The organism is Defluviimonas aquaemixtae (assembly GCF_900302475.1).
GTDB lineage: Bacteria > Pseudomonadota > Alphaproteobacteria > Rhodobacterales > Rhodobacteraceae > Albidovulum > Albidovulum aquaemixtae.
The window spans coordinates 54,097-109,100 of the sequence record NZ_OMOQ01000004.1 but is presented as its reverse complement, the minus strand read 5'-3'; the positions used below and the strand labels follow the sequence as shown (position 1 = coordinate 109,100).

Here is a 55,004-nt window from a genome sequence, read left to right as displayed (position 1 = left end):
TGTCCCGCCCGGTGAACACGACGAGTCCCACCGCACCGGTGAAGATCGCGATGTCGGCGACGTTGAACGAATAGGGGTTGTCGATTCCGGGCACGGACATATTGAGGAAATCGGCAACCGCCCCATAGACGAGCCGGTCGAGCACGTTGCCCAAGGCGCCGCCGATCAGGAGCCCGGCGGAGGAGTGCACGATTCGCGAATGCGGCTCTCGGCGGACCCAAAACCAGACCCAGGTTGAAATGGCGAGCGCGAGCGCGATGAGTACCCAGCGCATTATCTCCGTGCCGTTCGAGAGGAGGCCAAAGTTGATGCCCTGGTTCCAGGCCATGCGCAGGTTGAGGAACGGAGGCACGACGTCGATCCGCTGACGCGACCAAAGATCGATCACGTGGACGACGAAGTATTTCGACGCTTGGTCGAGCGCGAAGACGCCGAACGCCCATTGAGTCACGAGCCGCATGCGGACCTCAATGCCGGAAATGCCGCTGGCCGGTGAAGACCATGGCAAGGCCAGCCTCATCCGCCGCCGCGATGACCTCGTCGTCGCGCATCGAGCCGCCGGGCTGGATCACTGCCGTGGCGCCGGCCTCGGCGGCGGTCAGAAGGCCGTCGGCGAAGGGGAAGAAGGCGTCGGAGGCGACGACGGCGCCCTTGACGGTCGGTTCCGATAGCCCTAGCGCCTCGGCCATGTCGGCGGATTTGCGCGCCGCGATGCGGGTCGAGTCCAGGCGGCTCATCTGGCCCGCGCCGATGCCGACTGTGGCGCCGCCCTTGACGTAGACGATGGCGTTCGACTTCACGTGCTTGGCGACCTTCCAGGCGAAGAGGAGGTCGTTCAGTTCCTCGCTGGTAGGGGCGCGTTTGGTCACGACCTTGAGGTCGGATTGAATGACCGCGCCGTTGTCGCGGTCCTGCACGAGAAAGCCGCCCGCGACCTGACGGAAGGCGAGGCCGGGGGATTTCGGGTCGGGCAGGCCCTCGGTTGTCAGCAACCGGAGATTCTTCTTGGCCGCGAAGACCGCCTTGGCGAAGTCATCGGCGTCAGGGGCGATGACGACCTCGGTGAAGATCCGGGCGATCTCCTCGGCCGTGGCGGCATCGAGCGGCCGGTTTAGCGCTACGATGCCGCCGAAGGCCGAGATGCGGTCGCAGTCATACGCCGCCCTGTAGGCATCGAGCAGCGTCGCACCGCGGGCCACGCCGCAGGGATTGGCGTGCTTGATGATGGCGCAGGCCGGACCCTCGGCGGGGTCGAACTCGGCCACTAGTTCGAAGGCCGCGTCGGTATCGTTGATGTTGTTGTAGCTGAGTTCCTTGCCCTGCCACTGCTTCGCCGTTGCGACGCCCGGTCGGTTCGATCCGTCGGTGTAGAAGGCCGCCGACTGATGCGGGTTCTCGCCGTAACGCAGCGTCTGGGCGAGCGTGCCGGCGAAGGCGCGGCGGCGAGGCGCGGGATCGCCGATGGCGGAGGCCAGCCAGGTCGACACCGCCGCGTCATAGGCTGCCGTGCGGGAATAGGCGCGCTGGGCGAGCTTGCGGCGGAACTTGGGGCAGGTCTTGCCGCCGTGCTGGTCCATGTCATCGAGAAGCTTGGGGTAGTCTTCCGGATCAATGACGACGGCGACATGGGCGTGGTTCTTGGCCGCCGCGCGGATCATCGCGGGGCCGCCGATGTCGATGTTCTCGATGCAGGTGCCGTAGTCGGCGCCCTTCGCCACTGTCGCCTCGAACGGGTAGAGATTGACGACGAGAAGATCGATCGGTTCGATCCCGTGGTCCTGCATAGCCGCGACATGGGCGTCGTCGTCCCTGAGCGCGAGAAGCCCGCCATGGACCTTGGGGTGCAGCGTCTTCACTCGGCCGTCCATCATCTCGGGAAAGCCGGTTATGTCGGCCACGTCGCGCACCTTCAGCCCCGCCTCGCGCAGCATCTTCGCCGTGCCGCCGGTCGAGAGAAGTTCAACCCCGCGCTCGGCTAGTGCCTTCGCGAAGTCGAGAAGGCCGGTCTTGTCGGAAACGGAGATCAGGGCACGGGCTAGCGGGGCCAAGTCGGCGGCGTCGGCGGTCAAGGGCATTCCTTCGGTCAGGTCGTCACTCCGGCATCGGTTCGTCATCGCGCACGGTGTCGCGAATGGCCGATGGCGTATCGTGCGCCTTCGCCAAGGTCCAGCCCAACTGACAGGCATAATCCATCACGATGGCCGAAAGGACGATCTGACGCGAGGCGCGGGGCTTCAGCCGCCCGCTTTCAAGATAGACCGAGGGTTCAAGCGTGAGTTCGGCCACCCCGTCATGCCGGAACACCCAGATCTCGCCCGACTTCAGCGCCATCGAGACAGCGGTTCCGCCGAGGTCAACCGCAGCGTCGACATCGGGATGCAGATGGAATCGCAGGTCGAATTCCACGCCGCGGCGGCGGGTCCGCTCCATGATCGTGTCGAAGCGGCGCCGGTCGGCCACGGTCATCGCGCCGAGCGTGTCCTCGCCCACGAGCGTCCTGCCGTCGATCGAGAGCGCGAGCTGACGGATATGGGTGAGGCCGTGCGTCGGCACGTAGCCGTTGTGGCCGGCCAAGATCCGGTGGCTGTCGCGGTCGTCCTCGGGCTGGGCCCAGACCATGTTCGGCGTGTCGGTGAATTCACCCTGCGCCGCCCCCGCAAGTATCCCCTCGGCGGCGAAGCGGGAGGATGAAAAGCCACGGATACAGAGCGTCGAATGCGAAGGGGTCGCGCGGCCCGCGCGGCGCCAGTCGGGTCCGAAGCTCGCGCCCGAACCGCAATTGACGATCAGCGGGCGGCGGCCCGAGGTCAGCTCCATCGCGAGCGTCGAGGCATGGGCGTTCGCCGATCCGCGCCCGCGCGGCGGCGATGCGGCATCGATGATCACCGTGGTGCGGCCCGCGGCCAACCGCGCATAGCCCATGGCGAGCCCGTGCGCGGTCAGCGCGCGCCCGCCTGCCGTCGCGAGCGCCTGTTCAAGTCGTCCTTCGAGCCCCCGGCTCCCGCCATGGAACCGTGCGAGCCCGCCATCGGCGTGGCGCAGTGCCCGGAGCGTCGGAGCGATGCGGGATATCGCGGCCAGATGCGCGTGCTGCGGCGTGCGTCCGGCCCCATTGAGTGCGTCGGCAGCCCAGGTGAGAAGAGTGAAGACCTCAAGCAGTTCTTCGGGATTGCGCGTCGGCAGGCCGCCCTCGGCGTCAATCTCGCGCCCGCATTCGCGGGCCAGCGCGTTGGCGGCGGAGCCGACATGTCGTTCCATCCCGGTGAGGGCGAGGCCGGCGTAGATGAGGCCCGTCAACGCCTCGAAGCGCGGCAGGCCCAAGGGCGCAGTGCGCCAGCGGCGGGCGAGAAAGATCGTCTGGCGGCCGAGGCAGCGGAAATAGGCGTCCGACGCGGCACGATCCTGGCTGTTTAGAAGCATGATCGCGTGGTTGATCCAGCGGATCAGCCGCCGCCCGGTCAGTTCGGGCGTCCAGCCGGGCCCCGCGCCGCGACCGTAACGGCGGATCCAGTCGAAGACCCAGGCCTGGGCTCGTGCACGCGCCGGCGCTTCGGCGACGGCCGCAAGGTCGTCGAGCCAGGTAAAGCCGTGGATCTCATCCTCAAAGCGAGGATCGGGGACCGGCAGGTCCCAGATCGACTGATCCTCGGCCTCTACGAAGAAGCCCGCGAACAGGAAATTGCCGCCGATGAGCTGGCGCCCGCGCGCGAAGGAACCAATCGTTTTGGGTTCGGGCTGGCTGACGAAGCCCGCCGCGGGCCGGGCGAGTGCGGCGAGACGTGCATGCAGGCGGTCGACGACCCCCACTTGTCCGTGTTCGGCATGCCCCACGCCTCGCGATCCTCGCTATCTTGCCTGCCGGGTTGACCCCCGGGAATCTGCTCTGGGGCGGAGATTACCGGCGGGTCTCTCGCCTGTCACCGGCAAATGGGCGCTCCTCATTGGCTAATGTGCAGCGCTGCGATGAAAAAACCATCCATGCCCCCCCGTTCAGGCCACAGGTCGGGACGGGTACGCAGGCCATTTTCCGCCGTTATCCAGCCCGCATCGACTCCGGGAAGCGCGAGCGCGGCCCTGTCGGCGCGAAGCCCGGGGTGGCGCGCAAGGGCGGCGGAAACCTGCCGCTCGCCCTCTTCGGGCAGAAGAGAACAGGTCGCGAAGACCAGCCGGCCACCGGGCCGGAGCCATGTCAGCGCGCGGTCGAGCAGCGCGGCCTGCAGCGCGACGGTCTCGTTCAACCCGGACTTGTCGCGCACATGCGGAAGGTCGGGATGACGACGGATCGTGCCGGTCGCCGAACAGGGCGCGTCGAGCAAGATCGCGTCGAAGGCGTCGGGCGGCTGCCACTGAAGCGCGTCGTCGATGACGGCCTCGGCCGAGAGGCGACAGCGGGTGAGGTTCTCGCGTAGCCGCTCCATCCGCTCGGCGGAAATGTCGAGCGCGGTCACCTTCGCCCCGGCGGCGGCGAGTTGCAGGGTCTTGCCGCCCGGCGCGGAGCAAAGGTCGAGCACGCGTTCGCCCGGCCGGGGCGCGAGTACTTTGGCCGGCAGAGCGGCGGCGGCGTCCTGCACCCACCAATCGCCATCGGCATAGCCCTGAAGTTCGGAGATCTGGCCCGCTCGGGCGAGCCGGACCGACCCTGTGGGCAGCGCGACACCGCCAACACGCTCCGCGAGCGCCGCGGCGTCGCGGTCCTTCGGCGTGAGATCGAGCGGGGCGCCTGCGGCGTGGGCGGCCTCCATCGCGATCACCGCGACCTTGCCGTAGGCTGACATCAGCCGCCCGCGCAGCCAGCCCGGCAGGATGGGCGGCGGCAGTGCGGCCCAATTCTCCGGCGCAGTTTCTCCGGCACGCCGGAGAACGGCGTTCGCCATTCCCGCCATGCCCTCGCTGTGCCGCCCCCCGGCGCGAAGCGCACCCACCGCCTCGCTCACGACGGCATGGGGCGGCTCGCCCTCGGCCAGCATGGCGGTCACGGAGACGCGCAGCAGGGCCAAGACCGGCGGCGGCGGGCGTTTGCGCAGCAGGGGCTTCAGTACGGAATCGGCGCGGGAGAGGTTGCGCAATGTCGAAAGCGTCAACCGCTGCGCCTGCGCGCGTTCGGCCGGTGCAAGCTGAGTGAGTATGCCTTGCGCGATCTGGTCGAACAGCACCCGGCGCTCCTCGGTGACGCCGAGGACGAGCCGCGCCGCTTGCCCCCGTGCGGTTTCCTTCGCCATGGCTCCCCCGGTTGTAGTGCCGGTTGTCGCGCCGGTCGGCCCCCCGTATATCATGGGTCTGGACGAGACAAGGAAACCCGTCATGCCGGACGACACCGAAATAGACGTGCCCGCCGCCGCGAAGCGCGCGCTGGCCGAGGCAGAGGCACGGCGCAAGGCCGCGAAGGCGCCCAACCTGCCGCCAGAGCTCGGTGGCCGCGACGGGCCGGAGCCGGTACGCTACGGAGACTGGGAGAAGAAGGGGATCGCGGTCGATTTCTGACCGCGACACCGAGGCGTAGTCGTGCCGTGAAACCGAAGAGCACCGCGATGCCGGAACGGAAGGTCGCTTGACGTCTGTGTGGCTCGCGGCCTTTGTTGCCGCTCAGAAGCCGGCACTGAACGTCCGCTCCACTCGGGCGGTAGCGCCGGACAGCGCCTGCTCAGAGCCCGAGCACATCCACCATATCGTATTCGCCGGGCTTCCTGTCCTGTCCCCAGAGCGCAGCCCTGAGTGCGCCCCGGGCGAAGATCGCGCGGTCGGTGGCGAGATGCCGCAGCACGACGCGCTCGCCGTCGGCGGCGAAGATCACGTCGTGCTCGCCCACGACATCGCCGCCCCGGATCGCCGAAAAGCCGATATCGCCCAGCTTGCGAGCGCCGGTGATGCCGTCTCGGCCTGACACGCGATGGTCGGCGAACGCGATGCCGCGGCCTTCGGCGGCGGCCTCGCCCAGCATGAGCGCCGTGCCCGATGGCGCATCGACCTTCATGCGGTGATGGGCCTCGACGATCTCGATGTCCCAGTCGGTGTCGAGCGCGGCGGCGACCTTCTTCGTCAGCTGAGTGAGGAGGTTCACGCCGAGACTCATGTTGCCCGCGCGCACGATCACGGCGTGACGCGCGGCAGCCTTGATCTTCGCAACATGGGCGTCCTGGAGACCGGTCGTGCCGATCACGTGCACCGCACGCGCCTGCGCCGCGAGGCCCGCGAATTCGACCGTGGCCTCCGGCGCGGTGAAGTCGATCACGGCCTGCGCCGTCGCGAAAGCCTCGAGCGGGTCGTCGGTCACGCGGACGCCGATGTCCGCCCCGCCCGTCGCAGCCCCGAGGTCGCGGCCGATCCAGTCATGCCCCGGACGCTCGACCGCGCCCACAAGCCGCGCGCGTTCGGAGGCGAGGATCGTCTGCACGAGCATCCGGCCCATCCTCCCGGAAGCTCCGGTCACTACGATGCCGGGGATGCTGTCGCTGTCGCTCATGGCTGCCTCCGCCCTTGCCGTCGGCTTCCTTTAGCCCGACCGGGCCGGCTTGGCAAAGTCCCGTTGCGGGCCGCCGCGGCTTGGCCTAAATCGAAGCGATGGCATCCAACCGTACTTCCCGGGGCTCTGGCCCCTCGCAGCGTCAGCTCCGAGTCGGCGAAGAGATTCGCAGGCGGCTGTCCGAAATCCTGCAGCGAGGCGAAGTGCATGACCTCGACCTCGCCGCCATGTCGATCACCGTGGGCGAAGTCCGCGTCTCGCCCGATCTCAGGATCGCGACCGCCTATGTGCTGCCCTTGGGCGGCAAGGACGCGGACGAAGCGATCGTCGCGCTCAACCGGTCGAAGGGCGAACTGAGGTATCTCGTGGCGCGGGTGATGAAGCTGAAATTCGCCCCCGAGCTTCGGTTCGTGATCGACGAAACCTTCGAACAGATGGAAAAGACGCGCCGGCTTCTGGCCGAGGACCGCGTGCAGCGCGATATCGCGAAGCGCGATGAGGATGACAACGGCGATGACGACGGCGATCTGGGCTAGGGCCGCGCTCGTACTCCTGCTCTCGGCAGGCGCCGTGACCGGTGCGACTTGCCGCGCCATCACGCATGAAGGGCAGGGCTACACGGTCTGCGAAGCGGACCGGAAGGACGACCTACGCCTGTTCCTCGACGCCCCGGACGGCGCGCCGATCGGCACGTTCGAGCGGCTGCGGGGCCAGCTTGCCGAAGACGGCCAGTCGGTTTCCTTCGCCATGAATGCCGGCATGTATCATCCCGACCGGCGGCCCGTGGGGCTTTATGTCGAGAACGGGCGCGAGGTATCAGGGCTGGTCACTTCGGAGGGTCCCGGCAATTTCGGGCTCATCCCAAACGGGGTCTTTTGCATCGGTGCGAAAGCGTTCCGCGTGGTCGAGACGCGGGACTTCGCCGCCGAACGGCCGGACTGCCAGTACGCCACGCAGTCGGGCCCGATGCTCGTGATCAGCGGCGCACTGCATCCGCGATTCCTCGAGGAGTCCGACTCGCGTTACATCCGCAATGGTGTTGGCGTCAGCGCGGATGGCAGCCGCGCCTATTTCGTGATCTCTGAAGGCGCTGTGAATTTCCACAGCTTCGCGCGCATGTTCCGCGACGCGCTCGGTACGCCGGATGCGCTTTACTTCGATGGCAACGTCTCACGTCTATATGCGCAAGAACTGGGGCGTGACGATTTCGGCTTTCCGATGGGGCCGATCGTGGGTCTGGTCGGCCCTGCGGATTGACGCGACCCCGGGGTTTCGCTAAGGCGCGCGCTTCTGTCGAAGGGGAGAAGGATGGCACGCAAGAAGGGCCGCGACATATCCGGGTGGCTTGTGGTCGACAAGCCCGCGGGCCTGACCTCGACCGCGGTCGTGAACAAGGTCCGCTGGGCGTTCGGTGCAAAGAAGGCGGGCCATGCGGGGACGCTCGACCCGCAGGCGACCGGCGTGCTGGCGGTGGCGCTCGGCGAGGCGACGAAGACGGTGCCCTTCGTCACGGACGCGCTTAAATGCTATGTGTTCGCGGTGCGGCTAGGGGTCGCCACGACTACCGACGACGCCGAGGGCGAGGTGATCGAGACCTCCTCGACGCGGCCCTCGGACGAGGCGATCCGTGCCGCGCTGGACGCGTTCCGGGGAGAGATCATGCAGGTGCCGCCACAGTTCTCCGCCGTGAAGGTCGAGGGCGAGCGTGCCTATGCGCTTGCCCGAGCGGGCGAAGAGATGGAACTGGCGTCGCGGCCCCTCTGGGTCGAATCGCTCGAGATGACCGCGCGACCCGATGCGGATGTGGTGGAATTGGAAATGGTCTGCGGCAAGGGCGGCTATGTGCGGTCGATCGCGCGTGACCTCGGGCGGGCTCTGGGGTGTTTCGGGCATGTGACCTGGCTTCGCCGCGAATGGTCGGGTCCTTTCGAGGCTGCGGACGGCGTGACAGTCGAAGAGATAGAGGAACTCGCGAAGACCGAGGCGCTCGATGACCTGTTGCTGCCCCTCGAGGTCGGGCTGGCGGAGCTGCCGGAATTGAGGGCGACGGCGGAGGGAGCGGCGCGGCTCAGAAACGGCAATCCGGGCATGGTGCTGGCCTCCGATGTGGACTGGGGCGACGAGGCCTGGGCAAGCCATGAGGGACGCGCGGTCGCGGTCGGGGTCTACAAGTCGGGCGAGCTTCACCCGAGCCGGGTGTTCAATCTGTGACCGCCGGGGCTCCGCCCCGGACCCCGAGGTATTTTCGGCAAGATGAAGATCAGAGGCTTAGCCCGATCCTGCGGCCCTCGTGGAAGGCGTAGGGCGCCTGGCGGGGTGCTGCGGCGTCGCCGATCAGATGGGTCTCGATGTCGGCGAGGTCGGCGGACAGGGGATCGAAGGCTCGGTTCGTCGTGGACATGACGAGGGCCGAGGCGTCGAGGCGGGTCTCCGCGCTGGTCAGCATGCTGCGGACGGTGGCGGCATTTCCATGCCATTCGGCGATGAGGTGCTCGGTGAGGAAATTGACGCCGAGCTTGGCGAGGCGGGGGCGGAGCGGGATGTCGGCGGAGGTGCGGGCAATTTCCTTGCCGATGAAGGGTTCGGGCGTGACGATCGTGACCTTCCTGCCCTGCTCGGCCATCGCCCAGGCGGTGCCGAGACCGCGCCAGTGGCCGCCTTCGTCGTAGAGGATCACGGTCTGCCCGAGCTTCGCCTCGCGCCGCATCACGTCTTCGGGCGCGAAGACGTTGCCCTTGCCGATGCCGGGAAGGCGGTCGTGGCCCTGAAGCCAGCGCTGAAAGCCGTCTTCGTCCGGCAAGGACCCGGTGGCGAGGATGACGGCGTCGGGGTCGAGGGCGCGGATGTCGGCCGCCTCGGCATAGGCGTTGAGGTGGAGCCGGACCTGGAGCTTCTCGAACTGACGCTCGTACCAGTCGAGAAGGTCGAGGATCTGGGCGCGGCGGGGCTGTTCGCCGGCGAGGCGGAACTGGCCGCCGATCCTGGCTTGCGCCTCGAACAGGTCGACGCGGTGGCCGCGTTCGGCGGCGGCGCGGGCGGCTTCCAACCCGGCCGGACCCGCGCCGACGACGACAATGCGGCGGGGACAGGCGGCGGGGGTGAAGCGGTCGCCGCCCCACTCGAACTCGCGCCCTGCCGAGGGGTTGATCAGGCAGGAGATCCAGTAGTCGCGGCTCCGTCGGCCCCAGCACATCTGGTTGCAGGAGATGCAGCCGCGCACGTCCTCCGCACGCCCCTCGGCGGTCTTGCGCGCCAGATGCGGGTCGGCGATCTGGCCGCGCACGATGGAGACGAGATCGGCCTGGCCGGACGCGATCACGCTTTCGGCGTTCTCGGGGGTGCGGATATGCGCCTCGGACGTGATTTTCGCGTGTTTGACGATCTTCTTCAGTTCCTCGGTGAAGGGCGCGGTCAGCTTCTCGCCGTAGAGGAAGGTCGGCATCAGGCGTTCGAAATCGAGATAGCCGCCATGGCCGCAGGTGACGTAGTCGATATGGCCGGTGGCGTCGTGGAGCGCGACGATCTCGGCCAGAGCCTCGCCTTGCAGGAGTACGTCCTGGCTGTCCGACGTGCTGATGGCGAGGCCGATGATGAAATCCTCGCCGCAGGCGCGGCGGATGCCCTCGATGATGGTGCGGCTGAGGCGGGTGCGGTTTTCAAGGCTGCCACCCCATTTGTCACTGCGCTTGTTGGACCAGGGCGTCCAGAACTGGTCTAGGAGCGAATGGTAGGCGGCCCAGACCTCGACGCCCTGGAAGCCGCCTTTCTTGCAGCGGATCGCGGCGGCGATATGGGCCGCGATCAGTTCCTCGATCTCGGCATCGGTCATCGCGTGGGAGCCGTCCGAGTCGTGGTAGCTCGGCCCGCCCGACGGCCCCCAATGCGGCGCGAAGCTGAGATCGGAATCGCCGTGCGCGCCGACATGGTAGAGCTGCTGGAGGATGACGGAGCCCGCCTCCCTCACCGGCTCGGTCACCTTGCGGAAATGCGGGATGACCTCGTCCGTTCCATGCCGGAAATTGCCGCGCGTCAGCACACCCGTCCGGTGGACCGGCATCGGCTCGGCCACGATCATCGCCGCCCCGCCAATCGCGCGTTCGAGCAAGTAGGCGCCGAAGCGCGCGCCGGGCAGGCCGCTCTCCGACATGTTCGCCGTATGGGCGCCGAACACGATGCGGTTACGAAGCGTGTGCCCCCTGAGCTCGATCGGGGACATCAGGCGTGGATGGGCGGTCATCGTCCGACTTGTCCGAACTTGTTGGTGACGGGCGGCGGCGCACCGGTCCGCAATCGAAACGGGCGGTCCATCTTCGTGAGGTTTGCGCCGAACTTAGTACCAGGCATCCGGCACCGCGGCCTTCTTCTTCGTGACGAATTCCCTCAGCGCCTTGTCGACGCCCTCGTCGAGATGCGGCGCCTCGTATTCGCGCAAGTGCTGCTTCCAGAGCCGGTTCGCCCGTGTCGCGGCGTCGTCCTGGCCCGCGGCCTCCCATTTCTCGAAGGGCTCGTTATCGGCGGTTTCCGAATCCCAGAAGGCGGTCTCGTAATTCGCCATCGTATGCGAGCAGCCGAAGAAATGGTTGCCCGGGCCGACTTCGGCGAAGGCGTCGACGGCGAGCTGGTTGTCGTCGATCTTGACCCCGTCGAGATAGGTGTGGAGCGCGCCGCAGAGATCGGCGTCCAGCATGAACTTCTCATAGGACATCGAGAGAAGCCCGTCGAGGAAGCCGGCCGAATGCAGGATGAAGTTCGCGCCGCAATGAATCGCGGCGAGCATCGACATCGTGCCCTCGGTCATTGCATGGGCGTCGGGCAGCTTCGACGTGGTGAAGTTGCCCGAACAGCGCAGGGGCAGGCCAAGCCGGCGGCAGAGCTGACCGATGACCATCGAACCGATCGCCGGTTCCGGCGTGCCGAAGGTTGGCGAGCCGGAGCGCAAGGACATCGACGACAGGAATGTGCCGAAGACGGTCGGTGCGCCCTTGCGTTCGAGCTGGGTGAGCGCGCAGCCGGCCATGGTCTCGGCGAGCGACTGGGCGATGGCCCCCGCATTCGTGACCGGCCCCATCGCGCCGCCGAGAATGAAGGGCACGACGACGGCGCACTGGTTGGCCCGCGCGTAGGCGCGCAAGCTCTTCGTCATCGTCCCGTCCCAGACCAAGGGCGAGTTAACGTTGACGTTGCCGAGGATGACGCAATTCTCGTCGACGAAGTCGCGACCGAAGACGATCCGCGCCATATCGATCGAATCCTCGCTCCGCTCCTCGGCCGTGACCGAGCCCATGAAGGGCCGGTCGGAGTAGCGAATATGGGAATAGACCATGTCGAGGTGACGTTTGTTCACGGGCACGTCGGTCGGCTCGCAGATCGTGCCGCCGGAATGATGGAACCAGGGCGAGGACTGGGCGAGCTTGATGAAGTTCTCGAAGTCCTGAAGCGTACCGAAACGGCGACCGCGGTCGAGGTCCATCACGAAGGGCGAGCCGTAGGCCGGCGCGAACACCACGTTCCTGCCGCCGATCCGGGCTGAGTTCTCGGGGTTGCGCGCGTGTTGCGTGAACTCGGCCGGCGCCGATTTCAGGATTTCGCGCAACATGCCGGGCTCGAACGTCACGCGGACACCATCAACCTTCGCGCCCGCCTTCTTCCAGTGGTCGAGCGCCACGTCGTCGTCGCGGAACTCGATCCCGGTTTCGGCGAGGATGCGGTCGGCGGCGGCCTCGATCTTCTGGAGGTTCTCCTCCGACAGGATGTCGTATGTCGGGATGTTGCGGGTGATGTAGGGCCGCCCGTGGCCCGTCGCCTTGTGCGACCGTTCGCGCCGCCGCGCCTCGCGGCCGCCGTGGCGTACCCGGTGAACGGTATCCTCAGCTGTCATTCGAGCCTCCCCGATCAGCGCTTCGGCACCGATTTTACGTGCGCGAGCCGCCGGGGCGACATACCCGGCACGACATTCCGGGGAGATGAAATGTCGTTTTGAACCGTTCAGTGGTCGTTAGGGTCCGGCGCAGGCCGGACCGGCCCAGAGGGGCCCGATGCCCCGACGGGCCTCGCCCCTCCGCCTATTCGGCTGCGAGGTCCGGGGCCCATCCCGAAATCGCCTTGACCTCGAGGAATTCCTCGATGCCCCATACGCCGCCCTCGCGCGCCCGGCCGGACGACTTGACGCCGCCGAAGGGCGAGCCGGCGCCGCGGCTCTGGCCGTTCATCTCGACCATGCCCGAGCGGAGCCGCTGGGCCATCCGGTTGCGCCGCGAGCCGTCCTGGCTCTGCACGTAGTTCGTGAGCCCGTAGGGCGTGTCGTTGGCGATCCGGACGGCGTCCTCCTCGTCCTCGAAGGGGATGATCGACAGGACCGGCCCGAAGATCTCCTCGCGCTCGATCGTCATGCCGGGCGTCACGTCGGCAAAAACCGTCGGGCGCACGTAGTAGCCCTTGTTCATCCCCTCCGGCAGGCCGAGCCCGCCCGCCACGAGCCGCGCACCCTCGTCGATGCCCTTCTGGATGAAGCTCTGGATCTGGTCCCATTGACGCTTGTTCACCACCGGTCCGATATGGCGACCGGCCTCCGAGGCCGGGCCAACCTTGACCGCCTCCGCCACCTCGGCGGCGGCCTCCACCGTCTGGTCGTAGATCGAGCGCTCCACGAGCATCCGCGACGGCGCGTTGCAGCTCTGGCCCGAGTTGTTCATCATATGCAGGACGCCGCGCTTCACCGCCTTCTCGTCGGCATCGGCGAAGATCAGGTTCGCGCCCTTGCCGCCGAGTTCGAGCGCCACGCGCTTCAGCGTCTCGGCGGCGGTCTTGGAGATCGCCTTGCCAGCCCGGGTCGAGCCGGTGAACGAGATCATCTCGACATCCGGATGGCTCGACAGCGCCGTGCCGACGCCCGCGCCGTCGCCGTTCACGAGGTTGAAGACGCCCGGCGGCACGCCCGCGTCATGGCAGAACTCGGCGAAGAGCATCGCGTTGAGCGGCGCCTCCTCGGAGGGCTTCAGCACGCAGGTGCAGCCGGCCAGCATCGCCGGGATCGCCTTGAGCGCGATCTGGTTCATCGGCCAGTTCCACGGCGTGATCAGCCCCACGACGCCGATCGGCTCCATTGCGATCCGGTCGTTCGGCGCGTGGGGACCCAAGGGCCGGACCCACTCGATCTTGTCGAAGGCGCGCAGGAAGTTCTTCAGATGCCAGGGCAGGCAGGGCGCTTGCTGGTCGCGCGCCATGTCGATGGGCGCGCCCATCTCGAGCGAGATGGCGTGGGCAAGCTCGTCCTTGCGCTTCTCGTATTCGTCGAGGATGCGCGCGACCACGGCGCGGCGTTCCGCGGGCGGCGTCGCCGCCCAAGCGGGAAACGCCGCCTTCGCCGCGGCGACCGCCGCGTCGACGTCTTCCGACGCGCCGAGCGAAACCACGGCGCAGGGCTCCTCGGCCGACGGGTCGATCACCTGATGATCGCAGGGGCTGGACGGCGCCACCCAGGCGCCGTTGATGTAGAAGTCGCGTTTCTCGATCATGGCTCACCTCATCGCTGGCGGCGGGACAGTGGCAGGCACCGAGGCCGACCGCAAGTGGTCGCAAAGAAATATGATCAAATTCCGGCTGGTCAAATCCGCGCGGCGTGTCGCGGGACAAGAGCAACGTGCAAATGTCTTTCTTCGGAACTATACTCGCCCGTGCGACAGGAAAACACATGGGGGGTGCAAATGGCTTTGCGTATCAATGACACGGCGCCGGATTTCGAGGCCGATACAACCGAAGGCCAGATCCGCTTTCACGACTGGATTGGTGATGGCTATGCGGTTCTGTTCAGCCATCCCAAGGACTTCACGCCGGTCTGCACGACCGAGCTTGGCATGATGGCCGGCATGACCGGGGAATTCGCGAAGCGGAACGCCAAGATCATCGGGATCTCGGTCGATCCCGTCGACGATCACCATCGCTGGAAGGCCGATATCGCCTCTCTCACCGGCAACACGGTGAACTATCCGATGATCGGCGATCCCGAGATGAAGGTCGCGAAGCTCTACGACATGCTGCCCGCGAGCGAATCGAAGGTCGAGGGCCGGACGCCGGCCGACAACCAGACTGTGCGCACCGTATTCATCGTGGGGCCGGACAAGAAGGTCAAACTCTACCTCACCTATCCGATGACGACGGGACGGAACTTTGACGAGATCCTCCGCTCGCTCGACTCGATCCAGCTTACGGCCAATCACCAGGTCGCGACGCCAGCTGGCTGGAAACAGGGTGAGGACGTCATTGTCACCGCCGCCGTTTCCGACGAGGAGGCGACCAAACGATTTGGCAGTTTCGACAAGAAACTGCCCTACGTGCGGTACACGAAACAGCCGGCGGCCTGACGATGGGCACCGGCTGGGGAGCGGGCGGCTTGCGCCCGCTTTCCTGGTAGGCGCTGGCAGGGCGCATGTGCTGGCAGTTCCGCCGCCGCGCGGCCGGGGCGGAGGAATCTGACTCAGATCAAAGCGTTGGCCGCCCTTTTGATGGCACTTCGTAGAGTAGGTACGCGCGAAACCCGCCCTCACGCGAAAGCGGAAACCGGGGCTGCAACGCCGCCTGATACGGAACCGAGCGACGCGAACCGATCCGACATTTGCCAGAGGAGCTACCATGAGCTTGCGAATCAACGACACCGTCCCGAACTTCACCGCTCAGACCGACCAGGGCGTGATCGATTTCCATGACTGGATCGGTGACAGCTGGGCAATCCTCTTCTCTCATCCTAAGGACTTCACGCCGGTTTGCACGACCGAATTCGGTGCGGTGGCGCGGCTTGCCGAAGAGTTCCGCAAGCGGGGCACCAAGGTGATCGGCATTTCGGTCGACGGGGTCGAGGATCACAAGAAGTGGAAGCAGGACATCGAGACGGCGGGGGGCGCGACGGCGGGCTTCCCGATCATCGCCGATGACGGGCTGCATGTCTCGAAGGCCTTCGACATGCTGCCGCACGAATACTACCTTCCCGAGCACCCGACCCCGGCCGACAGCCAGACAGTCCGCTCGGTCTATATCATCGGGCCGGACAAGAAGCTGAAGCTGTCGATGACCTATCCGATGAATGTCGGGCGCAACTTCGCCGAGGTGCTGCGCGCGCTCGACGCGCTTCAGACTGCCGAAAAGAAGGGCGTTGCTACGCCGGCAGACTGGACCGTCGGCCAGGACGTGATCATTCCGCTAGCCCTTGACGACGAGGCGGCGAAAAAGAAGTTCGGCGAGTTCAACGCCGTGCTGCCCTATCTGCGCTATGCGAAAGTGCCCAAGTGACGTGACTGTCGCGGGCGGCAGGCGCCCGCCCGCTCACCGCCGCTGCGTGGCGAGCGCGACGTGCCGCCGCCTCGCACGGCCAACGCAGGCGAGACGCCGCGCGAGGATGCGGATCTGTCCAGCGATGCGCCGGGCACGGTAGCTTGCCCGCGCGGAAAGCGGAATGTTGCGCCGGTCAGGCCGGGTTTCGGCGAGGATGCTGCTGTTGACCGCGATCGGGGCGGCCAGCCCGTGAGCCACGCACCGGTCAAGCTGGACGGCGAGCGCGGGATCGGCCTGCCATGAGCACATGCGGTGCGCGGCGCAGATTATCCCGTCCGCGATCCCGGCCGCCCGCGCGCAATCCTCCATCAGTATTCGCGCCCCGCTCGGCCATAGCACATAGGCAGCGGCGCCTGTGTAGTCCTGCCAGAGCCGCACCATCGGCGCCGCGGCGTGGCGTTGGCCGAGCAGCTTCCGCCGTCCCCGGGTTTCGAGCGAGATATGGTCGATGCCGGGCAGACCTTCGACGGCGGCCAGAAACGCCGGAACGTCTCGCATCAGCACCGCGTCATCCTCAAGCACGAGCATCGGCGCCTTGCCTTCGGCGATCCGCTGCCAGGCGCTCCGGTGCGAGGCGGTTGCGGCTTTCTCGGCATCCCGCAGGGGCCGCTGCCAGCGCGTCCAGTAGGGATCGTCGGGTGGCGGGGTCAGCGTGCGGGGAGAAACTGCATCGAGCCGTTCCCATTCGACGCCCAGCGCGTCGAGCTGGCGGGACTGGAAGGTCATGCGGTCGGTTTCCGTGGCGAGGTTAATGACCAGCGCCTTCATGCCGCCTCACCGAAAGGGTCGGAGAAATCGCCGGAGAAAAGCTTCAAGTAGGCGTCAACCACGCCTTGCTCGCTGAACATCTCCTGAAGCCGGGACTTCGCGTTCTCGGCAAAGCGCCCGGCGGCTTCGCGGTCCGTCCTGAGCCGTTCCAGCGCCGCGGCGAGCGCGTCCACGTCGTCGATCGGCACGACGAGCCCGTCGGTCCCGTCGCGCATGAACCAGCTTGGCCCCTCGGACGCGGTCGAGACCGAGGGCACGCCCGCCTGCCAAGCTTCAAGGAGCATGTTGCCCAAGGGTTCGTGCCGCGAAGGCATTACGAAGGCGTCGGCGGCGGCGATTTGATGGATGGGCTCGTCCTGCCAGCCGAGAAAGCGCGTGCGGTCCGTCATCCTGCAATCCCTCACCAGAGCTTCAAGCGCTTCGCGTTCCTTTCCGTCTCCGGCGAGCCAGAGCCAGGAACCGGGAACGCGCGCGGCGGCGCGGATGGCAAGGTCCATGCCTTTGCGAGGAACGAACCGCCCCCCGGCGGCGATCAGGAAGACGTCGTCGGGCGTGTCATGCACCGCCCGCGAGACAGGCAGCGGCGCGACAGGACGGGGGAAGTTCGAAATTGTGACGACCGGCTTCGTCCAGCCGAGCGCGCGGCATTTTGTGCCGATTCCGGGCAGGTTGCCGACCAGTAGGTCACAATTGCCGAAATGCTTGAGATTCTCTGGGAAGTCGCCGAGCCGGGTCAACTTCACCGCATCGGACCACTGCGGCATCAGCCGCGCCGCGCGCGGCATCCAAGCCATGATCGCATCGGGCCGCCACGTCCGGCAGAGCCGCCGGACCCGCCATTCGAGCACGGGCGCGCTGAGCGACAAGCGGCGATAGTGGTTCTCGATGATGGGGCCGTGGGGCGCGATCCCCTCGCGCCAGCCGCGATCGGGGCGGATGACGAAGCGCTGCTCCACCCCCCGCCGCCCGAAGGCGGCGACGAGATTGACGAAGAAGCGCTCCGCGCCGCCGTCCTTCCCGAAATGCAGGTGCAGGACTCGCATCGCCCTAACCCTCCGTCCGGCGCTTGCGCCACGCCCGACGCAATGCAAGGCGATAGCCTAGTTGGTAGCGGAGCGCGCGGAGCGCCTGCGCCAGACCGCTCACCCCCGCCGCGCGCCGCGCGGAGCCGATAGTACCGGTATTCGTCTGTTGATCGCCGACGCGCACGGGCGGCGGCAGGACGAGCGCAACGCGAAGGCCGGTTTCCCAGAAGAACTTCTGATCCTCGTCGACGGGCCGGAAGAACGGGATCGCGCGGTCGGCCAACCGCGCCGCCGCGCCCCGCGTCAAACCATAGCCGATAAGGCACGTCGGCACGCGGTAGGGGATCACCAGCCGGTGTTCGTCCCCGAGCGACCGGTCAGCGACGATGTCCGGCTCCTCGTCGAAGGAGAAAAGCTTGACCATGTCCCAGTCCCCGGCGCGGTCCTCGGCGAGAAGCGCGAGAACGCGGGCGAGATCGCCGGACGCGGCCACATCGTCCTCGAAGACGAACCCGCCTTCAGCCGGTCCTCCGGCGATCCGCTTCCAGGCCGTGATATGGCTCAGATAGCAGCCGATCTCGGCCGGGACGAGCGGATGGCGGCCTCCGCGGGCGTTTGCACGGGCGTCGTAGACCCGGGCGATGTCATCCTCGGACAGTTTCCAGCCGTTGACCGCATCGATGCGCTCGAACCCGATGCCATGCCCGTCGAGAAGCGCCGCGGCATTCTCCATGCGGGCAGCGTTGTCCTTGAGGTTGATGACATAGGCCGGCCACATTGCTCAGCCCGTTCGCCGGTAGAGTGCAGTCACGCGGCGAAATTGCGCTGCCTCGAGCCGGAACCCGTGATCCTGAAGGAACGTGTTGGTCTCGACGAAGGTATGTGCCTTTGCCGGGCCACGCTCATAGCCGCAATCGACGGCCACCCAATCGATCCGGTCCAAGCTGTTACGCGCGCCCTCCAGCACCTCCGGTTCCGCGCCCTCGGCTTCCAGCTTGAAGATCACCGGGCCGGTCACGGACGAGAGGTCCACCGCAGCATCAAACGTCGTCGCGGCGATCTCGACAAAATCCTCCATGCCGTGACCTGCGAGCACTGAGCTGTCGGCGCTTTCGGGCTTGGTATAGAAGCGCAGCGTCGTCTCCTCTTTCCAGAGCGCCTTGCGGATCGTCCGTGCCTCGCCGCCGAAATTGTTGAGATCGCAGCAGCGCGCCTCCAGCGCCTCGGGCTCGAACGCGACGTAGCCGTGGCCGCGCGCACGGGCCCAAAGGCCCAACTCGCCGACATTGGCGCCGCAATCGATGAACAGGCCATCGCGTAGAGTGTCGATCCGGTTCAGATGATAGTCGGCGGCCAGCGCGTCGACACCTGCGGTAATACCACGCTTGTAGCGGTTGTGGCGGCCGCGGCGACAGATGTGGATTTCTTCAGCGCCCGTGCGCGCCACGTGCAGGGCACTGTCTTCGCCGGGCACGGGCGCGATACGCTGCGCCTTACCGCGCAGAGCGTTGCGCGCGTTCACGACGCGGCAATAGGCGTCGATAGACATCGCGTCGCTCAGACGCTCCTCGATATTGCGGAAAGCATTAAGTCTCACGGAAACACCCTTCCGAAACTGTGGGCGGCAGTGCGCGGAAACGGCGTCATGTCTTAGGCCTCGCCGATCATCATCCAGCCGGATGACACGGCGCAGATGCGCTCACCGCGTTTCCCGGAATAGGTGCCGCCCCGAACCGTCAGCAGCGCATAAAGCCAGTCGCGCAGATGCGCACCGTGAAACATGAGCCGCGGGAACGGCCCGCGATGCCCGGAAATGGCGCTCGCCGACGTGTAGCGCCCCCATACGAGTGGCTGAAGTTCGAGTTGACTGAAGCCCGCGCGCTCGAAGGACTCGCGCCACCAGCTTGGCGTCGCCCGGAAGTAGTCGTCGGGATGCGCGTGGATGCGAAAGATCCACGGAACGGTCACGATCGCCGTGCCGCCTGGCTTGAGCACCCGGCGGATGTCTTTCAGCACGGACGCCGCGTCGTATATGTGCTCCAGCGTGTTCAGGCAGATAACATGATCGTAGCGCGCCTCGGGGACCGGGAAACGCTCGCCAGGTTCGATCAGGTAGGTCGGCTCGATCTTCGGGTCGATGTTGACGGATTCGACCTCAATCCCCTGCGACATATGAGACACATAGGGCGACTTCGCGCCGCCGCCAACGTCGAGCACGCGGCCCGCGAGCGGCTGAGCCGCCAGCGCCTCGTATTCCAGGACGCGCAGCACCGAAAGCCCCGGATGGCTCCGGTAGAGACGCCGCCAGCGCGCGAGTGTCGGCACCGGCGGCGGCGTGTAGTGGTAGTCCATGCGCGTCCCCGCTCAGTCCCGGGCAGTCATAGTTGCTCCGTCAGGGCGACACAAGCGCCGCAGCCTCCGCCCAAACAAACAGGCCCCGGCATGTGCTGCCGGGGCCTGCGCTCCAGTCTGACAGGCTCAGCGCCTTATTCGGCGTCGGCCTTTTCCTTCTTGTCGGGCGCGATCTCTTCGCCCGTTTCCTGATCGACCATCTTCATGCCGAGCCGGACCTTGCCGCGATCGTCGAAGCCGAGGAGCTTGACCTTCACTTCCTGGCCTTCCTTCAGCAGGTCGCTCGGATGGTTGAGGCGCTTATTGGCGATCTGGGACACGTGGACGAGACCGTCCCGCTTGCCGAAGAAGTTCACGAATGCGCCGAAATCGACGAGCTTCACGACCTTGCCGGTGTAGATCTTGCCCTCTTCAGGCTCTGCCACGATCGAGTAGATCATGTCGTAGGCTTTCTGGATCGCATCGGCATTCGGCGAGGCGATCTTGATCACGCCGTCGTCGTTGATGTCGACCTTGGCGCCAGACACTTCCACGATCTCGCGGATGACCTTGCCGCCCGATCCGATCACTTCGCGGATCTTGTCGGTGGGGATGGTCATGGTCTCGATGCGCGGGGCATGGGCGGAGAATTCCGACCGGCCCTCGGATAGCGCCTTCGACATCTCGCCGAGGATATGCATCCGGCCGTCCTTCGCCTGGGCGAGCGCCTGCTCCATGATCTCGGGCGTGATGCCCGCGACCTTGATGTCCATCTGGAGCGAGGTAATGCCCGCATCGGTACCCGCGACCTTGAAGTCCATGTCGCCAAGGTGATCCTCGTCGCCGAGGATGTCGGTGAGCACCGCGTACTGCCCGTCCTCTTCGAGAATGAGGCCCATCGCGACGCCCGCGACCGGCGCCTTCAGCGGTACGCCCGCATCCATCATGGAAAGCGACGAGCCGCAGACGGTGGCCATCGAGGACGAACCGTTTGATTCCGTGATCTCGGAGACGAGACGGATCGTGTAGGGGAAGTCGGTGGGCGCCGGCAGGACCGCCTGGAGCGCGCGCCAGGCGAGCTTGCCGTGGCCGATCTCGCGCCGGCCCGGAGGACCGAAGCGGCCGACCTCGCCGACCGAATAGGGCGGGAAGTTGTAGTGCAGGAGGAAGTTCGAGCGGAAGTTGCCGTGCAGCGCGTCGATGATCTGCTCGTCCTCGCCGGTGCCGAGCGTGGTGATCACGAGGCCCTGGGTCTCGCCCCGGGTGAAGAGCGCCGAGCCGTGGGTACGGGGCAGAAGGCCCACTTCTGCAACGATCGGCCGGACGGTTTTGGTGTCGCGGCCGTCAATGCGCTTGCCCGTGGCGACCACGTCGCCGCGCAGGATCGAGCTTTCGAGCTTCTTGAACGCGGAGCCGAGGTTCTGGTCCTCCAGTTCTTCTTCCGTGAGCGTCGCCTTGACCGCCTCGCGGGCGGCGGCGATGGCGTTCGTCCGTTCCTGTTTGTCGAGAATCGCGAAGGCGGCGCGCATCGGCTTTTCGCCGGCCTTCTTAACTTTGGCGTAGAGATCCGAATAGTCGGCTGGCTGGAAGTCGAACGGCTCTTTTGCCGTAGCCTCGGCGAGGTCGATGATCAGGTCGATCACCGGCTGCATCTGCTCGTGGCCGAATTTCACCGCGCCTAGCATCTCGGCCTCGGAGAGCTCGTAGGCCTCAGATTCGACCATCATCACCGCGTCCTTGGTACCGGCGACGACGAGATCGAGCCGTTGCTCGGGGTTCATCCGCAGTTGGTCCATGTCGGCGACTTCGGGGTTCAGCACGTATTCGCCATTTGCGAAGCCGACGCGGCAGGCGCCGATCGGCCCCATGAACGGCACGCCCGAGATCGTCAGCGCGGCCGAGGCGGCGATCATCGCTACCATGTCGGGATCGTTGACCAGATCGTGCGAAAGCACGGTGCAGATCACCAGCACTTCATTCTTGAAGCCCGGCACGAACAGCGGGCGGATCGGGCGGTCAATGAGCCGCGAGGTCAGCGTTTCCTTTTCGGACGGACGGCCCTCGCGCTTGAAGAAGCCGCCCGGGATCTTGCCGGCGGCATAGGTCTTTTCCTGATAGTGCACGGTGAGCGGGAAGAAGTCCTGGCCGGGCTTCTGTTCGCGGGCATAGGTCACGTTGGCCATGACGGAGGTTTCGCCCAGCGTGGCGATGACCGATCCGTCGGCCTGACGGGCGACTTTCCCCGTTTCCAGTGTGAGCGTTTCCTGGCCCCACTGGATGGATTTCCTGGTTTCGTTGAACATATATCGTTTCCTCTGGGGAGCACCCACGGGCGTATCCCGTGTCTCCCGTATGATATGGCGGCCCCATTGCCGCCGCCCCCAATCCTATCGCATGTGCCCGGGGGCATGGGCTCACGTCACAGATGGACGCGGGCCTTACAGGAAAACGGGGAGGTTGGGAAGGGGCGGGTTAGAAGGACGGCTTGGCGGGACGGAAGCGACCGCTCGTTCCAACGGCGCGAATGTTGGCCACCGGCCTCTAAACGACGTTGATTTTTCATATCGGCGTCGATCTGCCCTACTTTGCCTCCTTCGCGTCCCTGAATAGCGCCGAAGGGCGCAAGGTGGTCGAAACCAACTATTCCCACTACGCCGAAATCGCGCCGGCAAAGGATCCGGGCTCCATTCTCGATAGCGCCACATGGAGCGCGCGTCTCTGCTACAGCGCCTCGGCGCTCGACGAGGCCAACCGTCAGGCAGTCGCTCCCCTATCCAACCTACGCGACCGATAAGAGTCGCCGGATTGTCCCTTCGTGATCAGCGGCAACACCGGCCCGCGCGGCGACGTCTACAACCTGGATGAGCTGATGAATGCTGCGGAGTCCGAAGCCTATCACGGCGCGCATGTCAGAACGCGCGGGCGCTGGTGTCGACTTGATCACGGTCATGACCATGACCCATGTCGGCGAGGCGACGGGCATCGTCCGCGCGGCGGCAAAAGCCGGCGTCCCCGTGGCGATGTCGTTTACGACGGAAACCGACGGCCGACTGCCGACCGGCGAAACCCTGGGCGAGGCCATTGTCGCGTTCGATCGCGAAGGCGAGGCGGCTCTCGCCTACTACATGATCAACTGCGCGCATCCGGACCAGTTCTGCGATGTCATCGAGAAGGGCGCCGACTGGACCTTTCGCATCCGTGGCGTGCGCGCCAAGGCGTCGCGGCAAAGCAATGCCGAGCTTGACGAGGCCGAGGCGCTCGATGTTGGCGACGGGACCCGCATTGTGAGTCCGCAGGATCCGAACTCGTGACCTTGAAATTCGCCGTGCTGATCGATGAAGGGTAGTTCTCCTCATGCGTTCCCAGCCACGGCGCGCACGTAGGAGTCGTCCGATGACGCCAGTCGAACTAGTTGAGAAATGGGTGAAAGCCTTCAACGCGGGCGATGCGGAGGGCCTGGCAGCGCTTTGTCACAATGACGCGGTAAACCACCAGGGGCGCAGGAGCCGGTCAAAGGCCGCGAACGCATCCGGATGATGTTTGAGCGCGAGTTTTCAACGGCGAATACGGTCTGCGTAGTGGACTGGATTCACGATGCCGACGATGTCGTCTCATTGGAATGGCGAGATCCGAAAGGATTGAGAAGTTGCGGCATTTTCATGGTCGTCAACAGCGAAATCGCCTTTCAACGAGGTTACTGGGGCAAGTTGTCGTTCCTGAAGCTCCACGGTTTGCCGATCGCGTAGCGCCGCCTCAGTTTGAAAGCCGAGACGCGCCTCTTGACGCTACAGTAATCTCGATGCGGCCACGCACGACTCTGCAGACGCCCGCAGACCTATGGGCTGAGCCCAGGACAAAGAAAGAAATCACGATGTCCGATTTGCTGTTCTTCATTGCGACCTGCTTCGCGCTGAACCTCGCATTCGGTCCGAACAACCTGATGGCGCTGACCAATTGCGCGCGGTACGGAATCGCTGTTGCCGTCGCCGCCAACGCTGGTCGGCTGCTGGTGTCCTTTCCAATGATCATCGTCAACGCATTGGGTCTAGGGATGAACCTGTCCACCTCGGCGCTCGCTTTCGCGGTCGTCAAGGTGGCCGGGGCCACCTGCCTGAATTGGCTAGTTTGGAAGACGCTGAAGCCATCCTTCGCGTTGCCGCGCAGCGAGCTTTCCGGTGCCCGCCCGAACCTGTCCGATGCCTTCAAGCAAGAAGCACTTGTGGCTATCGGAAACTCGAAGGCGATCCTGATTTTTGCGGCGTTCTTTCCGCAGTTCGTTGCTACGGACGCCTATGCCTAGAGCTATGCTCTCCTCGGTGCCCTCTTTGTCGGCCCCGAAACATTGGCGATCACGCTCTATGCCGGCGGTGGGTCATTGGCGACGCGCACCGCGGCGTCAAAGTTGAATTGGCTGCAGGGCGCTTCCGGCGTCGGAATGATGATCTTCGGCGGCCTTCTGCTACTGACGAAGCGTTCAACGTGAATCTGCCTCTCCGGATTCGGCGCAAATCGGACATCTCTTGGTGAATCCAATGATGACGCATTACTCCGATATAGGGAGACGTGAATGATCGAAATGGAAAAGCCGTTCAGGATCGCCGAAGCATCCGACGCGGAACAACTTTCCGAGCTTGTGAATTTCGCGGGCGAGGGATTGCCGCTTCACGTTTGGCAGGGGTTGGCTGCTGACGGCTAGGATGCGTGGGGCATAGGCTGAGAGAGACAGGCGGAAAGGGCAGCAGCCGGGCAGATCGTGGTCGCCGACTACGGCGACGGGGGGGTCGCCAGCCTGACGGGTTACGCGATCGGAAGCGAGCCCGAACCGATCTCGGATGGTTTTCCGGCGCTCTTCCGCCCGCTGCAGGAATAGGAGAATGAGGCGCTCCATAGCCGGTATGTCAACGTGCTTGCCTGCTATCCGGAGCACCGCTCCATAGGCCTGGGCTCGCAAATTCTGAGGATTGCCGAGCAAATCGCCCATAACGCGCGACTGCGGCGGACGACCGTCATCGTCGCCTGCAACGAAACCGGCGCCCGGCGGCTGTATGAGCAGCATGGCTACATAGACGCGGCATCGCGCGCCTGCGTTCGAGGAGACGGGAAAACAGAGACGCATGAATGGGTGTTAATGAAGAAGCGCTTGTAGTGCCGCAGCCAATGCCGACATTTTTTCCCATCGACACCGTCGCCGGTGGCGTGCTCAGGAGTGAAGCAGCCTGTCGCCAGTTCACATCACACCACATGCCAATGCCGGCATGTCGCTTATTGCCCGATTTGCCACGCCTCAGGCAATGCATACCTCGTGTTGGTCGCCCGGAAGACATTGGATCGCAGTCGCTCCGCTTTGCAGCAAGATGCCCGGCTATTGAGCCAGAAAGCCTCGGCCTTCCTAGTGTGCAGCAATGTCGGTTTAGCGCAGTTCACGGCCATTTGGACGTGGCGCAGCCCTGGTCAGTTCGGGGCTCGGGGCCGCCCTGCAATTCGCTGGATCAAATCAATACCAGAGGGCACCTCAGCTTCTCAGCCGCCAGCCGGTGCGGAAGATGAACCAGACCGCGCCGAGGCCGAGGGCGAGGAAGATCGCCACCGCGATCAGCGATACCGCGACCGGCACATCGGCAAGTCCGAAGAATGACCAGCGGAAGCCCGAGATGAGGTAGAGGACCGGGTTGAGCCGCGCCACGCCTTCCCAGAAGGGCGGCAGCATCGATGCCGAGTAGAAGGCGCCGCCGAGGAAGACGAGGGGCGTGATGACCATGAGCGGAATGATCTGCAGCTGCTGGAAATCCTTGGCCCATATGCCGATGAGGAAGCCCAGAAGCGAGAAGGTGACGGAGGTGAGGATCAGGAAGGCGACCATCCAGACCGGATGGGCGATCGTGATGTCGACGAAAATCGTCGAGGTGATCAGGATCACTACCGCGATGATCATCGCCTTCGCCGCCGCCGCGCCGACATAGCCCGCGACGACCTCGAGGAAGGAGACGGGCGCCGACAGGATCTCGTACATCGTGCCGATGAACTTCGGGAAATAGATGCCGAAGGAGGCGTTTGACACGGACTGCTGCAGGACGGTCAGCATGATGAGCCCCGGGACGATGAAGGCGCCATAGGAAATGCCCTCGACCTCCTGAATCCGGCCGCCTATCGCCGCGCCAAAGACAACGAAGTAAAGGACGGTCGAAATGACCGGCGAGGCGAGCGATTCCCAGAGCGTGCGCCAGAACCGCGCCATTTCATGGTCGAAGATCGTCTTCACGGCGCGCCAGTTCATGCGTTTTCCTCCACGAGCCTTAGGAACACCTCTTCGAGCGAGGATTGTTCGGTCGACATATCCCGAACCGCGATCCCGGCTTCGGCGAATCCCGCAAGAAGATGGGCGATCCCGGTGCGGTCGGCACGGGTGTCATAGTCGTAGCTCACGCGGAGCCCGTCATCCGAGAGATCGAGGTCGTGCCCGTCGAGTGTCTTGGGCAGGGCGAAAATGGGCTCGATGAACTCCACGGTCAGCCGCTTGCGACCAAATTCGTGCATGAGCTTCGTTTTGTCCTCGACGAGGAGAAGTCGGCCCTTGTCGATCACGCCGATCCGGTCGGCCATCTCCTCGGCCTCGGCGAGGTAGTGCGTCGTCAGGATGATCGTCACGCCGGCCTCACGAAGTCCGCGAACCACCTGCCACATCTCACGGCGGAGATTGACGTCCACCCCGGCGGTCGGTTCGTCGAGAAAGAGCACCTTCGGTTCGTGCGAGAGCGCCTTGGCGATCATCACGCGGCGTTTCATGCCGCCTGACAGTTCGTTGATCTTCGCGTCCCGCTTGTCCCACAGGGTGAGGGATTTGAGTATCTTTTCGAGGTGAGCCTCGTCGCGGGGCCGTCCGAAGAGCCCGCGCGAGAAGCGGACGGTGTCGATCACCGTCTCGAAGGCTTCGACGCTGATCTCCTGCGGCACGAGGCCAATGAGCGCGCGCGCCCTGCGAAAGTCGCGCGCGATATCGTGGCCGCCCACGCGTACCTCGCCGCCCGAAGGCGTGACGAGCCCACAGACGATCGAGATGAAGGTGGTCTTGCCGGCGCCGTTGGGACCGAGAAGCGCGAGGATCTCGCCCTCGCGGATATCGAGCGACAGCGAGGTAAGCGCCGCCGTCCCGCTGGCGTAGATCTTCGAGAGGTCGCGGACTGAGATGATGGGAGTCATAGGAGAGTCCGGGTGCGTGTTTCGTGCGGGCACGTTAGCGTCCGGACAGAAACTCCGCCAGCGCGCGCGGCGGGTTCGGATGTCCGAATTGCAGGGATGGGCAATGCGCCGCTCGCATTGGGTCGCCGAAAAATGCGGCGCGCAAAGTCTAGGATGGCGTGATCGCCAAGTTCGTCCGCTGCGTATGTGGCGCTGCGACGCGCCGGGCACGATTGTCGGGAACGCCGCTCCAGGCGGCGATCTTCCGGTTGGTGCCGCTCAGCGCCGCCGGTCGCGGCGCGACGACATCGGCTGGAAGGCGACGCCGACATGGGCTTCGCAATAGGGCTTGCCGGGCTGGGCGGCGAGGCCGCAGAACCAGAAATCCTCGGTCGCCGGGTCGCCGATCGGCCATTTGCAGGTCCGCTCGGTCAGTTCCATGAGGGAGATTCGGCGCGCCTTCTTCTCGATCTCGCGCACGGAGGCGAGCGCCTCGGGGCTGATCTCGCCCGCTGACGGCTGCGGCGGCAGCGGCTGGCCGGCCGGGATGATGGGTTTGCGTGCGGGCGTGGGCTGCGGCGCGGCAGGTTCGGTGCGCTGCGGCTGGGCCTTGGCCTCGGCACGGGCGGGCTTGGCCTGCGCGGCGGGGCGGGCCTCGGGCTTCGGCGCGGGTTCGGCGGCCTTCGTCTTGGGCTCGGGTGTGCCGCCCACACGGTTCGAGAGGCCCAAGCGGTGGACCTTGCCGATCACCGCATTGCGCGTGACACCACCCAGTTCCTTGGCGATCTGGCTGGCGGACTGGCCTTCGGCCCACATCTTCTTCAGAAGCTCGACGCGCTCGTCGGTCCAGGACATATGACTGACCCTCGGGTTTGCGGCCCACAGTAACGGCGAGGGAGTGCGACCTGCCTGCGGGTCCGGAATTCGGTTCGTCCCATTCTAGCGGGGACGTGTGGAGATACAAGCGACGCGCCGCAGTTTCAAGTTCTGAGCCGGATGCCGCTGCAGGGACGGTGGTACTTGTGCCGCGATAGGGCTGTATTTGGGTCACTTTGTCGTGCCACCTATTCAGCATTGGGCGCGTGGCTACCTTCGCATATCCATTGAATGCGCTTCCACGCCTACCAGTTTTCGAACCCGAACCGCGTATCGCAGAGGCTCCTTTGGCGGTTCTGCAGCGACGATCCGGATGGACAAATCTCCAAGTTGGCGCTATGCGGCGCGCATGACGAACTGGACACGCCATATCGCCCGTCCCCGGCGCCGCCGCATCCGCGCCTGACGTTCCGTCATCATTGGCACTCTGCCACCCCCCTCACATCGTTGACACGGCTAGCCCCATGAGGCACCCCTTGGCCTTCTATATTCGGAGTTCGCTCATGATCCCGTCGATCCTTCCGACCTACAACCGCGCGGCCCTTTCCTTCGTGAAGGGCGAAGGCAGCTGGCTGATCGAGGCCGACGGGACCCGATATCTCGATCTCGGCGCCGGGATCGCCGTGAACGCGCTCGGACACGCGAACCCCACGCTGGTCGCGGCGCTGACCGAGCAGGCAGGAATGCTCTGGCACGTGTCGAACCTCTACCGGATCCCCGAACAGCAGCGGCTCGCCGACCTTCTGGTTGCCAATACGTTCGCAGATACCGTGTTCTTCACGAATTCGGGCACCGAGGCGGCCGAGCTCGCGATCAAGATGGCACGGAAATATTGGTACGAGAAGGATCAGCCCGAACGGACCGAGATCCTCACTTTCGAGGGCGCGTTCCACGGCCGCTCCACAGGCGCAATTGCGGCCGCGGGGTCGGAGAAGATGGTCAAGGGTTATGGGCCTCTCATGCCGGGCTTCCGGCAATTGCCTTGGGGCGACAAGGAAGCGGTCGAGGGGGCGATCTCCGGCGCGACTTGCGCGGTGATGGTGGAGCCGATACAGGGCGAGGGCGGAATCCGCCTCATGCCGGACGCCGATCTCAGAGCGCTGCGCGTGCTTTGCGACCGGACGGGCGCGCTTCTGATCTTCGACGAGGTTCAGTGCGGCATGGGCCGCACGGGCCGACTGTTTGCTCATGAATGGGCGGGCGTGACGCCCGACATCATGATGGTCGCCAAGGGCATCGGCGGCGGCTTCCCCATGGGTGCGGTTCTCGCGACCGAGGCGGCCGCCATTGGCATGACGGCGGGCACGCACGGCTCCACCTACGGCGGCAATCCCATGGCCTGCGCCGTTGGCGCAGCGGTTATGGAGATCGTCGCCGATCCAGCCTTTCTTGCGGAGGTGAACCGCAAGGCGGGACTCTTCCGGCAACGCCTCGAGGGCCTCGTCGCCGATCACCCCGACATCTTCGAAAGCGTGCGCGGCCAGGGACTGATGCTGGGTCTGAGATGCAAACTGCCGCCGGCCGATATTGTCAAAGCTGGCTACGAGAGGCACCTTCTGACAGTGCCTGCCGCTGACGAGACGCTGAGGCTTCTGCCCCCGCTCACGATCACCGACGAGGAGCTCGCCGAGGCTGTCCGGCGGCTCGACGCCGCCGCCACTGCGGTGGGGAAAGCTCCCGCTCCTTCTTCTGTTTGAAAAATACCTTTGGGGGGTCCGGGTGGCAGGCGCCCCCCGGCTCGTCCGCAAAAGGGACAATGCCATGAATCACTTCCTCGACATCCACAAGACCGGGCCATCCGAGCTCAGGGCCATGATCGACCAGGCCCGCGCGATGAAGGACGCTAGGAACAACCGTCCCAAGGGGATGGCCGACGACGAGACGCCGCTTTCGGGCCGCATGATCGCGCTCATCTTCGAGAAGCCTTCGACCCGGACACGGGTCTCCTTCGATGTCGGCGCGCGCCAGATGGGGGCCGAGACGATGGTGCTCTCGGGCAAGGAAATGCAACTCGGCCACGGCGAGTCGATCGCTGACACCGCGCGGGTCCTGTCTCGCTACGTCGATCTCATCATGCTTCGCACCTTCGAGGAGGACACGCTTCTCGAGATGGCCGAACACGCCACCGTGCCGGTGATCAACGGTCTGACCGACAATTCGCATCCCTGCCAGATCATGGCAGATATTGTCACCTACGAGGAGCATCGCGGCGATATCGGCGGCCGCAAATTCGTTTGGTCGGGCGATGGCAACAACGTCTGCTCGAGCTGGCTGCACGCGGCGGGCCAGTTCGGGTTCGACCTGACCTTCACCGGCCCCGAGACGCTGGACCCCAATCCGAAGGCGGTCGAGTTCGCCCGCACGAAGGGCCGGAAGATCGAGATCACGCGCGATCCGCTCGCGGCGGCGAGGGATGCCGACGCGATCGTGACCGACACCTGGGTGTCGATGCACGATCCCGAAAGCGCGCGCGAGCGGCGGCACAACCAGCTTCGCCCCTATCAGGTCAATGCCGCGATGATGTCCGAGGGCAAGCCGGACGCGCTTTTCATGCATTGCCTGCCCGCCCATCGCGACGAGGAGGCGACGAGCGAGGTCATGGACGGGCCGCAATCGGTGATCTTCGACGAAAGCGAAAACCGGCTTCATGCCCAGAAGGCGATTCTGCGGTACTGCCTCGGGGTCTGAGGTCTGAGGAGGTGGCGCGCGCGTTCCGCGCGCAAGGCCTTCCTCTCGCCGCCGTCGTGAGCGCGACGACGGCTCCGATATGCCTCCGGCGGAGGTATTGGGCAATGAAGAAGATCAGCTGCGGCGCGGTTTCGCCCTGAGGGTCGGTGCGTGTTCGGTCGGGTCTTCAGGCCAGGGGTGCTTCGGATAGCGCCCGCGCATGTCCTTGCGTACATCGGTGTAGGACGTGGCCCAAAAGCCCGGCAGGTCGAGCGTGGTCTGAACCGGGCGGCCCGCGGGCGATAGAAGCGTGATGCGCAAGGGAAGGCGCCTCGGCCCGACGGTCGGGTGCGCCGTCACGCCGAACATCTCCTGCAGCCGAAGCGCGATGGAAGGGTGGTCGCCGTCGTAGTCGATGGGCACCTTGCGGCCGAGCGGGGTTTCGAAATGCGCAGGCGCGAGGCGGTCGACGAGTTGCGCCTGATCCCAGCTCAGCGAACCCTTCAACGCCCCGGTCAGGTCGAGGTCCCGCAGCTCCGCCTCCGTCCGCCTGCCGGAAAGATGCGGCAGGAGCCAGTCCTCCGCCCGTAAGAGCAACGCGTCGTCGCCGACATCCGGCAGGTCCGCGCCCTCGCGGCGGAGGAGCTCAATCCGCGCGCGGAAGCGGCGGGCGGGGTCGGACCAAGGAAGTCCGATCTGGCGGAGACCGTCGAGCGCGGCCCGGGTGAGCGCCTCTTCCGGCGAGTCGGGCCAGGCCCGGTCTTCGAGCACGAGCGCGCCGAGCCGTTCCTGGCGACGCGCGACGACGCGTCCGTCGCGGCGCGACCATTCAGCGACGTCTTGCCATTTGATCTGATCGGGAAACAGCCGCCGCAGCGCGGCCTCGGTGATCCGGGCGCTCTGGCGGATGCGTGCCTCGCGCGGGTCGCCGTCGAGGTCTGTCGTCACGATCAGGCGCGCCTGGGACATGGGGTCGTCCTCGGCGATCACGGCGCCCTTGCCGCCCGAGAGCACGTAGCGCGGCGCCTCGCCCTTGCGTCGCAGCCCGATGCGGTCGGGATAGGCGAGGGCGGCCATCTCGGCAGGGTCGTAGCGGTTCGCCACGGGCTTCACCAACCGGGCGAGCCGCCTGGCCTCGGCGCGGATGCGTTCGACCGAGCCCCGGTCGACGCGGTGCGGGTGGTCGGCTTCGTAGCCCTTAGGATCGCGAATCGCCGCCAGACGGAGGGTCAGATCGCACGGCGCGCCGCGCAGGGGATCACGGTCCGCCAACAGTGCGGCGAGCGTCGCCGCGTCGGGACCAGCGGTCACGAGCATGTGGCCGAGGCGGGGATGCAAGGGCAGCGCCGCTAACGCGCGGCCATGCGGGGTGATGCGATGCATTGCATCGAGCGCGCCGAGCGCGGTCAGAAGCGCCCGAGCCTCGGCAAGTGCCGGGGCGGGGGGCGGTGTGAGGAAGGCGAGGTCCGCACCGTCAGTTCCCCAGAGCGCCAGATCCAGCGCGAGGCCCGCGAGGTCCGCCGCCTCGATCTCGGCCGGCGGAAAGGGGGCGAGGCCGCCTTCCTCGCCTTTCGTCCACATCCGGTAGCAGGTTCCTTTCGCCACGCGGCCCGCGCGGCCGCGCCTCTGGTCGGCCTCGGCCTTGGTCACACGTTCGGTAACGAGCCGCGACATGCCGGATGAAGGGTCGAATCGCGCGCGCCGGGCCCGGCCCGCATCGACGACGACGCGGATATCCTCGATTGTGAGCGAGGTCTCCGCGATCGAGGTCGCCAGCACAACCTTGCGGCCTGCCCGGGCGGGCACGATCGCGGCGCGCTGGGCGGCGAACTCCATCGCGCCGAAAAGCGGCGGTACGGCGCAGTCCGGTGGCAGACGTCCGGCGAGCAGCGCCTCGACGCGGCGAATCTCTCCTTCGCCCGGCAGGAAGACGAGAATGCCGCCCTCGGTTTCGCCTGCCGCCTCCGCGACGAGGCCGGCCACCGCCGCCTCGAACCGCATGGAGCGTTGCACGGGGCGGGGCAGCCAGCGCGTCTCGACCGGATAGGCGCGGCCCTCGGAACTGATGACCGGCGCGTCGTCGAGAAGCATCGCGACCGGTTCGGCGTCGAGCGTCGCGGACATGACCAGTATGATGAGATCGGGTCTGAGCGCCTGCCGCACCTCCCATGCAAGCGCGAGGCCGAGATCGGCGTTCAGGGAGCGTTCGTGGAACTCGTCAAAGATCACCGCGCCGATGCCCGGCAGGTCGGGATCGGACTGCAGCATCCGCGTGAGAATGCCCTCGGTCACGACCTCGATCCGCGTTGCCTTCGAGATGCGGACTTCGCCCCGGATGCGGTAGCCCACGGTGCCTCCGACATTCTCGCCCAGCGTCTCGGCCATCCGTTCTGCCGCGGCGCGGGCGGCGAGGCGGCGCGGCTCGAGCATGACGATGCGGCCCTCGGCCAGCCCGGCCTCCGCCAGCGCGAGCGGCACGCGCGTCGTCTTGCCCGCGCCCGGCGGGGCCCTAAGCACGGCCCGGCCCGCGGCGTGAAGCGCGCGGATCAGGTCCGGCAGGGCGTCGTCGATGGGCAGGCGATCGGTCACAGGGCGCTTATCGCCGAGTGAGCCTGCCTTTGCCATAGAGCGTGTCCATCGAAATGTCCCGGACGCGGAGCTTGCCGCCGCCGGTGGGCTCGTAGCGCAGCACGAAGGAGAAACGGCTTTTCTCGGCCATGTCGTTGGCCGAAAAACCGGCGAGACGCCGGTATTCGCCGGCGCAGGATACGCCGCCATCACCATTCTTCTTCGGTTCGCCGAGCGCCACCTGGCTGCGGCGGCGGCCATCGAACAGGGTGAGTTTCAGCCGGCAGGCGCTTTGCGCCGGTACGTCGCGCAAAGCTGCGTAGAGCGCGGTCAGCGGATCGACCGTGCCGCCTTGGGTCGCGGGGTCGAGATCGCCATCGCGTGGCGGCTTCGGCGGGTTGTAGACCTTCACCTGCGGCACGCCCGAGCGGTACTCCATGACCGATTGCGACTTGCGCTTTCCGGTATCGGCGTCCTCCTCGTAGCGCGCGGGCGTGAATCGGCCACCGGTGTAGCGGCCCTGCGATCGGGCGTCGTACCGGACCTTCCGGACGAGCGCGAGGAGGCCGCCCGATTGCAGGACGCCGGCCACCGCATAGCGACCGCCCTCGATCGCGCCCGAGACCGAGAGCGTTCCGGCATGGATACCCCTCAGTGACAGGTCGAAGACCGCCCTGTCATTCTGCTCTGCGGTGGAGGGGGCGGCCATGAGGAAAGCCCACAAAGCCGCCCACCCAAACACTCGGGAATTTTTCATTAACACAGTGTCGTACTTTCGTGTCCGGGGACTGGACATCGACGCGGCGGAGAAGGCAAGAAAATCCCGGTGAGGTCAACTCACAAGCCCGTTGGATCAGCGAAAGGCCGCCGGTTGCGTAATATCGAGATGCAGGAGTTGGCGCGGCGGGTGTCCGAGGGCGACCGCCGGGCGCTGGCGCAGGCGATCACGCTAGTCGAAAGCCGCCGGGCGGATCACCGGGCCGAGGCGGCAACGCTTCTCGAGACGCTGGAGGGCGGGCGGCAGGCGCTACGGATCGGCCTGTCGGGCACGCCGGGCGTTGGCAAATCGAGCTTCATCGAGGCGTTCGGGAAGTTGTTGACGGGCCAAGGGCTGAAGGTGGCGGTGCTGGCAGTCGATCCGTCCTCGGCGCGGTCGGGTGGCTCGATCCTCGGCGACAAGACCCGCATGGAGCGGCTGGCGCGCGACCCGAACGCCTTCATTCGCCCGTCGCCGAGCCAAACCCATCTCGGCGGCGTTGCGCGGCGCACGCGCGAGGCGGTGGCGCTCTGCGAGGCGGCGGGGTTCGACGTCGTCCTGATCGAGACGGTGGGTGTGGGCCAGTCCGAGACCGTCGTGGCGGAGATGACGGACCTCTTCATTCTCCTCCTCGCGCCGGCCGGCGGGGACGAGTTGCAGGGCGTCAAGCGCGGTATCATGGAGATGGCCGATCTCATCCTCGTCAACAAGGCTGACGGTGCGCTAAAGGATACGGCGATGCGAACCTGCGCCGATTACGCGGGCGCGCTGCGGCTCTTGCGGAAGCGGCCGCAGGACCCGGAGGATTTTCCCAAGGCGATGTGCGTCTCGGCCGAGGAGGAGATGGGGCTGGACGACGCTTGGGCCGAGATGACGCGGCTGGCCGACTGGCGGCGCGAGACCGGGCATTTTGCCGCCCGCCGCGCCCAGCAGGCGCGGCATTGGTTCGAGGAAGAAGTGCGCCAGGGACTTCTGGCGCGGCTGGTATCGGACGCGGGCGCGAAGGCGCGCATGGAGGAGCTGGGCCGCGCGGTGGCCGAGGGCCGCGCCGCGCCGGGCAAGGCGGCGGCCGAGATGCTGGCCGCGCTGGGAGCCGGCAAGGATTAGCGCTTTGAGCGTTCAGGTTCTTCGCGCGGCCGGGAAAGGCATCAAGCCCCTGATCGCGAGAAAGACGATGACAAGCGCGAGCATCGCTATCGGCATGATTCCGCTTTGACCGGCGACATACTCTGCGGCCCGCTGCGACTCCTGCGCCGTCATCGCGTCGAAACGTTCCCACCAGGTGTTCACGCCCCGATGCATGAGCGCGACCGGCCAGATGCTGAGCGACACGATGCGCAGCCAGCCATAGACCGGCCCCGTCAGCGTGAAGGTGATGAGGAAGAGCGGCACGACGACAAGCAGCGATCCAGCTGCATGATAGTACGGCGTGAGGATCAGAAGCGGCAGGTGCCAGAACCCGTGCATAAAGCCGGTCAGCCAAAGCGACCGCCACGGTCCCAGCGGATTGAGCCGAGGCTGCAGATATCCGCGCCATCCGACCTCCTCGCCCAGGGCGCCGAGCGCCGTGCCGAGCAGGAGCGACACCGCGAGTTGCACGACGAACTGTCCCGGCGGCCGCGCGCCTGTAAGATCGGCGGGTGCCATCGTGAAGGCCCAGACGACCGCATAGCCCGGCAAGAGCACCACAGGCGGCAGCAGGATCGCCAGCGGCCAGAAGCGCAGACCGGCTCGCGTCAGTCCCATCTCGGTCCAGGCGGCCCGGGTCCAGCCGTCGCGCAGGATCACGAGCCGCAGGAGCAGCACCGCCGTGAGCGGCGTGAACATGGTAACGAACGGCGTGGCCTCACCGAGCCACGGCGCCGCGAGTGCCACCGCGAATGCTAGCGCAAAGGCGATCAAGTAGAAAGCGGCGCCGTGGATCAGACCGTGCCGCTCCGTTGTCGCGGGCAGCGCGGTCACGGTATGCCGGCCATGATAGCTGGTTTCCGTATGCTGGCCGGCACCGGCCGGGCCAACGATGGCCAGAGCCGTGTGCCAATAGACTGCAAGCAGGAAAAGGCATCAGCCGTGACTGATGAAACGAGCGCGCGGAGAACCGTTTTGCGCATGGCTGTCGCTTCCGGAACGGGCGGGTCGGGGCGTGATCGCGACGTCTGGGCACTCGCACCGGGTCAGTGCGCCCGTTCCTCACCTTTGCACGCAAAGCCTACATCCTTCGGGCGCAATCTGCCACTCGCCTTGTGTTCTGGCGCTCTGAACGCCGATACGGCGGCGAGACGGCGCTACATGCGCGAATACATGCCCTCGTAGATCGGGCTCAGCGTCTCGGCGTCGAAGAGCGACGAAACCGAGGTGCCCGACCAGATGTTCATGATCGCCTGGGCGAACATCGGCGCGGTCGGGACGATCCGTATGTTCTTGGCCTTCTTCACCTGCTCGGTCGGCTCGATGGAATCGGTGATGACGAGGCTCTTCATCACCGATTTTGTTACCCGCTCCACCGCGGGGCCAGAGAGGACGCCGTGGGTGATGTAGGAATGGACCTCATTCGCGCCGGCCTCGACCAGCACTTCGGCCGCCTTGCAGAGCGTGCCGGCGGTGTCGCAGATGTCGTCGACGATGATGCAGGTCTGGCCCGCGACATCCCCGATCACCGTCATCTCGGCCACTTCGCCCGCCTTCACCCGCCGCTTGTCGACGATGGCGAGCCCGCAGCCGATCCGCTGTGCGAGTTCCCGCGCGCGGGCCACGCCGCCCACGTCGGGCGACACGACGGTGACCTGGTCGAGCTTGCTCTTGAAGTGATGCTCAATATCGAGCGCGAAGATCGGCGAGGCGTAGAGGTTGTCGACCGGGATGTCGAAGAAGCCCTGGATCTGGGCGGCGTGCAGATCCATTGTGAGAACCCGGCCCACACCAGCCTCGGTCAAAAGATTCGCGACGAGCTTGGCCGAGATCGGCGTCCGTGCCTTTGCGCGGCGGTCCTGGCGGGCATAGCCGAAATAGGGGATCACGGCGGTGATCCGGTCGGCCGAAGACCGGCGCAGCGCGTCGGTCATGATCAGAAGCTCCATCAGATTGTCGTTCGCCGGGCACGACGTCGACTGCACGATGTACATGTCCTCGCCGCGCACGTTCTCGAACACCTCGACGAAGATTTCCTGATCGTTGAACCGTTCCACCCGGGCGTCCACGAGCCCCACGTTCATCCCCCGGTGCATCGACATGCGGCGCGCTATGGCATTGGCGAGCGGGCGGTTGGAATTTCCGGAGATGAGCTTCGGCTCGGTCATGGAGGGCATGGCGGGTCCTGGTCTGCGGGGCCCCTTGGACAAGGCCGGATGACGGATTCGTGACATTGCCACCCGATTAGCACCGGGCTAGCCTCCCCGCAAACCCGAAGGAGCGGCACGGATGCCACATATCGACTACTTCTTCTCGACGCTTTCGCCCTTCACCTATCTCGCAGGCAAGCGGCTCGAGGAAATCGCGGCCAGGCACGGTGCGACGATCACCTACAAGCCGCTCGATGTTTCGGCGCTTTTTGCACGCACCGGAGGGACGCCGCCGAAGGATCGACACGACAGCCGCAAGGCATATCGGCTGCAGGAGATCAGGCGCGGCGGTGTCAAGGCGGGCCTCAAGGTCAATGTCCAGCCGATGTTCTGGCCGACCAATCCCGCTCCCTCCTCTTACGCCATCATCGCCGCGCAGTCGGCCAAGGCGGACGGCGCGGACGGCGATCTGGGCGGGCTTGTCCACGGGTTCCTCAGCGCCTGCTGGGCCGAGGAGAAAGACATCGCGCAGGATGAGGTCGTACGGGGCCTCTTGACCGCGCATGGCTTCGAGGAAGATCTTGCAAACAAGGGCATGCTGGCGGGAGCCGAAGCCTATGCGAACAACCTTGAAGAGGCGGTGAATCGCGGGGTCTTCGGCTCTCCTTTCTACATCACGGACGGGGATGAGCGGTTCTGGGGCCACGACCGGCTCGACGATCTCGACAGGCGTCTGGCCGGCAAGCTCTGATGCCGCTGGAAGACAGGGTCGGGCATTCGACCTATTGGGAGACGTTCGGTCACGGCGCACGCCCGGCGCTGGCGATCCATTGTTCGCTGGCGCATTCTGGCGCCTGGTCCGGCGTGGCGGGCAGGCTTGCCGACCGGATTACGCTCACGGCCTTCGATCTGCCGGGGCATGGCCGATCCGGGGACTGGTCGGGCGAGGGCGACGGCCTGACGCGCGCAACGGAGATCGCGGCCAGTTTCGTTCAGGGGCGTGTCGATCTCATCGGCCATTCCTTCGGCGCCGTCGTCGCGCTGCGGCTCGCGATAGCCGCGCGCGAGGCGATTCGCACGCTGACGCTGATCGAACCGGTCCTTTTCGCGGCAGCAATGGGCGACCCCGAATGGGATAATCACCTGAAAGAGACCGCGGAGTTCGGCCGCGCCATGGCTGAAGCCGACCGGAACGCGGCAGCGGCGGCGTTCACGGATCTGTGGGGAACGGGCGTCGACTGGCAAAAGTTGAACGAGGAGAGCCGCAGAGAGGTCACGGCCCGAATTCATCTGATCACGGCCACGCATCCCGCGCTGTTTGAAGACAGTGGGGGCATCCTCGCGCCGGGTGCGCTCGAACGCCTCGACATGCCGGTCCTGTTGATCCGGGGTGACCGCTCGCCGTCGATCGTGGAGCGGATCGCCGAGAACATCGCCGCGCGTCTGCCGGATGTCGGTATCGCGACCGTTCCGGGCGCGGGTCACATGGTGCCGGTCACGCATCCGCACGAGACGGCTGGGCTGATTGGCGTCAATCTCGATCGCGGATAAAGGCGAGGAAGGCGTCGACGTCGCCCTCTGTCGTCGACCAGGAGCAGACGAAGCGCGCGCCAACCGGATCGTCCTCGGGTCCGTCGAGCATCGCTGCGTGCGGCCAGAGATGGTAACGTGCACCCGCCTCGTGCAACGTCCGGTGAAGACGGCGCGGCAAAGCCGCGAAGATCATGTTCGCGTCGCGTGGGTGCAGGAAGGCGGCGGACCGGAAAGCGGCGATCCCATCCGCCAGCCGTTCGGCCCGGGCATTGGCGATCGCGGCGAGCTTCAGCCACAGCCCGTCGGTCAGGTAGGCCTCCATCTGCGCAGAAAGATAGCGGTGCTTGGAGAAGAGATGCCCGCCGCGCTTGCGGCGCAGCTCGAACTCCCATGCCTTGGAGGGATCGAAGAGGACGACCGCCTCGACCCCCATGCAGCCGTTCTTGGTGCCGCCGAGCGAGAGAATGTCGATTCCGGCGCGCCAACTCATGTCCGCCGGGCTGGCATCCGCCGCAACGAGTGCATTGGCAAAGCGCGCGCCGTCAAGATGGACGGGCAGGCCATAGGACTTGGCCACGGCGCACAAAGCCGTCATCTCGTCCACCGAATACACGGTCCCTGCCTCGGTGACGTTTGTCAGCGTGACGGCGCCGCGCTGGGTTGCGTGGACAAAGCCCTGCGGCGTCGCCTCGATCGCCCGCCGCAGCGTCTCGGGCGTCATCTTTCCGTCTTCGCCACGCACCTTTACCAGTTTGCCGCCGCCGATGTAGAACTCCGGCGCGCCGCATTCGTCGACTTCGACATGCGCCGCCTCGTGGCAATAGACCGCGCCCCAGGGCGGGCAATAGGTCGCGAGCGACAGCGCATTGGCCGTCGTCCCGTTGTTCACCAGATAGACTTCGGCTTCCGGTGCCTCGAAGATCTCGCGGCTGAGCCTGCGGACCCGGTCCATCGCGCCGTCCGCGCCGTAAGAGGGCGCGTAGCCTTCGTTGATCGCGCTCAGCGCCGCCATGATCTCCGGCGCGGCGCCGGAGCTGTTGTCGGAGGCGAATTGCATTAGAGGTCCTCGATAATGTGGTCTTCCCACTCTTCTTCGGGCACCTCGAATTCGGGCAGGGTCCAGCCTCGGACGGACTGGCCCGCCTTGTGCACGCTTTCGGAATCGCCGGAGATGAGCGGGTGCCAATCGGGCAGCGGCTTGCCTTCGTAAAGCAGCCGGTAGGCGCAGGTCGACGGCATCCAGTAGGCGACGTCGCCGATCGTTTTGGGCGTCAGGACGACACATTCGGGTACGAAGGTCTTTCGGTTCTCGTACTGGCCGCAGCGGCAGGTGTCATCGTCGAGAAGCCGGCACGAGATGCGCGTGAAGAACAACTCGCCTGTCTCGGCGTCCTCGAGCTTGTTGAGGCAGCACTTGCCGCAGCCGTCACACAGCGCTTCCCACTCCCTCGGGGTCATCGAGGAGAGCGGGCGCTTCCAGAAGGCGGGTCTGAGGCCGTCGCGGGGGATGTCGTGCTTCATGGCACGCGACTCTGGCCGAGCCCAAACCGAAAGGGAAGGGGTATCAGGCGTCGGCGAGGATTTCCCGCGCGCGGTCGCAGTCGTCCTGCATCTGCGCGATGAGCGCGGGCAAACCGTCGAACGACATCTCGGGCCGCAGGTAATCGACCAGCGCGACCGAGAGGTGTTCGCCGTACAGATCGCCGGAGAAATCGAAGAGGTAGCTCTCAAGGTTGGGCCTGTTGTCGCCGAACATGGGCCGGACGCCGAGATTGGCCGCGCCGTCGTAACTGCCGGCATGGCGACCAGTCAGGACGTCGGCCTTGACCGCGTAGACGCCGAGCCTGGGCAGGTGCAGCCCGCCGATATCCATGTTCGCGGTCGGAAATCCCAGCCCCTTGCCGCGCTTGTCGCCGTGCAGCACTTCGCCTTCGATCCGGTGCCAGTGGCCGAGCATGTGGGCTGCGCCGCGCGGGCGACCCTCGTCGAGCGCCCTACGGATCGCGGTCGAGGAAATCTCGTCCCCGTCAAGGCTGATCAATTCGGCGATGCTGACGCCGAAGCCGTGTCGCTTGCCCGCCACGCGCAGCGTGTCGACATCGCCACCGCGTCCCTTGCCAAAACAGAAATCGCTGCCGACCGTGACGTTCGAGATGCCGAGACCGGCCACGAGCACGTCGGCCACGAACGCCTCCGCCTCCATCCCGGCGAGGGCCGCGTCGAAGGTCAGCTCGTAAAGCTGTTCGACGCCGATCTTTTCGAGCCGGTGGGTGCGTGCCTCGGCATTCATCAGCCGGAAGGCAGGCGCGTGAGGCGCGAAGAATTCACGCGGATGCGGCTCGAACGTGACGATGCCCAGCGGCGCATCGGTGCGGCGCGCAAGGTCGATCACCGCCTGGTGGCCCAGATGCACGCCGTCGAAATTGCCCATTGCGACCGAGGCACCCCGGTCGGCCTCCGGCAATCCGGCCCAGTGGTAATGCGTGCGCATCGGCCCCCGTCTGGCGGGAGCGCCCGCCGGTGATCAGTCGAACTTGCGGCTTGGCGCCAGAACCAGTGCCTCGCCTCTCAGCACGACCGTATCGCCCACCGCGCAATGGGTTTCAAGGGTGACGCGCCGCCGGGCATGGTCGATGGACGTGACCTTTACCTCGGCATAGACGACGTCGCCGGGCCGCACGGGGGCCATGAACTTCAGCGACTGGCCGAGATAGACGGTGCCGTGACCAGGAAGCTGTTCGCCGATCACCGCCGATATCAGGCCCGCCGTCAGCATGCCGTGCGCGATGCGGCCCTCGAAGATCGTGTCGCGCGCGTAGTCGTCGTCGAGATGGACAGGGTTATGGTCGGTAGAAACCTCGGCAAAAAGCTCGATGTCGCGGTTGGTGATTTCCTTCTGGAGGTAACGGGTCATGCCGATCTCCAGGTCTTCGATGCAGATCGTTCCGCGCGGCATGTTGTCGAGCATCATTCCGAATCCCAAGCGTCATGTTGCAGTGCAGCATAGCGGGGATGCGCGAGAACTGCAATGCGATTGAGTAATTAATGAACGAATACAGACTAACTTGTGCAACATTGTTGCTGACAGGTAATATTGCGTCGCGAAGGGCAACATGAGTCATGTCGGCTCACGAGACGCCGCGCTTACCGAAGTCGGCCAATGGCGTAGGTTGCCGAGAGCTGGTGCTTGGCGAGCCAGGTCTCGAGACGCGCGGGATCGGGCGCTTCGACGTCAGGGCCGAATGCGTCGGCCGCTAGACCACCGGTCACGAAGAGCGTGTCGAATCCTTCGCCGACTCCGCCCTGGATGTCGGTGTGAATGCCGTCGCCAAGCGCGAGGACGCGCCCGTTGTCGACCGCGCCGCCGTGATCGGCCAGCCGCCGCCGCGCGAGATCGTAGATCGGCGGATGCGGCTTGCCGAAATAAAGCGCCTCGCCACCCATCTCCTCGTAAAGCGCCGCTAGCGCCCCGGCGCAGAAGATGCGCGTTTCGCCGAGATCGACGACGAGATCGGGATTGGTGCAGAGCATCTTCAGCCCCTTCGCCTTGGCGTAGAGAAAGGTCGAGCGGTAGTCCTCGGGCGTCTCGGTGAGCTCGTTGAAGGGGCCGGTGCAGACGATGCCCTCGGCCTCGTCGAGCGGGACGCGCGTGATCTTCGGCGGGTCGGCCACGTCGTCGGGCAGGTCGGTGAAAAAGCCGTCATCCTTCGCGGGCCCGAGATGGTAGACCCGGTAGCCTACCGCGCCGGACAGAAGCGCCATCTGCGCGGCGTCGCCCGATGATACAATGAAATCCCAGGCATCGCGCGGTACGCCCAGCTTGTCGAGCTGCGCCTGGATGTAGCAGTTGGGCCGCGGCGCGTTGGTCATGAGCACGACCCGACCGCCCCTGACGCGGTAAGCCTGAAGCGCCGAGACTGCGGCGGGATAGGCCGCGCGACCGTTGTGCAGACAGCCCCAGAGGTCGCAGAACAGCGCGTCGTATCCTGCGGAGACTTCGGCGAGGGAAGAGATGAGACGGGTCATGGAACTGCCTGGCTATCGGTTTTTCGGACTTGGTGTATGGCGGGTTTCTGTGGCGTTGTCACATCTGCCCGCGGAGGAGAGGGCGGAGAACGAGTGAAAGACGGCCATGCATCTTCTTGAACGCGCCGTGATGGCGTTGCGTTGGGCGCGACACCAATTGCGCGGTGCCGAATTCGGGAGCAGTGTAGCCGTATATCCCGATGGTTCATGTCGGCGAGGAGGCGTTCTTTCGTGCTGTCCAAGCCGATGCGCAGGAGCGTGATGCGGATCTGATCCAGGCGGCGCGCGTAAGATCAGAGCCTCAACGACGGGATAATCTGTTTCTTGCGGCTCATGATGCCAGGCAGGACGACTGTGTCGCCCGATACATTCGCGCCGAAGCTCGCCTCGGCAATCTGCTTGACGGTGTCGTTCGGCACGAGAAGCGTCGCCTCCTCCTTGAGGATGTCGACGATGAAGAGCAGCACTTCGTCGGCGCCGTCAGCCTTCGCGACATCCGCCATCGAAGCCATCAGGCCGTCCTTGCGGTCCAGAAGCACCTTCGGAGCCGTCGTCTCGAGCACCGAGATTCTGAGCTCCTTACCGGCGATGTTGTATTCTTTCGAGTCCATGCGCAGGAGATCGGCATCCGAAAAGGCCGAGACGTCGGATTTCGCCGCGAAGAGTTCCTCGGCGTAGTCAGGAATCGAGATGCCGAGTTCACCCGCCAGCCTTTCGGCGACATCGCGGTCATGCGCAGTCGTCGTGGGCGAGCGGAACTCCAGCGTGTCCGAGAGGATGCAGGATAGCATCGCGCACTTGATGTTCTCGGGCATCTTCGCCGCATCGTCGCCCATCAGGTCGTACATGATCGTCGCGGTGCAGGCGAGTGGGCGGACCGTGATGTCGATCGGCCCGTTGGTCTTCAGCCCGCCGGCGAGAAGATGGTGGTCGATGATCTGGATCACGTTCGCCTCGTTGATCGAGGCGGGAAGCTCACCGGGATTGTTGGTGTCGACGATGACGCAATCGTCGCCCGCCGCCACGTCAGAAACGATCTCGGGCTTCGGCAGGCCCCAGCGCTTGAGGACGAATGCGGCCTCGGTGTTCGGCTCGCCAAGCAGAACCGGCTTCGCCGGCGTGCCTTTTACTTCCGACAGATACCAGGCCCAGATGATGGGCGAGCCGGTGGAATCAGTGTCGGGGGACTTGTGGCCGAAGACTTTGATCATGGTGTGACGCTCGCAAAGGAATCTCAAATCGTCGGTCTTATAGGGTGATCGAAACCGAGTGTCACGCCGTGTGGCCCGGGGCGCCAGACCGGTGCGGCGCGAAGGACGCTGTTGACCGCCGTGGGCGGGTGGTAGCATCTATCACAGCGGGCTGGTTTCCAGTGTGGCGGAAGGGAAGAATGCGGAAATTCACAATGTTGCGCAGGGATCTGCTGCGGGTCCTGTCGGCGACGGGTCTGGCGAACCTCCTGCCGGGCGCGCTGCGCGCCGCGAACCGGCGGAAACCGAATTTTGTGGTCTTCCTGACCGATGATCAGAAGTGGAACGTGGTCGGCTACGAAGGCCATCCTCTCGCCCACACTCCCCATATCGATGCCCTTGCCGAAAGCGGCGTCGCGTTCCGCAACAGCTTCGTCACGACACCGATCTGCGCCTCGAGCCGGGCAACGCTCTTTTCATCGACCTACTATGCCTTCCACCGGTTCAACTTCGGCACCGACGGACTTGACGCCGGTCTGATCCCGAACATGTTCCCCAGGCTGCTCGCGCGGGCGGGGTACCGGACCGGGCTCGTGGGGAAACTCGGCATCTGGTTCAACAGCGGCGTTCTCGCCGCGCTCGGCCGAAGCCTCGGGGTGACGTCGGAGGATGCCGGGCTGTTCGACGTCTACGCCCCAGTGGAACGGGAGCCCTACATATCCGAGGACGACAACGGCGTCAGGCGGCATTCGCTGGACAAGATATACCGTCGCGCGGTGAGGTTTCTGACCGATCAGGACCCGGAACAACCGTTTTGCCTGGTCGTGGCGTTCAATGTTCCGCATATCACGCCGGAAATGGATGGCCAGGGCCGGTATCAGCCCGCCGCGACGGAGGAGAAGCTGTTTCCCGACGCCGAAGTGCCTGTTTCGGAGTTGGGCGATCCCGAGATCTACGAGAACCTTCCGGACATTCTGAAACAGGGGATCATGGCCGGGGACCAGGCGGAAAAGTGGTCAGGCAACGATCCCACGAACGAATATGTAAATTACTTCCGGCTGGTCGCGGGCGCCGATCGGGTCATCGGCGGCGTGCTCGACACGCTCCGTGCGACTGGGCTTGACGAAGACACTGTTGTCATCTTCACGTCTGACAATGGGCTGTCGCTGGGGGATCGGGGTCTATCGGGCAAGTGGGCGCATTTCGACGAATCATTGCGCGTGCCGCTCGTCATCCGCGATCCGCGCAACCCCGCGGGATCGGGAACGCGCCCGTCCGAGTTCGCGCTCAATGTCGACATTGCCCCGACCATCCTGGAATTGGCCGGGCTGGCCGTGCCCGAATCTTATCAGGGCGCGAGCCTTGCGCCCTTCCTTGATGCCGCCCCGCCGAGCGATTGGCGGCGGGAGTTCTACTGCGAGCACGAAGGCGGTTTCTGGCGGATCCCCGACTGGATCGGCATTCGTGGGCACGAGTACAAGTTCGCTGAGTATTCTGGGAGCGAGCAGCCGGTGTTCTTCCTGACCGATCTGAAAGAAGATCCCGGCGAGATACGCAATCTCGCCGACGATCCCGCCTACGGCGAGCTTCTGGTCAGCCTGCGCGAACGTGCGCACGAGTATCAGCGCGAGTACGCGCAGTGGCCTGGTAACTGACGCATCGGCCCGCGTTCAGAATGGCAGCCGCGTTAGCGTGAAGCCTTCACGTTCGAGAAGCGCGAGAACGCCGTCTTCGCCGGACAGGTGCAGCGCGCCGAAGGCCGCGAAGACCGGGCCCTCGGCAAGCGCCTTCTCGATTGCTGGAATCCAGGACCGGTTGCGCCGCACCATGAGCAGGTCTTCCATAAGGGCGAGTTCGGCGTCGACCTCATCGGCCGTCTTGCCAGGCAGTTCGTAGGCGGTGAAGCGGCCGAGCTCCCAAGTCGCGCGGACGTCTTCGCCAAAGTAGGCGTCCGTCAGCGTCGCGCTGTAGTCCTCCGCCTGATCGCCGATCGCCAGCGTCATGCGGATCATTTCGAGCTGGGCGTCGGCCGGCAGCTCATCGAACAGCGAAAAGACCGTATCGTAGGGTTCGAGGGCGCGTACTGGGATGCCGTTCTCCTCGGCTCGCTCCATCACGCGCTGATCGAGGCCGCGCGCGCCGCCCTCCAGTTCGCCGACCGCGCATAGCGGAATGCCGAGCATCATGGCGACGTACCAGGGCTGCATCTTGGCCGCGAGAAAGGCGGGTACACCGCGCGCCTGCATCGCACCCGACAGCGCCTGCCAGTCCTCCTCCTCCAGCCGCTCGGGGAGCGTCGGGCCGGTCAAGACGAACAGCCGGTCGGGCTTGGCGAGCATCTCCGACTGGAGCTTCGCCTCTTCCTCGCGGCCCGCTTCGACGAGAACAACAGCGGCGGCGTCGATCGCTGGGCCGAGCCGCTCGACGATCGAGTCGTGGCGCGGATCGTCGAAATGGTAGGTGCCCACGATGTGGACGATGTCGTCGCCCCGCTCGGCGCGCCAGGCATTGCCGCGCGCGTAGGGCAGTGCATCGACCCGCGCGGTGATCTCGGCGCGTGTTTCGGGGGCGAGCGTCTCCATCAGGTTAGTGCCACCGCAGGGTGCGGCCGGAGCCGCGGCGGGCAGGAGAACCAGCAGGAAGGCTAGGGTCAGGCGGAGCATCAGGGGCCTTTCGTCACAACTCATGGGCACGGTTCGCGAGGCGACGCCATCCTGCCACGAGGAGCATGGCAAGACCAAGTACGAGGCAGGGCATTTTTTTGGACGCGACGGGTGTTGACAGAGTGCACGGGCCCGCCTACTTAGGCGGCGTTAGCACTCGCTTCGGGTGAGTGCTAATCACATTTCTTAACTGGAAACCCATGGGAGAGTGTCCAGATGCAATTCAAACCGCTTCATGACCGCGTCCTGGTCAAGCGCGTCGAAAGCGACGAGAAAACCAAGGGCGGGCTTATCATCCCCGACAGCGCCAAAGAAAAGCCGGCTGAGGGCGAAGTCGTAGCCTGCGGCGAAGGTGCCCGCAAGGATTCGGGCGAACTGATCGCGATGGCGGTCAAACCGGGCGACCGGATCCTGTTCGGCAAGTGGTCGGGCACGGAAGTGACGATCGATGGTCAGGAACTCCTGATCATGAAGGAAAGCGACATCCTTGGCATCATCAAGGCGTCGGGTTCCAAGGCGAAAGCCGCCTGAGATCCCACCCGCGAATTCAACACATTTCTGAGGAGCAGAAGACATGGCTGCTAAGGACGTCAAATTCGATACCGATGCCCGCGACCGCATGCTCAAGGGCGTCAACATCCTCGCCGACGCGGTGAAGGTGACGCTGGGCCCCAAGGGCCGCAACGTCGTGCTCGACAAGAGCTTCGGCGCGCCGCGCATCACCAAGGACGGCGTGACCGTCGCGAAGGAGATCGAGCTTTCCGACAAGTTCGAGAACATGGGCGCCCAGATGGTGAAGGAAGTCGCTTCCCGCACCAACGACGAGGCGGGCGACGGCACCACCACCGCGACCGTTCTGGCCCAGGCCATCGTGCGCGAAGGCCTGAAGCAGGTCGCTGCTGGCCTGAACCCGATGGACCTAAAGCGCGGCATCGACCTTGCGACCTCGAAGGTCGTTGAGGCGATCAAGAAAGCCTCGCGTCCGGTTTCCGACAGCGCCGAAGTTGCACAGGTCGGCACCATTTCGGCCAACGGCGAAGCGGAAATCGGCCGCCAGATCGCTGACGCGATGCAGAAGGTCGGCAATGAAGGCGTGATCACTGTCGAAGAAAACAAGGGCCTCGAGACAGACACCGAAGTCGTCGAAGGCATGCAGTTCGACCGCGGCTACCTCTCGCCCTATTTCGTCACCAACCCCGACAAGATGGTGGCCGAACTCGAAGACTGCATGATTCTTCTTCACGAGAAGAAGCTGTCCTCGCTCCAGCCGATGGTGCCGCTTCTGGAGTCGGTCATCCAGTCGCAGAAGCCGCTTCTGATCATTGCTGAGGACGTTGAAGGCGAAGCGCTCGCTACCCTCGTCGTCAACAAACTGCGCGGCGGCTTGAAGATCGCGGCCGTCAAGGCGCCGGGCTTCGGCGACCGTCGCAAGGCCATGCTGCAGGACATCGCGATCCTCACGGGCGGCCAGGTGATCTCGGAAGACCTTGGCATGAAGCTCGAAAATGTCGGCCTCGACATGCTCGGCAGCGCCAAGAAGGTCGTCATCAAGAAGGATGACACCACGGTCATCGACGGCGCTGGCGAGAAGGCCGAGATCGAAGCCCGCGTGGCTCAGATCCGCACCCAGATCGAGGAAACCACCTCCGACTACGACAAGGAAAAGCTGCAGGAGCGTGTTGCGAAGCTCGCCGGTGGCGTTGCCGTGATCCGTGTTGGCGGCATGACCGAAGTCGAAGTGAAGGAGCGCAAGGACCGTGTCGACGACGCGCTGAACGCGACCCGCGCGGCGGTTCAGGAAGGCATTGTCGTCGGCGGCGGCGTCTCGCTGATCCAGGCTGCGAAGACGCTCGACAAGGTGAAGGGTGCCAACTCCGACCAGAACGCCGGTATCGCGATCGTGCGCCGCGCGCTCGAGGCACCGCTGCGCCAGATCGCGGAAAACGCGGGCGTGGACGGGTCGGTCGTGGCCGGCAAGGTCCGCGAATCCGACGACGCGAAGTTCGGCTTCAACGCCCAAACCGAGGAATATGGTGACATGTTCAAGTTCGGCGTCATCGACCCCGCGAAGGTCGTGCGCACCGCGCTTGAGGATGCGTCCTCGGTTGCTGGCCTGCTGATCACGACCGAAGCCATGGTCGCCGATAAGCCGGAGCCCAAAGGCGCCTCGGCCGGTGGCGGCATGCCCGATATGGGCGGCATGGGCGGCATGATGTAATCACGCCGCAATAGGTGGAACGCGGAAAGGCCCCCGATCGGGGGCCTTTTTGTTGTTCCGCGATACGCCCTCTAATGAGGCCCTTGCGGGCCGAGAGAAGTCTCGCGACCCGCATCGTGCAGGTCGCTCGGGCGGTCTTCGGCGCGGATGAACGCGCTGGCGGTCGACCTGAGTTGCGGTGTACCCAATTGGCATGCGTCTCTTTGTATTGACCGCGATCACGATGACGGCCTTCGCCGCGAATTCGGTCCTGAATCGGATGGCGGTCGGGCCGGGCCTTATCGGAGCGGTGGATTTCGCACTTGTCCGCCTGTTGAGCGGAGCGGTGATGCTTGCCGTTCTCATCTCCGTCAGGCGCGCGGTGGGGCAGGGTTCGCTTTGGCCCGGGCGCTCGGGGCGGGCGGCGGGGGCTTTGTCGCTGATCCTCTACCTCTTTGGCTTTTCGCTGGCCTATGACGCTCTCGATGCCGGCACCGGCGCGCTAATCCTATTCGGCATGGTCCAAATGACGATGTTCACCGGCGCGCTGATCCTCGGCGAGGGAGTACCGTCGCGCCGCTGGATCGGGGCGGCGGTCGCCTTCGTCGGGCTCGTGTATCTGCTGGCTCCCGGATCGGCGGCGAGTGAAAGCTTCGTGCACGCGCTTCTGATGGCGGCGGCGGGGGTCGGGTGGGGTCTCTATTCGCTTTCAGCGCGCGGCGCCTCCGATCCGCTTGGTGCGACGGGCTGGAACTTCATCCTTGCGCTGCCCTTCGCCGTCGCGATCGGTTTAGCGCTGCCAGCAGAGGCGGGGGCGGGACCCGCAACGGCAGGCGGCATCGTGCTGGCAATCGTGTCGGGCGCGATCACTTCGGCGCTGGGCTATGCGCTCTGGTACCGGATCCTGCCGCTCCTCGGTGCCGCGCGCGGCGGCGTGGCTCAGCTGACCGTGCCGATCATCGCGCTCGCGGGCGGGATGGTGTTTCTGGGAGAGCTGCTGACCTTGCGCTTCGCGATCGCTGCGGCGCTGGTTCTTGGCGGGGTCGCCTACGCGGTGCGCCCGTCATCGCGTGGATAGTCGATCGCGAGGATCTCCAGCTCCATTCGCCCCGACGGCCGCGCCCATTCGACGCGGTCGCCGATGCGGGCGCCCAACAGTGCGCGGGCGAGCGGCGAATAGGGCGCGATGCGGCCAAGGGCGGCATCCGCTTCGTCCTCGCCGGTGATCTCGTAGGTGGTCTCGCTGCCCGCCACGTCGGCAACGGTCACACGGGCGCCGAAAGCGACCTCGCCTGCAGGCTGGTTCGCTGGATCGATGAGGATGGCCGATCTGAGCCGCGCCTCAAGATACCGGATGTCGCGTTCCGCCGCCCGTTCGGGCAACAGGTCGAGCCGGTCGGCACGGACCTTCAGTCGCGCGAGATCGGTCTGCACCGCAGCGAGTCGGTCGCGAAGCGCCCGGAGCCCGCGCGGGGTTACGTAATTCGGATGGGGCGAGATCGGCAGGTCGGGCAGCGGTTCATTGTCGGGCCCGTCCTCTTTGACGAAGGCGCGGCTCATGGGACGAGGACTTCCAGCGGATCGTAGTGCGGGACGCCGCCGTTGCCGAAGGCCACACGGGTCAGACTGTCGGGCTTGAGCCGGATCGATCCAAGCTCAGCGGGCGCGAAGAAGTGTCGGCTGTGCACGACATTGTCAGGATCGGTCCAGGCGGGATCGATCCGCCCCGCGGTTATGGCGCAGCGGAAGAATAGGTCGACCTGATGAAACCCCGATTCGGGATCGTGGAATTCGTTCACTAGCGCGAGAGGACCCACTTCGATTGTCAATCCACATTCTTCGCGCACCTCGCGCCTGAGGTTATCTGGCAGCGACTGACCTGGTTCGACCCCGCCGCCGGGCGCGCACCACAGATCCGAGCGGTCACCGGGATAGGCGTTGACGAGTAGAAGCCGCCCGTCACGGACGATAATCGCGCGCACGGCGAGGCGAGGAGAGCGGATCTTCATGGATCCAAAGGTGGCGAAGTGCCGCGCCGTCTGCAAGGGGCTCGCAACCGGCGCGGTGATCGCCTATCTCGGGGCTATGTGGCCGAGGTTTGTGTTCGTTCTGGGACTGGTCCTCGCGGCGGGGGCCGCGCGGGCGGACTGCGTTGTACTGCTGCACGGGCTGGCGCGAAGCGCGGCCTCGCTCACGGCGCTCGAACGGGCGCTCGGGGCCGAAGGGTACCGCGTGGTCAACGATGGCTACCCTTCGACGCGGGAACGGATCGAAACGCTCGTAAATGACCATGTCGGGCCGGCGGTCGCGAAATGCGGCGGCGATCCGACGCATTTCGTGACCCATTCCATGGGCGGCATCCTAGCGCGCGCCTGGTTGGCCGACAACAAGCCGGCGCGGATGGGGCGCGTCGTTATGATGGCGCCACCAAATCACGGTTCGGAGCTCGTCGACGCCTTCGGCGATCTGGGCCCGTTCCGCTGGCTGAATGGACCTGCCGGGCTTGAGCTTGGCACAGGCCCAGCGAGCCTTCCGAACGCGCTGCCGGCGGTGCAGTTCGACCTCGGCATCATTGCCGGGGACCGGTCGCTCAACCCGATCTATTCCGCGGTTATAACGGGGGCCGATGACGGCAAGGTCAGCGTCGACAGCACAATGATCGGTGGGATGGAGGATCACATTGTGCTGCCGGTCACGCATACGTTCATGATGAACAATCCGCTCGTGATCGCCGAGGTGATCGAGTTTCTGAAGAACGGGCGTTTCGACCGGAACCTGACCTATCTGGAGGCCGCCGAGCGCCTGATCGAGTGACCCGATTCGGGTGTGAAAAAGCGGACGTTGCACGCGTGAAATAGAAATCAAGTAATTGATTTATAAAATTTAACTCCTTTGCGTTAACCTTTCATCCACGGCTTCCGCCACATTGCGGTCGCCGCGATTCGGGCAAGAAAGCCGGTCATTTGAAAGCCTGAGGAGATTGCCATGTGAGTCTCGGGCCGGGCCTGCCAACCAAGCTCTGCCCGTCTTGTGACCAAAATGGTCGGATCGGAGCCCGTTCCGGACATTGCGTGCGTGGACGCGGAAAAGGTCGGACTTTCGCGATTGGCAAGATCCACGAAGATCTGACTTCCATTACCGGCAAGCGACGTTAAACGATTGTAAGGCCAAACGAACGCAAAATCGGTCGTCCGCACGGAGACCGGCATGGCCGAACCATATATTTCCGAGATCAAACCCCGAGGGCTGGCCAGCGAACGTTTCCTCGAAGTGCGCGTCGACGAAGGCACGTATGTCGGTGACGTCAGGCTTGTCTTCTACGACTACAATGGAACCGCTCGAAGCACGATTGGGCTTGGTGAGATAAACTCGACCGAGAACGGCAGCGACATCTACCTCATCAGCGGTCCCGACTCTCCGTTGAACATTCAAGGCGTCCGAGGGTACGCGCTCGTTCAAGGGACGACGGTCCTGCAGTTCACTTCGTTTGAGCGAGAGATCGCTGCAACAGACGGATTGGCGGTCAGTGAAACCTCGGTAAGCTATCCCGCGCCTCCGCAAACCTCCTCGATCCAGTCCGACGATGGTGGTGCAACCTATTACACTCAATCAAACCCCAACCCGGGTCAGGTGCCGCCGGTTTGTTTCGCGGCCGGAACCATGATCCGCACGCCAAATGGTGAGCGAGCGGTAGAGACGCTTCGCGTGGGTGACCTCGTTTCAACTTTGGATCACGGCGCCCAAGAGATACGGTTCATTCATACGAACACCCAACCACTTGAGTTTGCAGCCGCCTCAAACAGGCCTGTCTTGATCCAAGCCGGCGCCTTGGGGCCATGCCTGCCGGCGAATGATCTGATCGTCTCGCCGCAGCATCGAATGCTGGTAGGTGGACGCGGACAACTGCAGAACCAGTTCAAGGCCGAGGCGCTCGCGCCGGCGAAGTCGCTCACATCGTTGCATGGAATCAGGCACATGAGAGGAAAGCGTGAAATGACATGGGTTCATTTCGCGTGCGATGCGCATGAAGTGATTTTTGCCGATGGTTGCCTGTCGGAATCGCTGTTGCTTGGGCCGATGGTGTTGAAGGGGCTGGCGGCCACAGTGCGCAGTGCCCTGATCGATACGTTTGGTGCCGCATCGGCGCCGGACGCGGCGCTGAACGGACCGCCGGCGCGACGGTGTCTTTCGGTGGGGGCGGTTCGGCGGCTTCTCGCGAAGGGCGCCGCGAACAAGGCCGTTCGCCTTGGAAGCGAAATCCGCAAGTGGGATGCCGACCTCGAAAGGGAGATGCACGAAGCCGGGCTCGTGAGCGAATTCAGGTTGATGCATCAATCGTGCAAAGGAATGCGATTGGCGGTGTAGCATCCGTGTTGGGTTCACCGCCGGGAGTTGACTGGCAGCGATTGATTGCAGGCGCCTCGGTTCAAGGGCGGGGGGCTGCGAGTCTCATACACCTGTTCCGTGGTGTGGCCCGGAACGTCCCGCATCAGGGCCACTGCAAAGAAGCGCCGATGACACCGTCGGACGCGGCGCGGCGGCACCTTACGCGCGCCCGGTGATCCGGTTCACATGGCCCATCTTTCGGCCGGGCCGGGCTTCGGCCTTGCCATATAGATGTATCGCAGCGTTCGCCTCTTGCGCGATGTAGGGAATGCGGCCGATATCGTCGCCGATCAGATTCTCCATCAGCACGTCGGAGTGCCGCGACCCGTCGCCGAGCGGCCAACCCGCTATGGCGCGGATATGCTGTTCGAACTGGTCCACGGCGCAGCCGTTCTGCGTCCAGTGACCGGAATTGTGAACCCTGGGCGCGATCTCGTTTACGATCAGGCCCTTCGCCGTCACGAAAAGCTCGACCCCCATCACGCCGACATATTGCAGCGCGTTGAGGATCTTGCCGGCCAGGAGGATGGCGTCCGTGCGCTGCGCCTCGGTCAGTCGGGCAGGCACGATCGTGGTGCGCAGGATGCCACCTTCGTGCACGTTCTCGCCGGGGTCGAAGGCCGCGACCTCGCCCGAGAGACCGCGAGCGGCGATGACCGAAACTTCGTGGGAGAACTCGACGAAGCCTTCAAGGATCGCGGGGTTGTCGCCCATTGCGGCGAGGGCGATGTCTGCGTCGCCGGGAGCATTCAGCCGCGCCTGTCCCTTGCCGTCATAGCCGAGCCGCCGTGTCTTCAGGATCGCGGGCGTGCCGATTTCCGCGATCGCCTCAGCCAGATCCACCGCATCGTCGACGGCGGCATACGGGGCGGTGGCAAGGCCGCTATCGCGGAGGAAGGATTTCTCGATGAGGCGGTCCTGACTCACCGACAGGGCGCGGCGATTCGGGTGGATCGGCAGGTACGCCTCGAGCAGATCCAAGGCCGAGGTCGGAATGTTCTCAAATTCGTAGGTGACGATGTCGACCGACCTCGCAAACGCTTCGAGCGCGGCAGAATCTTCGTAGGGAGCGATCGTGACGGCGTGCGCCACGTCGGCCGCGGGCGGATTGGCGCCGGGTTCGAGGATATGCGTCCGGTAGCCGAGACGCGCCGCGGCGACCGAGAGCATGCGGCCGAGCTGACCGCCACCGAGGATGCCGATCACGGAGCCGGGGGCGAGCACGTCAGTCATCCGCGGGTTCGTTCGGGATAGAGGCGGACAGCGCGTCGCGCCAAGCGTCGAGGCGCGTGGCGAGCCCGGAATCCGATAGCGCAAGGATGCCGGCGGCCATGAGCCCGGCATTGGCTGCGCCAGCGGCACCAATGGCCATCGTGGCGACCGGGTAGCCCTTCGGCATCTGGACGATGGAATAGAGGCTGTCGACGCCCGAGAGCGCCTTCGTCTGGATCGGCACGCCGATGACCGGCACGCGGGTTTTCGAGGCCATCATTCCGGGCAGATGCGCAGCCCCGCCGGCGCCGGCAATTATCACTTGCAGACCGCGTTCCACTGCCGACTTGCCATAGGCCCAGAGCCGGTCGGGTGTGCGGTGGGCGGAAACGATTTTCGACTCGAACTCAATGCCCAGTTCGTCGAGAACCGTCGCCGCTTCCTTCATCGTGGGCCAGTCGGATTGTGACCCCATGACAATGCCGACCCTAACGCTCATGCCGCTGTCCCTGCGCCCGAATTGGAGCGCGCACTATAGCGGCGGTGCGGTGCGGGGCAAGGCCATCG

At 65.4% G+C, this 55,004-nt stretch carries 54 protein-coding genes and 1 pseudogene (1 of these 55 running past the window's edge); 23 read left to right on the top strand and 32 right to left on the bottom strand.

Going from position 1 to position 55,004, the window contains the following annotated elements:
• The 4 genes from lspA to DEA8626_RS18830 form a co-directional block, all read right to left on the bottom strand.
• A protein-coding gene (gene lspA, locus DEA8626_RS18845; RefSeq protein ID WP_108854787.1) for a signal peptidase II crosses the window boundary here: on the bottom strand, window positions 1–460 show its 5' portion. Its footprint begins 11 nt before the window's first position; only the first 460 of its 471 coding nucleotides appear in the window; the start codon lies at window positions 458–460; the stop codon falls past the left edge of the window.
• A gap of 7 nt (window positions 461–467) precedes the next feature.
• Entirely contained in the window at window positions 468–2,069 is a 1,602-nt protein-coding gene (gene purH, locus DEA8626_RS18840) for a bifunctional phosphoribosylaminoimidazolecarboxamide formyltransferase/IMP cyclohydrolase (protein ID WP_245890927.1), read from the bottom strand.
• Window positions 2,070–2,091: 22 nt separating this feature from the next.
• A complete protein-coding gene (locus tag DEA8626_RS18835; RefSeq protein WP_108854785.1) occupies window positions 2,092–3,831 on the bottom strand; it encodes a heparinase II/III family protein in 1,740 nt (579 codons plus the stop codon).
• A 107-nt stretch (window positions 3,832–3,938) separates the two neighbouring features.
• On the bottom strand, window positions 3,939–5,219 hold the full coding sequence (locus DEA8626_RS18830; protein WP_108854784.1) for an RsmB/NOP family class I SAM-dependent RNA methyltransferase: 1,281 nt from the start codon (window positions 5,217–5,219) through the stop codon (window positions 3,939–3,941).
• Window positions 5,220–5,301: 82 nt separating this feature from the next.
• Here DEA8626_RS18830 and DEA8626_RS18825 point away from each other — a divergent pair, with 82 nt between their 5' ends.
• The gene (locus tag DEA8626_RS18825; protein WP_108854783.1) at window positions 5,302–5,481 is read left to right on the top strand and encodes a DUF1674 domain-containing protein; all 180 of its coding nucleotides are present in this window, start codon (window positions 5,302–5,304) and stop codon (window positions 5,479–5,481) included.
• 160 nt (window positions 5,482–5,641) lie between these two features.
• Here DEA8626_RS18825 and dapB read toward each other — a convergent pair whose 3' ends face one another.
• Window positions 5,642–6,460, bottom strand: coding sequence for a 4-hydroxy-tetrahydrodipicolinate reductase (gene dapB, locus DEA8626_RS18820; RefSeq protein ID WP_108854782.1), 819 nt, complete (start codon window positions 6,458–6,460; stop codon window positions 5,642–5,644).
• Window positions 6,461–6,558: 98 nt separating this feature from the next.
• Between dapB and rbfA the strand changes: the two genes are divergently transcribed.
• The 3 genes from rbfA to truB are packed head-to-tail and all read left to right on the top strand — an operon-like array spanning window position 6,559 to window position 8,671.
• A complete protein-coding gene (gene rbfA, locus DEA8626_RS18815; protein ID WP_181366522.1) occupies window positions 6,559–6,996 on the top strand; it encodes a 30S ribosome-binding factor RbfA in 438 nt (145 codons plus the stop codon).
• Window positions 6,974–7,717 (top strand): phosphodiester glycosidase family protein, encoded by a 744-nt coding sequence (locus tag DEA8626_RS18810; protein ID WP_108854780.1) that lies wholly within the window; start codon window positions 6,974–6,976, stop codon window positions 7,715–7,717. Before rbfA ends, DEA8626_RS18810 begins: the two co-directional genes overlap by 23 nt.
• Window positions 7,718–7,768: 51 nt before the next feature.
• Window positions 7,769–8,671, top strand: coding sequence for a tRNA pseudouridine(55) synthase TruB (gene truB / locus DEA8626_RS18805; RefSeq protein ID WP_108854779.1), 903 nt, complete (start codon window positions 7,769–7,771; stop codon window positions 8,669–8,671).
• Between the two features lie 49 nt (window positions 8,672–8,720).
• Here the strand turns inward: truB and DEA8626_RS18800 are convergent, their stop codons facing one another.
• The 3 genes from DEA8626_RS18800 to DEA8626_RS18790 all read right to left on the bottom strand — a co-directional run bounded on the left by DEA8626_RS18800 (window position 8,721) and on the right by DEA8626_RS18790 (window position 13,974).
• Window positions 8,721–10,697, bottom strand: a complete 1,977-nt coding sequence (locus DEA8626_RS18800; protein ID WP_108854778.1) for an FAD-dependent oxidoreductase — start codon at window positions 10,695–10,697, stop codon at window positions 8,721–8,723.
• 93 nt (window positions 10,698–10,790) lie between these two features.
• Complete coding sequence (locus DEA8626_RS18795) at window positions 10,791–12,338, bottom strand: trimethylamine methyltransferase family protein (protein ID WP_108854777.1); 1,548 nt, start codon at window positions 12,336–12,338, stop codon at window positions 10,791–10,793.
• 184 nt (window positions 12,339–12,522) lie between these two features.
• Window positions 12,523–13,974, bottom strand: a complete 1,452-nt coding sequence (locus tag DEA8626_RS18790; protein ID WP_108854776.1) for an aldehyde dehydrogenase family protein — start codon at window positions 13,972–13,974, stop codon at window positions 12,523–12,525.
• 189 nt (window positions 13,975–14,163) lie between these two features.
• Here DEA8626_RS18790 and DEA8626_RS18785 point away from each other — a divergent pair, with 189 nt between their 5' ends.
• Both DEA8626_RS18785 and DEA8626_RS18780 read left to right on the top strand, forming a co-directional pair.
• Window positions 14,164–14,820, top strand: coding sequence for a peroxiredoxin (locus DEA8626_RS18785; protein ID WP_108854775.1), 657 nt, complete (start codon window positions 14,164–14,166; stop codon window positions 14,818–14,820).
• A 268-nt stretch (window positions 14,821–15,088) separates the two neighbouring features.
• A complete protein-coding gene (locus DEA8626_RS18780; protein ID WP_108854774.1) occupies window positions 15,089–15,742 on the top strand; it encodes a peroxiredoxin in 654 nt (217 codons plus the stop codon).
• 33 nt (window positions 15,743–15,775) lie between these two features.
• On the opposite strand, the gene DEA8626_RS18775 is transcribed toward DEA8626_RS18780, so the two are convergent.
• The 6 genes from DEA8626_RS18775 to pnp form a co-directional block, all read right to left on the bottom strand.
• Window positions 15,776–16,552 (bottom strand): glycosyltransferase family 25 protein, encoded by a 777-nt coding sequence (locus tag DEA8626_RS18775; protein ID WP_108854773.1) that lies wholly within the window; start codon window positions 16,550–16,552, stop codon window positions 15,776–15,778.
• Window positions 16,549–17,595, bottom strand: a complete 1,047-nt coding sequence (locus DEA8626_RS18770) for a glycosyltransferase (RefSeq protein ID WP_108854772.1) — start codon at window positions 17,593–17,595, stop codon at window positions 16,549–16,551. The genes DEA8626_RS18775 and DEA8626_RS18770 overlap by 4 nt, the downstream gene beginning before the upstream one ends.
• 4 nt (window positions 17,596–17,599) lie before the next feature.
• The gene (locus DEA8626_RS18765) at window positions 17,600–18,355 is read right to left on the bottom strand and encodes a glycosyltransferase family 25 protein (protein ID WP_108854771.1); all 756 of its coding nucleotides are present in this window, start codon (window positions 18,353–18,355) and stop codon (window positions 17,600–17,602) included.
• 3 nt (window positions 18,356–18,358) lie between these two features.
• On the bottom strand, window positions 18,359–19,174 hold the full coding sequence (locus DEA8626_RS18760; RefSeq protein ID WP_108854770.1) for an FkbM family methyltransferase: 816 nt from the start codon (window positions 19,172–19,174) through the stop codon (window positions 18,359–18,361).
• Between the two features lie 53 nt (window positions 19,175–19,227).
• Window positions 19,228–19,929, bottom strand: a complete 702-nt coding sequence (locus DEA8626_RS18755; RefSeq protein ID WP_108854769.1) for a class I SAM-dependent methyltransferase — start codon at window positions 19,927–19,929, stop codon at window positions 19,228–19,230.
• Window positions 19,930–20,063: 134 nt separating this feature from the next.
• Window positions 20,064–22,211 carry a polyribonucleotide nucleotidyltransferase gene (gene pnp / locus DEA8626_RS18750; RefSeq protein WP_108854768.1) on the bottom strand — a complete coding sequence of 716 codons (2,148 nt, stop codon included), beginning with the start codon at window positions 22,209–22,211 and terminating at the stop codon, window positions 20,064–20,066.
• A 570-nt stretch (window positions 22,212–22,781) separates the two neighbouring features.
• On the opposite strand from pnp, the gene DEA8626_RS18740 reads away from it, so the two are divergent.
• The 6 genes and pseudogenes from DEA8626_RS18740 to DEA8626_RS21780 all read left to right on the top strand — a co-directional run.
• Window positions 22,782–23,219: a homocysteine S-methyltransferase family protein gene (locus DEA8626_RS18740; protein WP_108854766.1), complete on the top strand. Its 438-nt coding sequence runs from the start codon at window positions 22,782–22,784 to the stop codon at window positions 23,217–23,219.
• Window positions 23,220–23,301: 82 nt separating this feature from the next.
• Window positions 23,302–23,445, top strand: a complete 144-nt coding sequence (locus DEA8626_RS21475) for a nuclear transport factor 2-like protein (protein WP_245890926.1) — start codon at window positions 23,302–23,304, stop codon at window positions 23,443–23,445.
• Window positions 23,445–23,654 (top strand): hypothetical protein, encoded by a 210-nt coding sequence (locus tag DEA8626_RS21470; RefSeq protein WP_245890925.1) that lies wholly within the window; start codon window positions 23,445–23,447, stop codon window positions 23,652–23,654. Before DEA8626_RS21475 ends, DEA8626_RS21470 begins: the two co-directional genes overlap by 1 nt.
• A 125-nt stretch (window positions 23,655–23,779) precedes the next feature.
• Complete coding sequence (locus DEA8626_RS18730; RefSeq protein WP_245890924.1) at window positions 23,780–24,208, top strand: LysE family translocator; 429 nt, start codon at window positions 23,780–23,782, stop codon at window positions 24,206–24,208.
• 267 nt (window positions 24,209–24,475) lie between these two features.
• Window positions 24,476–24,604 carry a hypothetical protein gene (locus tag DEA8626_RS21655; RefSeq protein ID WP_281261508.1) on the top strand — a complete coding sequence of 43 codons (129 nt, stop codon included), beginning with the start codon at window positions 24,476–24,478 and terminating at the stop codon, window positions 24,602–24,604.
• 204 nt (window positions 24,605–24,808) lie between these two features.
• A pseudogene (locus DEA8626_RS21780) lies at window positions 24,809–25,054 on the top strand (GNAT family N-acetyltransferase); the annotation flags it as partial.
• Window positions 25,055–25,420: 366 nt separating this feature from the next.
• Here the strand turns inward: DEA8626_RS21780 and DEA8626_RS18720 are convergent.
• The 3 genes from DEA8626_RS18720 to DEA8626_RS18710 all read right to left on the bottom strand — a co-directional run bounded on the left by DEA8626_RS18720 (window position 25,421) and on the right by DEA8626_RS18710 (window position 27,939).
• Window positions 25,421–26,182 (bottom strand): ABC transporter permease, encoded by a 762-nt coding sequence (locus DEA8626_RS18720; RefSeq protein WP_108854765.1) that lies wholly within the window; start codon window positions 26,180–26,182, stop codon window positions 25,421–25,423.
• Complete coding sequence (locus DEA8626_RS18715; RefSeq protein WP_108854764.1) at window positions 26,179–27,105, bottom strand: ABC transporter ATP-binding protein; 927 nt, start codon at window positions 27,103–27,105, stop codon at window positions 26,179–26,181. The genes DEA8626_RS18720 and DEA8626_RS18715 overlap by 4 nt, the downstream gene beginning before the upstream one ends.
• Before the next feature lie 258 nt (window positions 27,106–27,363).
• Window positions 27,364–27,939 (bottom strand): GcrA family cell cycle regulator, encoded by a 576-nt coding sequence (locus DEA8626_RS18710; protein WP_108854763.1) that lies wholly within the window; start codon window positions 27,937–27,939, stop codon window positions 27,364–27,366.
• A 524-nt stretch (window positions 27,940–28,463) separates the two neighbouring features.
• On the opposite strand from DEA8626_RS18710, the gene DEA8626_RS18705 reads away from it, so the two are divergent.
• On the top strand, window positions 28,464–29,657 hold the full coding sequence (locus DEA8626_RS18705; protein WP_108854813.1) for an aspartate aminotransferase family protein: 1,194 nt from the start codon (window positions 28,464–28,466) through the stop codon (window positions 29,655–29,657).
• A gap of 64 nt (window positions 29,658–29,721) precedes the next feature.
• Window positions 29,722–30,648 carry an ornithine carbamoyltransferase gene (argF, locus tag DEA8626_RS18700; RefSeq protein ID WP_108854762.1) on the top strand — a complete coding sequence of 309 codons (927 nt, stop codon included), beginning with the start codon at window positions 29,722–29,724 and terminating at the stop codon, window positions 30,646–30,648.
• A 114-nt stretch (window positions 30,649–30,762) separates the two neighbouring features.
• Here argF and hrpB read toward each other — a convergent pair whose 3' ends face one another.
• On the bottom strand, window positions 30,763–33,216 hold the full coding sequence (gene hrpB / locus DEA8626_RS18695) for an ATP-dependent helicase HrpB (protein WP_108854812.1): 2,454 nt from the start codon (window positions 33,214–33,216) through the stop codon (window positions 30,763–30,765).
• 7 nt (window positions 33,217–33,223) lie between these two features.
• Window positions 33,224–33,904 carry a DUF3108 domain-containing protein gene (locus tag DEA8626_RS18690; protein ID WP_245890923.1) on the bottom strand — a complete coding sequence of 227 codons (681 nt, stop codon included), beginning with the start codon at window positions 33,902–33,904 and terminating at the stop codon, window positions 33,224–33,226.
• Between the two features lie 177 nt (window positions 33,905–34,081).
• Between DEA8626_RS18690 and meaB the strand changes: the two genes are divergently transcribed.
• The gene (meaB, locus tag DEA8626_RS18685) at window positions 34,082–35,059 is read left to right on the top strand and encodes a methylmalonyl Co-A mutase-associated GTPase MeaB (protein ID WP_438502451.1); all 978 of its coding nucleotides are present in this window, start codon (window positions 34,082–34,084) and stop codon (window positions 35,057–35,059) included.
• 12 nt (window positions 35,060–35,071) lie between these two features.
• On the opposite strand, the gene DEA8626_RS18680 is transcribed toward meaB, so the two are convergent.
• Both DEA8626_RS18680 and DEA8626_RS18675 read right to left on the bottom strand, forming a co-directional pair.
• Window positions 35,072–35,914 carry a CPBP family intramembrane glutamic endopeptidase gene (locus DEA8626_RS18680; protein WP_108854760.1) on the bottom strand — a complete coding sequence of 281 codons (843 nt, stop codon included), beginning with the start codon at window positions 35,912–35,914 and terminating at the stop codon, window positions 35,072–35,074.
• A gap of 323 nt (window positions 35,915–36,237) precedes the next feature.
• Window positions 36,238–37,257, bottom strand: a complete 1,020-nt coding sequence (locus DEA8626_RS18675) for a ribose-phosphate pyrophosphokinase (protein ID WP_108854759.1) — start codon at window positions 37,255–37,257, stop codon at window positions 36,238–36,240.
• 112 nt (window positions 37,258–37,369) lie between these two features.
• On the opposite strand from DEA8626_RS18675, the gene DEA8626_RS18670 reads away from it, so the two are divergent.
• Together DEA8626_RS18670 and DEA8626_RS18665 are read left to right on the top strand one after the other, a co-directional pair.
• On the top strand, window positions 37,370–37,981 hold the full coding sequence (locus DEA8626_RS18670) for a 2-hydroxychromene-2-carboxylate isomerase (protein ID WP_108854758.1): 612 nt from the start codon (window positions 37,370–37,372) through the stop codon (window positions 37,979–37,981).
• Window positions 37,981–38,781: an alpha/beta fold hydrolase gene (locus DEA8626_RS18665; RefSeq protein WP_108854757.1), complete on the top strand. Its 801-nt coding sequence runs from the start codon at window positions 37,981–37,983 to the stop codon at window positions 38,779–38,781. The genes DEA8626_RS18670 and DEA8626_RS18665 overlap by 1 nt, the downstream gene beginning before the upstream one ends.
• On the opposite strand, the gene DEA8626_RS18660 is transcribed toward DEA8626_RS18665, so the two are convergent.
• The 6 genes from DEA8626_RS18660 to DEA8626_RS18635 all read right to left on the bottom strand — a co-directional run bounded on the left by DEA8626_RS18660 (window position 38,762) and on the right by DEA8626_RS18635 (window position 44,000).
• Window positions 38,762–39,820, bottom strand: a complete 1,059-nt coding sequence (locus tag DEA8626_RS18660; protein WP_108854756.1) for a threonine aldolase family protein — start codon at window positions 39,818–39,820, stop codon at window positions 38,762–38,764. The two genes, DEA8626_RS18665 and DEA8626_RS18660, sit on opposite strands and share 20 nt — an antisense overlap.
• Entirely contained in the window at window positions 39,820–40,284 is a 465-nt protein-coding gene (locus DEA8626_RS18655) for a YcgN family cysteine cluster protein (protein ID WP_108854755.1), read from the bottom strand. Before DEA8626_RS18655 ends, DEA8626_RS18660 begins: the two co-directional genes overlap by 1 nt.
• Window positions 40,285–40,327: 43 nt before the next feature.
• Window positions 40,328–41,254, bottom strand: a complete 927-nt coding sequence (locus tag DEA8626_RS18650; RefSeq protein WP_108854754.1) for a bifunctional riboflavin kinase/FAD synthetase — start codon at window positions 41,252–41,254, stop codon at window positions 40,328–40,330.
• Between the two features lie 33 nt (window positions 41,255–41,287).
• Window positions 41,288–41,731 (bottom strand): MaoC family dehydratase, encoded by a 444-nt coding sequence (locus tag DEA8626_RS18645; RefSeq protein WP_108854810.1) that lies wholly within the window; start codon window positions 41,729–41,731, stop codon window positions 41,288–41,290.
• 176 nt (window positions 41,732–41,907) lie between these two features.
• Entirely contained in the window at window positions 41,908–42,789 is an 882-nt protein-coding gene (locus DEA8626_RS18640) for a TIGR01459 family HAD-type hydrolase (protein ID WP_108854753.1), read from the bottom strand.
• A 293-nt stretch (window positions 42,790–43,082) separates the two neighbouring features.
• Window positions 43,083–44,000, bottom strand: a complete 918-nt coding sequence (locus DEA8626_RS18635) for a manganese-dependent inorganic pyrophosphatase (protein ID WP_108854752.1) — start codon at window positions 43,998–44,000, stop codon at window positions 43,083–43,085.
• A 179-nt stretch (window positions 44,001–44,179) separates the two neighbouring features.
• Here DEA8626_RS18635 and DEA8626_RS18630 point away from each other — a divergent pair, with 179 nt between their 5' ends.
• Window positions 44,180–45,634 (top strand): sulfatase-like hydrolase/transferase, encoded by a 1,455-nt coding sequence (locus DEA8626_RS18630; protein ID WP_108854751.1) that lies wholly within the window; start codon window positions 44,180–44,182, stop codon window positions 45,632–45,634.
• 15 nt (window positions 45,635–45,649) lie between these two features.
• On the opposite strand, the gene DEA8626_RS18625 is transcribed toward DEA8626_RS18630, so the two are convergent.
• A complete protein-coding gene (locus DEA8626_RS18625) occupies window positions 45,650–46,642 on the bottom strand; it encodes a TraB/GumN family protein (protein ID WP_108854750.1) in 993 nt (330 codons plus the stop codon).
• Between the two features lie 216 nt (window positions 46,643–46,858).
• Here DEA8626_RS18625 and DEA8626_RS18620 point away from each other — a divergent pair, with 216 nt between their 5' ends.
• From DEA8626_RS18620 to DEA8626_RS18610, 3 genes are all read left to right on the top strand, one after another.
• Window positions 46,859–47,173, top strand: coding sequence for a co-chaperone GroES (locus tag DEA8626_RS18620; protein WP_108854749.1), 315 nt, complete (start codon window positions 46,859–46,861; stop codon window positions 47,171–47,173).
• 43 nt (window positions 47,174–47,216) lie between these two features.
• Entirely contained in the window at window positions 47,217–48,860 is a 1,644-nt protein-coding gene (gene groL, locus DEA8626_RS18615; protein ID WP_108854748.1) for a chaperonin GroEL, read from the top strand.
• 193 nt (window positions 48,861–49,053) lie between these two features.
• Window positions 49,054–49,917: a DMT family transporter gene (locus DEA8626_RS18610; protein WP_108854747.1), complete on the top strand. Its 864-nt coding sequence runs from the start codon at window positions 49,054–49,056 to the stop codon at window positions 49,915–49,917.
• Here DEA8626_RS18610 and DEA8626_RS18605 read toward each other — a convergent pair.
• Together DEA8626_RS18605 and DEA8626_RS18600 are read right to left on the bottom strand one after the other, a co-directional pair.
• A complete protein-coding gene (locus tag DEA8626_RS18605) occupies window positions 49,887–50,399 on the bottom strand; it encodes a GreA/GreB family elongation factor (RefSeq protein ID WP_108854746.1) in 513 nt (170 codons plus the stop codon). The genes DEA8626_RS18610 and DEA8626_RS18605 overlap by 31 nt on opposite strands.
• Window positions 50,396–50,848, bottom strand: coding sequence for an NUDIX domain-containing protein (locus tag DEA8626_RS18600; RefSeq protein ID WP_181366521.1), 453 nt, complete (start codon window positions 50,846–50,848; stop codon window positions 50,396–50,398). Before DEA8626_RS18600 ends, DEA8626_RS18605 begins: the two co-directional genes overlap by 4 nt.
• Window positions 50,849–50,924: 76 nt before the next feature.
• Between DEA8626_RS18600 and DEA8626_RS18595 the strand changes: the two genes are divergently transcribed.
• Window positions 50,925–51,653, top strand: coding sequence for an alpha/beta fold hydrolase (locus DEA8626_RS18595; protein WP_108854808.1), 729 nt, complete (start codon window positions 50,925–50,927; stop codon window positions 51,651–51,653).
• Window positions 51,654–52,046: 393 nt separating this feature from the next.
• The gene (locus DEA8626_RS18585) at window positions 52,047–53,204 is read left to right on the top strand and encodes a Hint domain-containing protein (protein ID WP_108854744.1); all 1,158 of its coding nucleotides are present in this window, start codon (window positions 52,047–52,049) and stop codon (window positions 53,202–53,204) included.
• Window positions 53,205–53,384: 180 nt separating this feature from the next.
• On the opposite strand, the gene DEA8626_RS18580 is transcribed toward DEA8626_RS18585, so the two are convergent.
• The gene (locus DEA8626_RS18580) at window positions 53,385–54,458 is read right to left on the bottom strand and encodes a 5-(carboxyamino)imidazole ribonucleotide synthase (protein WP_108854743.1); all 1,074 of its coding nucleotides are present in this window, start codon (window positions 54,456–54,458) and stop codon (window positions 53,385–53,387) included.
• Entirely contained in the window at window positions 54,451–54,936 is a 486-nt protein-coding gene (gene purE / locus DEA8626_RS18575; protein ID WP_108854742.1) for a 5-(carboxyamino)imidazole ribonucleotide mutase, read from the bottom strand. Before purE ends, DEA8626_RS18580 begins: the two co-directional genes overlap by 8 nt.
• Between the last annotated feature and the right edge of the window lie 68 nt (window positions 54,937–55,004).

Excerpts from the sequence above, each read along its gene's own strand:
- DEA8626_RS18650 (WP_108854754.1), bottom strand. The coding sequence starts at position 41,254 with ATGCGCACGCATTACCACTGGGCCGGATTGCCGGAGGCCGACCGGGGT.
- DEA8626_RS18715 (WP_108854764.1), bottom strand. The coding sequence starts at position 27,105 with ATGACTCCCATCATCTCAGTCCGCGACCTCTCGAAGATCTACGCCAGC.
- DEA8626_RS21655 (WP_281261508.1), top strand. The coding sequence starts at position 24,476 with ATGATCGAAATGGAAAAGCCGTTCAGGATCGCCGAAGCATCCGACGCG.
- DEA8626_RS18675 (WP_108854759.1), bottom strand. The coding sequence starts at position 37,257 with ATGCCCTCCATGACCGAGCCGAAGCTCATCTCCGGAAATTCCAACCGC.
- DEA8626_RS18645 (WP_108854810.1), bottom strand. The coding sequence starts at position 41,731 with ATGCTCGACAACATGCCGCGCGGAACGATCTGCATCGAAGACCTGGAG.
- purE (WP_108854742.1), bottom strand. The coding sequence starts at position 54,936 with ATGAGCGTTAGGGTCGGCATTGTCATGGGGTCACAATCCGACTGGCCC.
- DEA8626_RS18655 (WP_108854755.1), bottom strand. The coding sequence starts at position 40,284 with ATGAAGCACGACATCCCCCGCGACGGCCTCAGACCCGCCTTCTGGAAG.
- DEA8626_RS18660 (WP_108854756.1), bottom strand. The coding sequence starts at position 39,820 with ATGCAATTCGCCTCCGACAACAGCTCCGGCGCCGCGCCGGAGATCATG.
- DEA8626_RS18605 (WP_108854746.1), bottom strand. The coding sequence starts at position 50,399 with ATGAGCCGCGCCTTCGTCAAAGAGGACGGGCCCGACAATGAACCGCTG.
- DEA8626_RS18625 (WP_108854750.1), bottom strand. The coding sequence starts at position 46,642 with ATGCTCCGCCTGACCCTAGCCTTCCTGCTGGTTCTCCTGCCCGCCGCG.
- DEA8626_RS18690 (WP_245890923.1), bottom strand. The coding sequence starts at position 33,904 with ATGGCCGCCCCCTCCACCGCAGAGCAGAATGACAGGGCGGTCTTCGAC.
- DEA8626_RS18810 (WP_108854780.1), top strand. The coding sequence starts at position 6,974 with ATGACGACGGCGATCTGGGCTAGGGCCGCGCTCGTACTCCTGCTCTCG.
- DEA8626_RS18765 (WP_108854771.1), bottom strand. The coding sequence starts at position 18,355 with ATGTGGCCGGCCTATGTCATCAACCTCAAGGACAACGCTGCCCGCATG.
- DEA8626_RS18830 (WP_108854784.1), bottom strand. The coding sequence starts at position 5,219 with ATGGCGAAGGAAACCGCACGGGGGCAAGCGGCGCGGCTCGTCCTCGGC.
- DEA8626_RS18710 (WP_108854763.1), bottom strand. The coding sequence starts at position 27,939 with ATGTCCTGGACCGACGAGCGCGTCGAGCTTCTGAAGAAGATGTGGGCC.
- argF (WP_108854762.1), top strand. The coding sequence starts at position 29,722 with ATGAATCACTTCCTCGACATCCACAAGACCGGGCCATCCGAGCTCAGG.
- meaB (WP_438502451.1), top strand. The coding sequence starts at position 34,082 with ATGCAGGAGTTGGCGCGGCGGGTGTCCGAGGGCGACCGCCGGGCGCTG.
- DEA8626_RS21470 (WP_245890925.1), top strand. The coding sequence starts at position 23,445 with ATGTTTGAGCGCGAGTTTTCAACGGCGAATACGGTCTGCGTAGTGGAC.
- DEA8626_RS18785 (WP_108854775.1), top strand. The coding sequence starts at position 14,164 with ATGGCTTTGCGTATCAATGACACGGCGCCGGATTTCGAGGCCGATACA.
- DEA8626_RS18770 (WP_108854772.1), bottom strand. The coding sequence starts at position 17,595 with ATGCGAGTCCTGCACCTGCATTTCGGGAAGGACGGCGGCGCGGAGCGC.
- DEA8626_RS18795 (WP_108854777.1), bottom strand. The coding sequence starts at position 12,338 with ATGACAGCTGAGGATACCGTTCACCGGGTACGCCACGGCGGCCGCGAG.
- DEA8626_RS18600 (WP_181366521.1), bottom strand. The coding sequence starts at position 50,848 with ATGAAGATCCGCTCTCCTCGCCTCGCCGTGCGCGCGATTATCGTCCGT.
- DEA8626_RS18665 (WP_108854757.1), top strand. The coding sequence starts at position 37,981 with ATGCCGCTGGAAGACAGGGTCGGGCATTCGACCTATTGGGAGACGTTC.
- DEA8626_RS18740 (WP_108854766.1), top strand. The coding sequence starts at position 22,782 with ATGCTGCGGAGTCCGAAGCCTATCACGGCGCGCATGTCAGAACGCGCG.
- DEA8626_RS18635 (WP_108854752.1), bottom strand. The coding sequence starts at position 44,000 with ATGATCAAAGTCTTCGGCCACAAGTCCCCCGACACTGATTCCACCGGC.
- truB (WP_108854779.1), top strand. The coding sequence starts at position 7,769 with ATGGCACGCAAGAAGGGCCGCGACATATCCGGGTGGCTTGTGGTCGAC.
- DEA8626_RS18640 (WP_108854753.1), bottom strand. The coding sequence starts at position 42,789 with ATGACCCGTCTCATCTCTTCCCTCGCCGAAGTCTCCGCAGGATACGAC.
- DEA8626_RS18780 (WP_108854774.1), top strand. The coding sequence starts at position 15,089 with ATGAGCTTGCGAATCAACGACACCGTCCCGAACTTCACCGCTCAGACC.
- DEA8626_RS18755 (WP_108854769.1), bottom strand. The coding sequence starts at position 19,929 with ATGGACTACCACTACACGCCGCCGCCGGTGCCGACACTCGCGCGCTGG.
- pnp (WP_108854768.1), bottom strand. The coding sequence starts at position 22,211 with ATGTTCAACGAAACCAGGAAATCCATCCAGTGGGGCCAGGAAACGCTC.
- DEA8626_RS18610 (WP_108854747.1), top strand. The coding sequence starts at position 49,054 with ATGCGTCTCTTTGTATTGACCGCGATCACGATGACGGCCTTCGCCGCG.
- DEA8626_RS21475 (WP_245890926.1), top strand. The coding sequence starts at position 23,302 with ATGACGCCAGTCGAACTAGTTGAGAAATGGGTGAAAGCCTTCAACGCG.
- DEA8626_RS18800 (WP_108854778.1), bottom strand. The coding sequence starts at position 10,697 with ATGACCGCCCATCCACGCCTGATGTCCCCGATCGAGCTCAGGGGGCAC.
- DEA8626_RS18670 (WP_108854758.1), top strand. The coding sequence starts at position 37,370 with ATGCCACATATCGACTACTTCTTCTCGACGCTTTCGCCCTTCACCTAT.
- DEA8626_RS18580 (WP_108854743.1), bottom strand. The coding sequence starts at position 54,458 with ATGACTGACGTGCTCGCCCCCGGCTCCGTGATCGGCATCCTCGGTGGC.
- DEA8626_RS18620 (WP_108854749.1), top strand. The coding sequence starts at position 46,859 with ATGCAATTCAAACCGCTTCATGACCGCGTCCTGGTCAAGCGCGTCGAA.
- DEA8626_RS18585 (WP_108854744.1), top strand. The coding sequence starts at position 52,047 with ATGGCCGAACCATATATTTCCGAGATCAAACCCCGAGGGCTGGCCAGC.
- DEA8626_RS18630 (WP_108854751.1), top strand. The coding sequence starts at position 44,180 with ATGCGGAAATTCACAATGTTGCGCAGGGATCTGCTGCGGGTCCTGTCG.
- DEA8626_RS18790 (WP_108854776.1), bottom strand. The coding sequence starts at position 13,974 with ATGATCGAGAAACGCGACTTCTACATCAACGGCGCCTGGGTGGCGCCG.
- DEA8626_RS18720 (WP_108854765.1), bottom strand. The coding sequence starts at position 26,182 with ATGAACTGGCGCGCCGTGAAGACGATCTTCGACCATGAAATGGCGCGG.
- rbfA (WP_181366522.1), top strand. The coding sequence starts at position 6,559 with ATGGCATCCAACCGTACTTCCCGGGGCTCTGGCCCCTCGCAGCGTCAG.
- DEA8626_RS18730 (WP_245890924.1), top strand. The coding sequence starts at position 23,780 with ATGTCCGATTTGCTGTTCTTCATTGCGACCTGCTTCGCGCTGAACCTC.
- DEA8626_RS18825 (WP_108854783.1), top strand. The coding sequence starts at position 5,302 with ATGCCGGACGACACCGAAATAGACGTGCCCGCCGCCGCGAAGCGCGCG.
- DEA8626_RS18705 (WP_108854813.1), top strand. The coding sequence starts at position 28,464 with ATGATCCCGTCGATCCTTCCGACCTACAACCGCGCGGCCCTTTCCTTC.
- DEA8626_RS18595 (WP_108854808.1), top strand. The coding sequence starts at position 50,925 with ATGTGGCCGAGGTTTGTGTTCGTTCTGGGACTGGTCCTCGCGGCGGGG.
- DEA8626_RS18775 (WP_108854773.1), bottom strand. The coding sequence starts at position 16,552 with ATGAAGGCGCTGGTCATTAACCTCGCCACGGAAACCGACCGCATGACC.
- groL (WP_108854748.1), top strand. The coding sequence starts at position 47,217 with ATGGCTGCTAAGGACGTCAAATTCGATACCGATGCCCGCGACCGCATG.
- dapB (WP_108854782.1), bottom strand. The coding sequence starts at position 6,460 with ATGAGCGACAGCGACAGCATCCCCGGCATCGTAGTGACCGGAGCTTCC.